The 57,671-nt window shown below is 37.4% G+C and carries 60 protein-coding genes and 2 riboswitches (2 of these 62 running past the window's edge); of the genes, 19 read left to right on the plus strand and 41 right to left on the minus strand.

The window, feature by feature from the left end:
* Positions 1-449, minus strand: the 5' portion of a protein-coding gene (thiM, locus tag IV512_RS11335; RefSeq protein ID WP_209403413.1) for a hydroxyethylthiazole kinase. The gene continues 349 nt to the left of window position 1, outside the view; the window shows 449 of its 798 coding nt (coding positions 1-449); its start codon is at positions 447-449; its stop codon lies beyond the left edge, outside the window.
* A gap of 62 nt (positions 450-511) precedes the next feature.
* Positions 512-604: riboswitch (TPP riboswitch) on the minus strand.
* A gap of 129 nt (positions 605-733) precedes the next feature.
* On the opposite strand from thiM, the gene IV512_RS11340 reads away from it, so the two are divergent.
* The 4 genes from IV512_RS11340 to IV512_RS11355 all read left to right on the plus strand — a co-directional run bounded on the left by IV512_RS11340 (position 734) and on the right by IV512_RS11355 (position 3,935).
* Positions 734-1,585, plus strand: coding sequence for an AraC family transcriptional regulator (locus tag IV512_RS11340; RefSeq protein WP_209403415.1), 852 nt, complete (start codon positions 734-736; stop codon positions 1,583-1,585).
* Positions 1,586-1,746: 161 nt separating this feature from the next.
* Positions 1,747-2,502, plus strand: coding sequence for an NUDIX domain-containing protein (locus IV512_RS11345; RefSeq protein WP_209403417.1), 756 nt, complete (start codon positions 1,747-1,749; stop codon positions 2,500-2,502).
* Complete coding sequence (locus tag IV512_RS11350; RefSeq protein ID WP_209403419.1) at positions 2,499-2,699, plus strand: hypothetical protein; 201 nt, start codon at positions 2,499-2,501, stop codon at positions 2,697-2,699. The genes IV512_RS11345 and IV512_RS11350 overlap by 4 nt, the downstream gene beginning before the upstream one ends.
* A 315-nt stretch (positions 2,700-3,014) precedes the next feature.
* On the plus strand, positions 3,015-3,935 hold the full coding sequence (locus IV512_RS11355; RefSeq protein WP_209403421.1) for a sugar phosphate isomerase/epimerase: 921 nt from the start codon (positions 3,015-3,017) through the stop codon (positions 3,933-3,935).
* Positions 3,936-4,152: 217 nt separating this feature from the next.
* Here IV512_RS11355 and IV512_RS11360 read toward each other — a convergent pair whose 3' ends face one another.
* The 10 genes from IV512_RS11360 to thiS all read right to left on the minus strand — a co-directional run bounded on the left by IV512_RS11360 (position 4,153) and on the right by thiS (position 13,717).
* Positions 4,153-4,647 carry a hypothetical protein gene (locus tag IV512_RS11360; RefSeq protein ID WP_209403423.1) on the minus strand — a complete coding sequence of 165 codons (495 nt, stop codon included), beginning with the start codon at positions 4,645-4,647 and terminating at the stop codon, positions 4,153-4,155.
* A 218-nt stretch (positions 4,648-4,865) separates the two neighbouring features.
* Positions 4,866-5,417: a type 1 periplasmic binding fold superfamily protein gene (locus tag IV512_RS11365; RefSeq protein WP_209403425.1), complete on the minus strand. Its 552-nt coding sequence runs from the start codon at positions 5,415-5,417 to the stop codon at positions 4,866-4,868.
* Between the two features lie 15 nt (positions 5,418-5,432).
* Positions 5,433-7,838 carry a TonB-dependent receptor domain-containing protein gene (locus IV512_RS11370; protein WP_209403427.1) on the minus strand — a complete coding sequence of 802 codons (2,406 nt, stop codon included), beginning with the start codon at positions 7,836-7,838 and terminating at the stop codon, positions 5,433-5,435.
* A 56-nt stretch (positions 7,839-7,894) separates the two neighbouring features.
* Entirely contained in the window at positions 7,895-8,200 is a 306-nt protein-coding gene (locus tag IV512_RS11375) for a hypothetical protein (RefSeq protein WP_209403429.1), read from the minus strand.
* A 191-nt stretch (positions 8,201-8,391) separates the two neighbouring features.
* Positions 8,392-9,501: a 2-iminoacetate synthase ThiH gene (gene thiH, locus IV512_RS11380; RefSeq protein ID WP_209403431.1), complete on the minus strand. Its 1,110-nt coding sequence runs from the start codon at positions 9,499-9,501 to the stop codon at positions 8,392-8,394.
* Positions 9,502-9,511: 10 nt separating this feature from the next.
* The gene (locus tag IV512_RS11385; protein ID WP_209403433.1) at positions 9,512-10,282 is read right to left on the minus strand and encodes a thiazole synthase; all 771 of its coding nucleotides are present in this window, start codon (positions 10,280-10,282) and stop codon (positions 9,512-9,514) included.
* 2 nt (positions 10,283-10,284) lie between these two features.
* Positions 10,285-10,938 (minus strand): thiamine phosphate synthase, encoded by a 654-nt coding sequence (gene thiE / locus IV512_RS11390; protein WP_209403435.1) that lies wholly within the window; start codon positions 10,936-10,938, stop codon positions 10,285-10,287.
* A 2-nt stretch (positions 10,939-10,940) separates the two neighbouring features.
* Positions 10,941-11,570 carry a thiamine phosphate synthase gene (locus IV512_RS11395; RefSeq protein WP_209403437.1) on the minus strand — a complete coding sequence of 210 codons (630 nt, stop codon included), beginning with the start codon at positions 11,568-11,570 and terminating at the stop codon, positions 10,941-10,943.
* A gap of 10 nt (positions 11,571-11,580) precedes the next feature.
* Positions 11,581-13,440, minus strand: coding sequence for a phosphomethylpyrimidine synthase ThiC (thiC, locus tag IV512_RS11400; RefSeq protein WP_209403439.1), 1,860 nt, complete (start codon positions 13,438-13,440; stop codon positions 11,581-11,583).
* A 73-nt stretch (positions 13,441-13,513) separates the two neighbouring features.
* Positions 13,514-13,717 carry a sulfur carrier protein ThiS gene (gene thiS / locus IV512_RS11405; RefSeq protein ID WP_209403441.1) on the minus strand — a complete coding sequence of 68 codons (204 nt, stop codon included), beginning with the start codon at positions 13,715-13,717 and terminating at the stop codon, positions 13,514-13,516.
* A gap of 110 nt (positions 13,718-13,827) precedes the next feature.
* Positions 13,828-13,925: riboswitch (TPP riboswitch) on the minus strand.
* A gap of 467 nt (positions 13,926-14,392) precedes the next feature.
* Here thiS and IV512_RS11410 point away from each other — a divergent pair.
* Positions 14,393-14,845, plus strand: a complete 453-nt coding sequence (locus IV512_RS11410; protein ID WP_209403443.1) for a response regulator — start codon at positions 14,393-14,395, stop codon at positions 14,843-14,845.
* A gap of 399 nt (positions 14,846-15,244) precedes the next feature.
* Here IV512_RS11410 and IV512_RS11415 read toward each other — a convergent pair whose 3' ends face one another.
* Together IV512_RS11415 and IV512_RS11420 are read right to left on the minus strand one after the other, a co-directional pair.
* On the minus strand, positions 15,245-16,072 hold the full coding sequence (locus IV512_RS11415; RefSeq protein ID WP_209403444.1) for a ferritin-like domain-containing protein: 828 nt from the start codon (positions 16,070-16,072) through the stop codon (positions 15,245-15,247).
* Positions 16,073-16,093: 21 nt separating this feature from the next.
* Complete coding sequence (locus tag IV512_RS11420) at positions 16,094-16,852, minus strand: ferritin-like domain-containing protein (RefSeq protein ID WP_209403446.1); 759 nt, start codon at positions 16,850-16,852, stop codon at positions 16,094-16,096.
* A gap of 432 nt (positions 16,853-17,284) precedes the next feature.
* Here IV512_RS11420 and IV512_RS11425 point away from each other — a divergent pair, with 432 nt between their 5' ends.
* The 5 genes from IV512_RS11425 (at position 17,285) to IV512_RS11445 (ending at position 21,798) form a co-directional block, all read left to right on the plus strand.
* Positions 17,285-17,644: a YtxH domain-containing protein gene (locus tag IV512_RS11425; RefSeq protein ID WP_209403448.1), complete on the plus strand. Its 360-nt coding sequence runs from the start codon at positions 17,285-17,287 to the stop codon at positions 17,642-17,644.
* Positions 17,645-17,889: 245 nt separating this feature from the next.
* Positions 17,890-20,424 carry a PAS domain-containing protein gene (locus IV512_RS11430; protein ID WP_209403450.1) on the plus strand — a complete coding sequence of 845 codons (2,535 nt, stop codon included), beginning with the start codon at positions 17,890-17,892 and terminating at the stop codon, positions 20,422-20,424.
* Positions 20,425-20,486: 62 nt separating this feature from the next.
* Entirely contained in the window at positions 20,487-20,909 is a 423-nt protein-coding gene (locus IV512_RS11435) for a response regulator (RefSeq protein WP_209403452.1), read from the plus strand.
* A gap of 262 nt (positions 20,910-21,171) precedes the next feature.
* Positions 21,172-21,627: a PA2169 family four-helix-bundle protein gene (locus tag IV512_RS11440; RefSeq protein WP_209403454.1), complete on the plus strand. Its 456-nt coding sequence runs from the start codon at positions 21,172-21,174 to the stop codon at positions 21,625-21,627.
* Positions 21,628-21,654: 27 nt separating this feature from the next.
* Positions 21,655-21,798 carry a hypothetical protein gene (locus IV512_RS11445; RefSeq protein ID WP_209403456.1) on the plus strand — a complete coding sequence of 48 codons (144 nt, stop codon included), beginning with the start codon at positions 21,655-21,657 and terminating at the stop codon, positions 21,796-21,798.
* A 181-nt stretch (positions 21,799-21,979) separates the two neighbouring features.
* Here IV512_RS11445 and IV512_RS11450 read toward each other — a convergent pair whose 3' ends face one another.
* Positions 21,980-22,837 (minus strand): SDR family oxidoreductase, encoded by an 858-nt coding sequence (locus tag IV512_RS11450; protein ID WP_209403458.1) that lies wholly within the window; start codon positions 22,835-22,837, stop codon positions 21,980-21,982.
* A 202-nt stretch (positions 22,838-23,039) separates the two neighbouring features.
* Here IV512_RS11450 and IV512_RS11455 point away from each other — a divergent pair, with 202 nt between their 5' ends.
* The 3 genes from IV512_RS11455 (at position 23,040) to IV512_RS11465 (ending at position 24,720) form a co-directional block, all read left to right on the plus strand.
* A complete protein-coding gene (locus tag IV512_RS11455) occupies positions 23,040-23,624 on the plus strand; it encodes a hypothetical protein (RefSeq protein WP_209403460.1) in 585 nt (194 codons plus the stop codon).
* Between the two features lie 287 nt (positions 23,625-23,911).
* Positions 23,912-24,190 (plus strand): SemiSWEET family sugar transporter, encoded by a 279-nt coding sequence (locus IV512_RS11460; protein ID WP_209403462.1) that lies wholly within the window; start codon positions 23,912-23,914, stop codon positions 24,188-24,190.
* An 8-nt stretch (positions 24,191-24,198) separates the two neighbouring features.
* Positions 24,199-24,720: a DUF421 domain-containing protein gene (locus IV512_RS11465; protein ID WP_209403464.1), complete on the plus strand. Its 522-nt coding sequence runs from the start codon at positions 24,199-24,201 to the stop codon at positions 24,718-24,720.
* 618 nt (positions 24,721-25,338) lie between these two features.
* Here the strand turns inward: IV512_RS11465 and IV512_RS11470 are convergent.
* The 4 genes from IV512_RS11470 to IV512_RS11485 all read right to left on the minus strand — a co-directional run bounded on the left by IV512_RS11470 (position 25,339) and on the right by IV512_RS11485 (position 28,373).
* A complete protein-coding gene (locus IV512_RS11470; RefSeq protein ID WP_209403466.1) occupies positions 25,339-25,728 on the minus strand; it encodes a nuclear transport factor 2 family protein in 390 nt (129 codons plus the stop codon).
* A 68-nt stretch (positions 25,729-25,796) separates the two neighbouring features.
* The gene (locus tag IV512_RS11475) at positions 25,797-26,687 is read right to left on the minus strand and encodes an MBL fold metallo-hydrolase (RefSeq protein ID WP_209403468.1); all 891 of its coding nucleotides are present in this window, start codon (positions 26,685-26,687) and stop codon (positions 25,797-25,799) included.
* Positions 26,688-26,775: 88 nt separating this feature from the next.
* Positions 26,776-27,354, minus strand: a complete 579-nt coding sequence (locus tag IV512_RS11480; RefSeq protein ID WP_209403919.1) for a Crp/Fnr family transcriptional regulator — start codon at positions 27,352-27,354, stop codon at positions 26,776-26,778.
* Positions 27,355-27,629: 275 nt separating this feature from the next.
* Complete coding sequence (locus tag IV512_RS11485; RefSeq protein ID WP_245224758.1) at positions 27,630-28,373, minus strand: alpha/beta fold hydrolase; 744 nt, start codon at positions 28,371-28,373, stop codon at positions 27,630-27,632.
* 276 nt (positions 28,374-28,649) lie between these two features.
* Here IV512_RS11485 and IV512_RS11490 point away from each other — a divergent pair, with 276 nt between their 5' ends.
* Positions 28,650-29,015, plus strand: coding sequence for a MerR family transcriptional regulator (locus tag IV512_RS11490; RefSeq protein ID WP_209403470.1), 366 nt, complete (start codon positions 28,650-28,652; stop codon positions 29,013-29,015).
* A 216-nt stretch (positions 29,016-29,231) separates the two neighbouring features.
* Here the strand turns inward: IV512_RS11490 and IV512_RS11495 are convergent, their stop codons facing one another.
* The 5 genes from IV512_RS11495 to IV512_RS11515 all read right to left on the minus strand — a co-directional run bounded on the left by IV512_RS11495 (position 29,232) and on the right by IV512_RS11515 (position 36,692).
* The gene (locus IV512_RS11495; protein ID WP_209403472.1) at positions 29,232-30,194 is read right to left on the minus strand and encodes an alpha/beta fold hydrolase; all 963 of its coding nucleotides are present in this window, start codon (positions 30,192-30,194) and stop codon (positions 29,232-29,234) included.
* Between the two features lie 80 nt (positions 30,195-30,274).
* Complete coding sequence (locus IV512_RS11500) at positions 30,275-30,964, minus strand: YafY family protein (RefSeq protein WP_209403473.1); 690 nt, start codon at positions 30,962-30,964, stop codon at positions 30,275-30,277.
* A gap of 238 nt (positions 30,965-31,202) precedes the next feature.
* Positions 31,203-34,559 carry a glycosyl hydrolase 115 family protein gene (locus tag IV512_RS11505; RefSeq protein ID WP_209403475.1) on the minus strand — a complete coding sequence of 1,119 codons (3,357 nt, stop codon included), beginning with the start codon at positions 34,557-34,559 and terminating at the stop codon, positions 31,203-31,205.
* 638 nt (positions 34,560-35,197) lie between these two features.
* The gene (locus IV512_RS11510) at positions 35,198-35,734 is read right to left on the minus strand and encodes a hypothetical protein (RefSeq protein ID WP_209403477.1); all 537 of its coding nucleotides are present in this window, start codon (positions 35,732-35,734) and stop codon (positions 35,198-35,200) included.
* A gap of 226 nt (positions 35,735-35,960) precedes the next feature.
* Positions 35,961-36,692 carry a DUF3891 family protein gene (locus IV512_RS11515; protein WP_209403479.1) on the minus strand — a complete coding sequence of 244 codons (732 nt, stop codon included), beginning with the start codon at positions 36,690-36,692 and terminating at the stop codon, positions 35,961-35,963.
* A gap of 461 nt (positions 36,693-37,153) precedes the next feature.
* On the opposite strand from IV512_RS11515, the gene IV512_RS11520 reads away from it, so the two are divergent.
* Both IV512_RS11520 and IV512_RS11525 read left to right on the plus strand, forming a co-directional pair.
* A complete protein-coding gene (locus IV512_RS11520; RefSeq protein ID WP_209403481.1) occupies positions 37,154-37,306 on the plus strand; it encodes a YqaE/Pmp3 family membrane protein in 153 nt (50 codons plus the stop codon).
* A gap of 538 nt (positions 37,307-37,844) precedes the next feature.
* Positions 37,845-38,291: a hypothetical protein gene (locus IV512_RS11525; protein WP_209403483.1), complete on the plus strand. Its 447-nt coding sequence runs from the start codon at positions 37,845-37,847 to the stop codon at positions 38,289-38,291.
* A gap of 309 nt (positions 38,292-38,600) precedes the next feature.
* On the opposite strand, the gene IV512_RS20035 is transcribed toward IV512_RS11525, so the two are convergent.
* On the minus strand, positions 38,601-38,780 hold the full coding sequence (locus IV512_RS20035; RefSeq protein ID WP_371743296.1) for a helix-turn-helix domain-containing protein: 180 nt from the start codon (positions 38,778-38,780) through the stop codon (positions 38,601-38,603).
* Between the two features lie 276 nt (positions 38,781-39,056).
* Here IV512_RS20035 and IV512_RS11530 point away from each other — a divergent pair, with 276 nt between their 5' ends.
* Together IV512_RS11530 and IV512_RS11535 are read left to right on the plus strand one after the other, a co-directional pair.
* A complete protein-coding gene (locus IV512_RS11530) occupies positions 39,057-41,096 on the plus strand; it encodes a BspA family leucine-rich repeat surface protein (protein ID WP_209403485.1) in 2,040 nt (679 codons plus the stop codon).
* A 421-nt stretch (positions 41,097-41,517) separates the two neighbouring features.
* A complete protein-coding gene (locus IV512_RS11535) occupies positions 41,518-41,949 on the plus strand; it encodes a hypothetical protein (protein ID WP_209403487.1) in 432 nt (143 codons plus the stop codon).
* 441 nt (positions 41,950-42,390) lie between these two features.
* On the opposite strand, the gene IV512_RS11540 is transcribed toward IV512_RS11535, so the two are convergent.
* From IV512_RS11540 to IV512_RS11570, 7 genes are all read right to left on the minus strand, one after another.
* Positions 42,391-42,756: a hypothetical protein gene (locus IV512_RS11540; RefSeq protein WP_209403489.1), complete on the minus strand. Its 366-nt coding sequence runs from the start codon at positions 42,754-42,756 to the stop codon at positions 42,391-42,393.
* A gap of 799 nt (positions 42,757-43,555) precedes the next feature.
* Positions 43,556-44,146: an ASCH domain-containing protein gene (locus tag IV512_RS11545; RefSeq protein ID WP_209403491.1), complete on the minus strand. Its 591-nt coding sequence runs from the start codon at positions 44,144-44,146 to the stop codon at positions 43,556-43,558.
* A 229-nt stretch (positions 44,147-44,375) separates the two neighbouring features.
* A complete protein-coding gene (locus tag IV512_RS11550; RefSeq protein ID WP_209403492.1) occupies positions 44,376-44,672 on the minus strand; it encodes a type II toxin-antitoxin system RelE/ParE family toxin in 297 nt (98 codons plus the stop codon).
* Positions 44,665-44,907, minus strand: a complete 243-nt coding sequence (locus IV512_RS11555; protein ID WP_209403494.1) for a hypothetical protein — start codon at positions 44,905-44,907, stop codon at positions 44,665-44,667. Before IV512_RS11555 ends, IV512_RS11550 begins: the two co-directional genes overlap by 8 nt.
* A gap of 106 nt (positions 44,908-45,013) precedes the next feature.
* Positions 45,014-45,202, minus strand: coding sequence for a hypothetical protein (locus tag IV512_RS11560; RefSeq protein WP_209403496.1), 189 nt, complete (start codon positions 45,200-45,202; stop codon positions 45,014-45,016).
* Between the two features lie 285 nt (positions 45,203-45,487).
* Entirely contained in the window at positions 45,488-46,642 is a 1,155-nt protein-coding gene (locus IV512_RS11565) for a hypothetical protein (RefSeq protein ID WP_209403498.1), read from the minus strand.
* 4 nt (positions 46,643-46,646) lie between these two features.
* Positions 46,647-47,456, minus strand: a complete 810-nt coding sequence (locus tag IV512_RS11570) for an alpha/beta fold hydrolase (RefSeq protein ID WP_209403500.1) — start codon at positions 47,454-47,456, stop codon at positions 46,647-46,649.
* 464 nt (positions 47,457-47,920) lie between these two features.
* On the opposite strand from IV512_RS11570, the gene IV512_RS11575 reads away from it, so the two are divergent.
* Entirely contained in the window at positions 47,921-48,148 is a 228-nt protein-coding gene (locus IV512_RS11575) for a four-helix bundle copper-binding protein (RefSeq protein ID WP_371743289.1), read from the plus strand.
* A gap of 417 nt (positions 48,149-48,565) precedes the next feature.
* Here the strand turns inward: IV512_RS11575 and IV512_RS11580 are convergent, their stop codons facing one another.
* The 10 genes from IV512_RS11580 to IV512_RS11625 all read right to left on the minus strand — a co-directional run.
* A complete protein-coding gene (locus IV512_RS11580; protein WP_209403504.1) occupies positions 48,566-49,114 on the minus strand; it encodes an ester cyclase in 549 nt (182 codons plus the stop codon).
* A gap of 77 nt (positions 49,115-49,191) precedes the next feature.
* On the minus strand, positions 49,192-50,088 hold the full coding sequence (locus IV512_RS11585) for an AraC family transcriptional regulator (protein WP_209403506.1): 897 nt from the start codon (positions 50,086-50,088) through the stop codon (positions 49,192-49,194).
* Between the two features lie 52 nt (positions 50,089-50,140).
* The gene (locus tag IV512_RS11590) at positions 50,141-51,052 is read right to left on the minus strand and encodes an AraC family transcriptional regulator (protein WP_245224761.1); all 912 of its coding nucleotides are present in this window, start codon (positions 51,050-51,052) and stop codon (positions 50,141-50,143) included.
* Between the two features lie 9 nt (positions 51,053-51,061).
* Positions 51,062-52,096 carry an aldo/keto reductase gene (locus tag IV512_RS11595; protein ID WP_209403508.1) on the minus strand — a complete coding sequence of 345 codons (1,035 nt, stop codon included), beginning with the start codon at positions 52,094-52,096 and terminating at the stop codon, positions 51,062-51,064.
* Between the two features lie 164 nt (positions 52,097-52,260).
* Complete coding sequence (locus tag IV512_RS11600) at positions 52,261-53,397, minus strand: epoxide hydrolase family protein (RefSeq protein ID WP_209403510.1); 1,137 nt, start codon at positions 53,395-53,397, stop codon at positions 52,261-52,263.
* A 679-nt stretch (positions 53,398-54,076) separates the two neighbouring features.
* Positions 54,077-54,919, minus strand: a complete 843-nt coding sequence (locus IV512_RS11605) for a DUF5694 domain-containing protein (RefSeq protein ID WP_209403512.1) — start codon at positions 54,917-54,919, stop codon at positions 54,077-54,079.
* Between the two features lie 222 nt (positions 54,920-55,141).
* Positions 55,142-56,251 (minus strand): amidohydrolase family protein, encoded by a 1,110-nt coding sequence (locus tag IV512_RS11610; RefSeq protein ID WP_209403514.1) that lies wholly within the window; start codon positions 56,249-56,251, stop codon positions 55,142-55,144.
* A 3-nt stretch (positions 56,252-56,254) separates the two neighbouring features.
* Positions 56,255-56,521 (minus strand): hypothetical protein, encoded by a 267-nt coding sequence (locus IV512_RS11615; protein WP_209403516.1) that lies wholly within the window; start codon positions 56,519-56,521, stop codon positions 56,255-56,257.
* A 107-nt stretch (positions 56,522-56,628) separates the two neighbouring features.
* Positions 56,629-56,805, minus strand: a complete 177-nt coding sequence (locus IV512_RS11620; RefSeq protein WP_209403518.1) for a hypothetical protein — start codon at positions 56,803-56,805, stop codon at positions 56,629-56,631.
* A 397-nt stretch (positions 56,806-57,202) separates the two neighbouring features.
* Positions 57,203-57,671, minus strand: the 3' portion of a protein-coding gene (locus IV512_RS11625; RefSeq protein ID WP_209403520.1) for a T9SS type A sorting domain-containing protein. 2,648 nt of this gene lie beyond the right edge of the window; the window shows 469 of its 3,117 coding nt (coding positions 2,649-3,117); its start codon lies off the right edge, out of view; its stop codon occupies positions 57,203-57,205.

Genomic DNA, 57,671 nt, shown 5'->3' on the forward strand with positions numbered 1-57,671 from the left:
TGAATGGCTTCGTTACTATCCGCAGTGCTATCTACCCCTTTGGTCACCGAAACATTCTGTTTGGCCAGCGCCATAATCTCCGAGGCATTACCTCTTATTATGGTTGGTCTAGTTTTTAAGAGTTCAGATAATAAATCATTTCTAAAACCAGTAGCTCCTGCACCGACAGGGTCGATCACAAACGGTTTTCTTAATTCATGTGCTTTATTGGCGGCCTGCAGCATTGATTTTGCCCAGTACTCGTCTAAGGTGCCGATGTTAACCACAAGACTTTGACAGATAGCGACCATTTCATCTATTTCAGAGTGGGCATGAGCCATTATAGGTGACGCCCCGACTGCCAATAGCGCATTTGCCGTATTGTTCATCACCACATAATTCGCAATATTATGCACCAAAGGCGATTGCTTTCTAACTTGTAAAATATGTTTCCAAAGATTCTCTTCCATAATAGTGTCTGAATTTAATACGGCTATAGAAGTTCTCAGAATGAGAATAAAAAGAATGCAGCATACCATTGCGAACTTTTCCCTACGTTGGTGTAAGCCAAATCAGGTTCAAAGGGACTCTCTCAATTCTAAATAGAATACCCCTAAAGCCGTATCAAAAATAACATTTTTTTCCCGGAGAGCGAATTAGAAGACCATCATATGACCATCTCTAATACTATACCTAACTACCCCAACCAACCTTGCTTTTCATATTTTAAGTTATTTTAGTACAAATTCTATTCTTGAAAGTTCTACCCTTTAAAATACCAAAGCCAAAAAATGAAGCCCTAGTCTTTCAGGTAGACCGTGAGACTTTCTTTTATAATCAACTGCACCAACATGCCGAAATTCAAATTAGTTACATTTTAGAAGGTTCTGGAACCTTAATCGTAGGAGATTCGATCAACGAATATAATGAAGGTGATATTTTAGTCATAGGCGGTTTTCAACCTCATGTTTTTAAAAGTGATACCAAAGCTTCTAAAAAATCTCTTATGTATACCCTATTTTTTAGCTTAGACTCATTCGGTAAAAACTTTTTTAGTTTGCCCGACCTGAACCCCACCAAAGACTTTTTTGATAACGCGGAGTATGGAATGAAGGTCGTGCCCAATAATAATGATATCACTAACCTATTCGAGGCCTTGCCCAAACAGAACAAGGTCGAACAAATCGCAAGTCTATTATTGCTTATTAATCTTATAATACAAAGCAAAACCGAGCCTTTGTCTTCTTTTATCTATAAAAAATCATATTCTGATGATGAGGGAAAAAGAATGGGTACCGTTATCAAGCACGTTATGGATAACTATCACCAAACCATTTCTTTAGAAGAGGTATCAGACTTGGCGAATATGACCAAAAATGCATTTTGTCGCTATTTCAAAAAAAGAACGAACAAAACGTTTTTCCAATTTCTTATAGAAGTACGAATCGAAAATGCGTGTAAACTTTTGGTCAACCGTCAAGACTTTTCCGTAGCACAAATAGCAGAGGAGTGCGGATTCAATAACATCGCCAATTTCAATCGTAAGTTTAAAGAAATCAAAGGTTGTTCACCTACAAAATATAGAGCGAGGTTTATCAATCAATGATTAGTATAGGGCTAAAACTTTAGTTAGATTACCTTATGATAAAGATTAAACAAAAAATGATTTTCTCCTTTTCACTTTAAGAAAATTCTATTGTCTCCAATAATTACAATAATTCTTTTGATATTATGAAATTTTAGGTTTCATTTGAAAAAAACTACTAATTGGCTAACAATAAAGAACAAAGATTACCATCTCATGAGGAGTATTTACCCCATTTGGCCTATGATCTTGTCATTTTTGGCTTTAACGGAAAGCAGCTAAAAATTCTAATTTTAGAGTACAACAATACAGGTTTTTTTGCACTGCCAGGCGGTTTTGTAAAACGTAATGAAGATGTCGAAGAAGCGGTAAAGCGCTGTTTGAGAGAGCGTACTGGTCTTGATAATATTTATCTTGAACAATTTTTCACTTTCGGAAGTGCTTCAAGGTCAAGGCCGGATATCATGCGTACTATACTAGAAGCCAATGATCTTCAGACCGATGAGAATTATTGGATGTTGAATCGGTTCATTTCGATTGCTCACTACGCCCTCATAAATTTTGATGAAGTTCACCCAACTCCAGACGAACTGTCTGATTCAATAAACTGGTATGCCATCAATGAATTGCCCACTTTAATGATGGATCACCAAGAAATAACCGATAAAGCCCTAGAAGTGCTTCGAGAGAACCTTGATAAGAAATTAATCGGTATGAATTTGCTACCAGAACGATTTACAATGAAAGATTTGCAAGAAGTATACGAAGCAATTTTGGGCAAAAAAGTACGGCGAACGACATTTCAAAGAAAGATGTTGAGCAAAGATTTTTTAACGAGGCATGAGAAACTTTTTACCGGTGCAGCACATAAAGCGCCGTACTTATATAGCTTTAAATCACAAGATGATAAGGGCTCACAGAATAAAAAAGCATCATGAGATATAGATTCATTTCAGCCCTAATCGTATTTTTTTTATATCTCGGTTATGGTAGTGCTCAATCTGATGTAGAAAATCTAAAAGTTAATCATGAGTATACCTCTTTAGATTTAGATATCGAAGAACCTAGGTTTGAAGATGACGTAAAACACTCTAAAAAAAACCTATTCGCTCTTTTGGCATTCCCTTGTCATTAATAAATAATTCGAACCTGTATGAAAAACATAGCGTTTTAAGTTAATGCATATATTTGGCTTATTTCAGGTTTGAATTAGTGGTCATGATGAAAAAAACAAAATTTCAATGAATGATGATAAAATGACTCCATCAAGGGTCAAAGTAGATTGCAACTTTTACCCGGTAGGTCGTGGAAACAATCATATCAGTTTTCACAGGTGAGCCGATATAGAATTCAATGTCAGACCAGAATGGTAGGTTCAATTGATTTTCTTACGAAAAACACTCTCGAAATCAAATAAATAAACTTAATTCAACTCTTAAAGACTATCAAAATGAAAACTGTTATTACCAAATCGATTGTAGCACTACTTATCGGTACATCTCTTTTATCGTGCAAAGAAAGTGCGGATAAAAAACAAAAGGAAACGGTAACCGAATCTCAAGAAGATGTCAATGTCAAGAATTTCGGCGGCCTAGCCCTTTATACGCTTCGTGATGACATGGGCTCAGATGCCAAAGAGACATTAAAAGCCGTAGCCGATGCCGGTTACGAATACATTGAAGCGGCCGGTTATGAAGATGGTGAATTTTATGGCATGTCGCCTTTAGAGTTTAAAGCTTACCTAGATGAACTCGGTCTAACCCCTGTAAGCACACATCAAGGATCGGTCACTCTTGAGAATGCCGAAGAAATGATGGCCGATGTAAAAGAAGCCGGTTTTCAGTACTTTGTTATTCCCGTACCGCCGATGGGCCTTTTCACATTTGACCAGGCGACAAAAACTATGGGTATGACCTCTACCCCAAAAGAGTTGTCTGAAATAGTAAATGAACTGGGTGAAAAAGCTGATGAGGCAGGCTTACAATTACTTTATCACAATCATGACTTTGAATTTATGAAAGATGATAACGGGCTTGTACCTATCGACTATCTATTAGAAAATAGTGACCCAAAATATGTGAACTTTCAAATGGATTTGTATTGGGTAACTAAAGCGGAAGCTGACCCTATCGCCTATTTTGACAAGTACCCCGGTAGATTCAAGATATGGCATGTTAAAGATATGGATGACGAAGGCCGTTTTGCACCTGTCGGTAAAGGAAATATCGATTTCAAAGAAATTCTAGATCAAAAGGAAAAATCAGGAATGGAGTATTATATGGTAGAACAAGACATGACCTTTGACGGTTTAGAGCCCTTGGAAGCGATTAAAATCAGCCATGAAGGTTTGAAAACTATTGGCTTTGAATAACAGGACATTAATCAAATATTAGGCCCTGAAACGATTTTAAATATTTCGAATAACGAAAAAAGTCATTTCGACATTTAAACTGATTTGGAAAGGGAAAATTGATAGTAAAGAGTTTTCAAAATTCAGAAAACTCAATTACCACAATTGAGATAGTGTCTACAAAAAAAGGTGGTTACGTTTCAGACGTAACCACCTTTTTTATTTGTATTAAATTAATTTATTGCTTGTCTCTCCAAGTTTCGTAAGTTGAATATTGTTCATCTGACAAAATATTTTCCAATTGTCTATCACGCTCGTCTTCAAGCGTACCCATCATTTCGCCATTGGCTGAAGTCTTTTGTTTTTTTACAAAATCTCCCATTGCAGATTCAAAATCACGAATTTGACCATCGGTCATATTAATGTTTTGGTACAAATCTGAATAATCTGCAGTTGAATTTGCGACAGTTGATGTACCCATATTTACGTTAGCGTTTCCGCCTGTTGAACCATTGCTCATTTGCATCGCATTGGTGTTTGAAGACATTTCTGAAGAGTCTTCTGTTTCTTCATTCATAGTTGTTTCCGTTTCTTGTGCCTGCTCACTAGCTTGGGTCATCGAGGTTTCCGCTTTGTTTTCCGCGTCGCTTTGTGAACTCATATTTTTTGTAGAATTACAAGCGGTTAGTGAAATTATGGAACAAGCTGATAATAAGATTAGATGCTTTTTCATTTTGTATAAGTTTTAAGTTCAATTATCTATTGTAGACACAAAGCTATGATGATCACACTTGTGTTGCTAACCCTAACCGATCAATAATTAATTGATTCACGAATTGCTTTTATCTAATAAGAATGTATTGTTACTTGGTCTTTTCAATATGTCAAGATAAACCACAAAAAGGGGGCAATAAACTTGCCCCCTTTTTTTATTTACACTAATTAGACCAGTTATTCGACAGTTATTTCAAAAGACTGGGCTATATCTGTTTCTCCACCTGCATCACTTAGAGAACCATCATTAGGTTTTGTTGGCTCATGGCGTAAGGTTATGGCCAAATTAGCACTTCCGGCTTCTCCCGTAGTCAAGGAAAATTCTATACCAATAGGGTTTCCATCTTCATCTTGATCACTATAATCTACGCTGGCTATACTACCCGACGTTACAAAAATAAATTGGTGATCATCACCTTCTTCCTCCACTTCTGTGGTAATATTCTCTACCGGGGTTTCTGTTTCGTTCAGTAGCTCTATTTCACCATTATAAACTGTATTTGCAGCTAGATTGCCCACTGTAAGCACTGGGGCATCCGGTCCTTCTCCGTCCAAATCACGAGATTGTAAGGTTACTGCGTCCCCACCTTGTTCAGGGGTCAAAATAACGGTCATAGTTGTAATAACTTCTTCTTCATGTATTTCTTCCGGGGCATCATCATCGTCAGAACATGAGTTGAAAAGAATTGCAGCTGTTGCTAATAATGATAAAAATTTGATTGTTTTCATAATTGAATATTAATTTTAATAGTTGAACTTTAATTGTAAAATGATATTTCTTCCTAAATCATCGGCAAAATAGCGTTGACGATTCAGGTAGTCTCTATACTGTGTATTTAATAAATTGTTTATTGATAATGAGGTGGTCAATTTGGTGTTGTTCGCGAAAGGAAACTCCATTTTCGAATGAAAACCGAATAAATGGTATGCATCTGGGGCCGAGTTTATGTCTAACAAAACATCTTGCTGTTGTTCCGGAGAAAAGACCGTAATATTGTTCGGTACTTCGTTTTGTTTAAACACATATTGACTTTCTAAAGTTGCCTCAAAACCGTTCCATTCAGAATGGTTAAAAACGATTTTGTTTCTCAAGTTTGCCGCAGGAATATTTATCAGGGCAGTACCTTTATCCGTATCCCTACCTTTGACCAGAGAAAACCGATGTTCAGATTTCCAACGGTCTGACCATTGTGAATAGACCAAACCATCTACCCCAGTTAATCTTGCGTTCGTTTGACGGTATTCCCACAAAGGGAAGGCGCCGCGTATCGTAAATTCAACACCCGAGGGCTCAAGCAGAATAAAGTTTCGAATAGAATTGATAAACGGCTCTACAGACCACCCCCAATTGTCAAAATTCTGTTCATACGAAACGGTAATCTTATGAGAGGTCTCACTATCAATTCGTAAATCTCCTAATTCTATACGTGCAGCAGAATGGTGCAAACCATCGCTAAAAAGCTCTGAAGGATTGGGTGCTCGCTGGGCCATAGTATAATTCATGTTGAACTCAGCATTCAGAGTGGGCGAATACTTACCACCGACCGTCGTGGTTACGTTATGATAATCGAAAACCGGATTAACCAAAAGCTGACTGCCAGAACCGTCTATGACGAGTTCTTGAAATTCTTCGTCATAGCCCCGCTCTTCCCAGCGAGAAGTACTATAAAACTTTTTAGCGTCGATTTGGCTAAAGTCATAGCGAAGGCCTGCATCTAATAGCAAGCGGTCGTTTACACGGTACTCCCCTATTAGAAAACTTCCGATATCATATTTCGTATAATCAGGAATAAGGCGACGCACACCCGTATCAGGATTCGCAAAGTTATCTTGATACCTACCCAACAAACCCAATTGCAAATGGAACTTTTCTTTGGCATCCCATTTAAAATCAGTAGAAATGGTTTGTGTGGTCAACTGCAAGTCGATTGATGCCCGGTCATCATCTTCGCCCCGTCGAATGTCGTATTCGAATCTTCTATTGCTCTGAAAATCATATTGTACGGTCCACTTTCCTATACCTTCAAAACGGTTGTAATACTTGAACTTGCCCAAATGGTGATTTACCTCTTGCCTCGGATTCAAAAGGTCATAAGTAAACGAGCGGACTACCTCTGGCTCACCACCGTTAATGCTTCTTATGAGATCATCTACATTACCGATGTGTGAGGCACGTAGAACAGCTAGTTCTGTATTAAAAAAGGAGTAACGCACATCCCATCCTGAAGTAAATTCGTGCTTACCAAATTGTAACGAGGCCGCCATTTCCTCTACACCCGTATTTGACAATACATAATCCGGTGTTTCATGGTCGCCTAAGCGCTTATATGAGCCCTGGCCCTTTACGAACCAACCGTTCTCATAAGATTTAGTGAGCTCAGAAACCAGATTACCACCTCTTCCGTTAGAAACCCCGGTCACCATAGTTTTACCATATAGGCTATCTATTTGTGGTATTCTACCAAGGTCTATAACGACGGTGCCTCCTATGGCATCACCACCATACTGAAGGGCTGCAGCCCCTTTCACCACCGAAACCGATCCCGCGGCATTTACATCGATATTGGGCGCATGCTCGTCTCCCCACTCCATATCCTGCATTCGAACCCCATCGTTCAAAATTAAAACTCGGCTACCATTCAAGCCGTGAATCGAAGGTTTAACAATATTAGCTCCCGTATTTAATGAAGATACTCCGCCGAGTTCCTTTAAGGCATCCCCAATATTACCCGTACTATAAGTCTCCAAGGTTTCTAAGTCTAAGGTCTCTTCAAGTGCTGAATTCGTTTGGTCACCTATACTATTACCCACGACCTTAACTTCGTCAAGTTCTTCCAAGTGATGTTCTAGTTTAATATCGAACACCCTACTCTCTTCTATTTTCATAGGAATAATCACGGTAGGGCATTCCGGATGAAATACCTCTAACTCGATTTTACCCGGGCAGACACCCTTAATCGAATAAGAACCATCTATATCAGACACTGTCGATAAATCACTATCGATTACGAGAATAGTAGCACCGGGCAGAGCCGTTTTACTGTGATAATCGATAACGGTGCCTGTTATAGTATAAGAACAATCTTGAGCTGCTATGCTAGACGTAATCGTTAAGCACAAAACAGCCGCAACCAGCGTTTTAAAATTCATTAAAATGAGAGTTTTACCCTTTAACAAAAGGGTATAGATATAATGTGAAGCAAATTCTATAAAATGGCTCGAGGAGGAGGCCTCGAGAAAAGACCCGATTTCGTATCCTTAACCAAAAACAATTCAGATATATCGGCAAAGAGCTGATTTTCATGAACTGTAATCTGATTGGGAGAAAAATCTAAACCTGACACCTCAAGATGAGCGGTGTTTTGATTATCCACCGCAAGAGCACACCACTTGCAATTTTCTACTGATGTTTTTGCGGTATCTTGATGGGTATATACATGAAATGCCGATACTTTCACCAGCATTAATGAAGTGAACAAAAAGAATGTAAATATCTTTTGGTATTTACCCATAGCGGCACAAACTTAGTTAATTTAAGAGAACGCATGGTGTTAACGAAAGCATAATTAGTATAGTACTATACCAATATCACTTAAATTACGAAAAACGCAAGAAAACATAGAGAATCTTAGAATGGCTTTCATACGCACTACTTGACTTCCGATAAATCCTTTCCAATAATTGCCATTTATGGCAATTAATTTCAAGTAGTAAAAATTTCCCAATCTTTAAAAACGGGCTCATAGCCCTGTTTCTTTATCATTTCCCGAATTTCCGCTGTAGAGCGTTCATCCGAAATTTCAAATTGCTCCAAAGATTCCGGTTCTGCCGTGTAACCTCCGGGATTGGTTTTAGACTCCGCACTAATAGACGTAATTCCCAATTTTATAATGTTGTTACGGAAGGTTTCACTTTCGCGCGTAGACATGGAGAGCTCCACATCTTCATCTAGTAATCGATAGGCACAAATTAACTGAACCAAATCCGCATCTGTCATTTCTACCTTTGGCTGTACATCGCCTTGGTGTGGTCTCAACCTTGGAAACGAAATACTATACTTCGTTTTCCAATAGGTCTTTTGAAGGTATTTTAAGTGCAGTGCCGTATAAAAACTATCTACACGCCAGTCTTCCAAGCCAAATAAGGCTCCTAGTCCTATTTTGTGGATGCCCGCTTTTCCTAAACGGTCCGGCGTCTCCAATCGATAATTAAAATTCGATTTTTTCCCTTTGGGGTGATGCACCTTGTAAGTAGCCTCATGATACGTTTCTTGGTATACCAAAACGGCATACAGTCCCGCAGCTATCAACTCCTCATACTCCTCTTGGTCCATAGGTTGAACCTCCATACTAATATTGGAGAAATGTGCCTTTATCAACTCAATGGCATGTTTGATATACGCCACGCCTACTTTTCTATTGGCTTCGCCCGTTACTAGTAAAATATGGTCATAGCCCAATTCTTTTATATGCGCTACCTCTTTTAATATTTCGGCATCGCTAAGGGTTTTACGGGGAATTTTATTGGTCATACTAAACCCGCAATAGGTGCAAATGTTCTGGCACTCATTGGACAGATACATGGGCAGATACATCTGTATGGTGTTCCCAAAACGCTTTTTCGTCAGCTGATGGCTGCGTTGTGCCATTTCTTCTAGAAAAGGCTTGGCCGCTGGAGAAATCAATGTTTTAAAATCGTCCAAAGAAATACGTTCCTTTGTAAGAACTGCAGCTACCTCCGTTTCGGTTATGGCATAAATTTCATGCTCTAGGGTATCCCAATCGTATTGCTCAAATGTATTTCTAAAAGGCATAAGGTCTATTTTAGTTTAAAAAGGACGTTAACGGACTGCTCGCTTCCGCCACTTCTTTTACGGGTGCCAATTTGGCTCGGTAGGCCATTCTTCCCGCCTCAACGGCCATTTTAAAGGCAATGGCCATGTCAACGGGGCTAGGAGATACTGCAATGGCCGTATTGACCAAAACGGCATCAGCCCCAAGTTCCATGGCATAAGTCGCATGTGACGGGGCACCAATACCCGCATCTACAATTACCGGTACATTGCTCTGTTCAATAATAATTTTTAGGAAATCATCCGTTTTTAATCCTTTGTTGCTTCCTATGGGCGCACCCAACGGCATTACACATTGTACGCCAACCTCTTCCAATCGCTTGCACAAAACGGGATCGGCATGGATATAGGGCATTACTACAAATCCCAATTTCACCAATTCTTCGGCCGCCTTTAGAGTTTCTATGGGGTCCGGTAAAAGGTACCTTGGGTCTGGGTGAATTTCTAATTTCATCCAGTTGGTTTCCAAAGCCTCTCGTGCCAATTGCGCTGCAAAAACCGCTTCTTTGGCCGTTCTTACTCCTGATGTATTTGGCAATAGGTTGATATGGTCCGCATTAAGGCTTTTTAGCATATCATCCGATTTGTTCTCAACCTCTACCCTTTTGAGCGCAACGGTAACGAGTTCACTTTCCGAAGCTAGGACAGCTTCCCTCATTTTTTCGGAACTGGAGAATTTACCCGTACCGGTAAACAAACGTGAAGAAAAAGTTTTATCCGCTATTTGAAGTGCATCTGTCATATTTAAAAAATTGTTTCCCTGTTCCAAAGTTGTTCGTTCGTAGAAGGTGCTTTCAAAAGATGATGAAAAGCGTTTATTTTATTAAAATCCTTAGTTATTTCACCAGAAGCCGCTATACCGTACACTCCGGTTTTTAAAATCTCCGGTATGTCTTCTATAGTAATACCGCCAATAGCAATAATGGGCATGTCCGATTTAAGCTCCTCTACAATGGCTTGATACCCCAAAAGCGATATAATCGGGCTCAAGTTTTCCTTAGTTGTCGTGAACCGAAAAGGTCCCAAACCAATATAGTTAACTCCCTTTTTCACCAAAGCCAAGCAATCATCTAAGGTATTTGCCGTTCCTCCAATGATATAACAATCTCCCAAAAGCTTGCGGGCAACCGCGGAGTCGGCATCGGTTTTACCAAGATGCACACCATCTGCCTTTACTTCTTTGGCAATTTGATAATGGTCGTTGATAATCAATCGCGTTTGAAAATGTGCTGTAATCTCCCTGGCTTTCTCTGCGGTCTTTAACACCACACTTTTCTTTTCGTTCTTTAAACGCAATTGCACTAGTTCCGCACCAGATGTACAGGCCTTCTGAATATGCTCCAGATGGTCTTCCGGTGTTTTTCCTTGTGAGATATAATGCAACTTTGGTATGTTCATAATCATGTGTTTCTATAAAATTCTTGCATTGCCTTGAAATCCTCAATGGGCGTTTTGCTGTTCCAGATTCCTCCCAAAACTCCAATTCCTTGAAAACCTAATTTTTGAATTTCATCCAAATTGTTTTTGGTTACGCCACCCATACCGATTACTTTTTTATCGATATGATTTACATCAAACCCCCTGCCTTTATATCCTTTCTTTGAAATGGATGAAAATACAGGGCTCAATAAATGGTAATCAAAATTAAAATTACAGTCTTGCAACTCATTAGGTTCGTGAAAGGAGGAACTTATCGTTTTGATTTTGGCTCTTTCGACTCCCAAGGATGCTAAATAATTATTCATTAGGGTTCTGACCTCCTTCAACTCGTTACCTGTCAGCACATCCCTTCTTTTCTGCTCTTGAAAGTGAATTCCCTTTAAATTAAAATCCGCTATCAATTCATGATACAGGTGTACTACCACGCGGTCATGGAATTTTGAATCTATTTTTTCAAGATATGCTGAATGCCCCTTGTAGTCCTTATCAGGTTTACGTAGATGATAATACGCCAAACCTTCTTGAAACAACTTGTTCAATAGTTCAAGCTCATTGGGCACATCGATTTCCGGGGCAATCAGAACAATCATGGACTATAATTTACAAGTACACTTCAGAGCCTTTGTCCTTAAATTCTTTGGACTTTTCTTCCATCCCTTTTTGAATGACCTCATTGTCTACAATATCATTTGTCGCGGCAAAATCACGTACTTCCTGAGATATCTTCATAGAACAGAATTTGGGGCCGCACATAGAACAGAAATGTGCAATCTTGGCACCATCAGCAGGTAAGGTCTCATCGTGATATTCACGAGCCAATTCCGGGTCTAACCCCAAGTTAAACTGATCTTCCCAACGGAATTCAAATCGAGCTTTGCTCAATGCATTATCCCTATGTTGCGCACCAGGATGCCCTTTTGCCAAATCTGCCGCATGAGCCGCCAATTTATAGGTTACTACACCTGTTCGTACATCATCTTTATTAGGTAGGCCTAAATGTTCTTTAGGTGTAACATAACACAACATAGCACAACCAAACCAACCGATCATAGCCGCGCCAATACCGGAAGTGATATGATCGTAACCGGGAGCTATATCCGTAGTTAAAGGCCCTAAAGTATAAAACGGAGCTTCATCACAAACTTCAATTTGCTTCTCCATATTCTCTTTGATCATATGCATGGGCACATGGCCTGGACCTTCAATAAAACATTGAACTTCGTGTTTTCTAGCAATTTGCGTTAGCTCGCCCAAAGTTTCCAATTCGGCAAACTGAGCTTCATCATTGGCATCCGCTACTGAACCCGGTCGTAGACCATCGCCCAAAGAAAAAGCAACGTCATACTGCTTCAGAATCTCACAGATATCCTCAAAATGTGTATATAAGAAACTTTCTTTATGATGCGCCAGACACCATTTAGCCATGATAGACCCGCCGCGGGAAACAATACCCGTAACGCGTTTGGCCGTCATGGGAACATAGCGTAAAAGAACGCCTGCATGAATGGTAAAATAATCTACTCCCTGCTCGGCCTGTTCAATTAAGGTATCCCTGAAAATTTCCCAAGTAAGGTCTTCTGCTACACCATTCACCTTTTCCAAAGCTTGATAAATTGGTACCGTTCCCACGGGAACCGGAGAATTACGAATGATCCATTCACGCGTTTCATGAATGTTTTGACCGGTTGAAAGGTCCATTATATTATCCGCTCCCCATCTGCAAGCCCAAACCGCCTTTTCCACTTCCTCCTCTATGGAAGATGTAGTAGCCGAGTTACCGATATTCGCATTAATCTTTACCAAGAAATTACGACCCAAAATCATTGGTTCCGCTTCTGGGTGATTTATGTTGGACGGAATTACCGCACGCCCACGGGCAACTTCTTCACGTACGAATTCAGGAGTGATCTTCTCCGGAATAGCCGCACCAAAATGTTCGCCTTTGTGCTGCTTTACAATCTCGGTCATTTCATCAATTCGCTGATTTTCACGAATGGCGATGTATTCCATTTCAGGAGTAATTATCCCCTGCTTTGCGTAATGTAATTGCGTAACGTTCTTTCCTTTTTTAGCTCGTAACGGCTTTTTTAGGAGCGAAAAACGCATGTGATTCAAACTACTGTCGTTTAAACGTTCATTGCAATACTCCGAAGAATAACTGTCTAGCTGCTCTACATCTCCTCTACCTAAAATCCACGGCTCCTTTATTCTTTCGATTCCACTATGTACATCAATCTTTTTTTCGGGATCTGTATAAGGTCCTGAAGTATCATACACTGTAACCGGTTCATTGGGTGTTAACTTTCCTGTTAAAGAATCCTTAGTGTCGCTCAATATAATTTCTCGCATTGCAACTTTAATCTCTGGGTGAATTTTTCCGCTTACATAGATTTTTTTTGAATTGGGAAAAGGTTGTCTTGTAATGTGGTCTTGTTTTGGGGCAGTGTCTTTACTTTTCATTCTTAGGTTAAAAATTGATTCGACTAAATTTTAATGTTTGGCAACAATGAGTTAGGTAGTAATACTTCTTTTATCACCCCCCTTGAAAAGCTTGGATAACGAGAATAGTATCTTCGTTTTGAAGAAAAGATGTTTTCCATTTACTACGAGGTATAACCTGTTGGTTTATGGCCACGGCCACACCGTTCATCGAAGAATCGATTTGTTGAAGAAATTGTTGCACGGTAGTCTCAACACCAACTTGCAACCGCTTTTGGTTCATGTTTATCGTTATCATACAGCATAGATTTTACCGTAACGATAGAGGCCAGAAAGTCTTTGAAAAGAAAGTGCTCCGATAGATATAACCGGGCACCTTATTGAAAAGTGCTGTAAACATTTATTTCAAAATGTTTTTCAACTTTTCCCTTCGACGGTACTAACCGTATCAGGTTCAAAGGGTCTGTCTCAGTTCACATATCTATGGAACACCCCTAAAGCTTACTATACAAATGTATGAAATGAAAAGTCAGAAATGATAATTAACGCTAAAAATTCTCTCCAGCTTTAGAAAAAAATGTTTACCCTGTTCTAACCTCTATATTTTCAAAAAACAAGAGAACCCCCTCTAAGCAACTTAAAATCAGCGACTAGTTTTTTTGAGCTAATAGTAATTTTAAAAGCGTCATCCATTACGATTAATAATAAGGAAATTAGTATCATCATAAGTAGGTAAATTGTTCGTGGGGAACAATTTCAATATATAAAAAGGGAAGCGTGGGGCTTCCCTTTTTCTTTGACTTTAAATATGGTTTAAAAGCATTAACAGACAACGGTAACGTTGATTTCTAAAATTTTCATTTAAAATTAGGCGTACTAACTTGCAAGTTTTACCATTTCACTTTTTCTTTCAAGTCAGTTTTACATTCATTAGGCTCATCCCGTATTAACGGCAATATTTAGATTTGTTTTCATGAACAACAATAAAATTGAGCGCACTAAAATCTTCTTGGCCGAAGATGATATTGATGATAGAGATTTTTTTCTCGATGCGCTAAAAGAAATAGAAACACCTACAAAAGTGAGAACTTTTGATAACGGAATCGATTTAATGGATGCGCTTTTCTCGACCAAAAATCTACCCGAAATTATTTTTCTTGATTTGCGTATGCCTCTAATGAACGGATTTGAATGTCTGGCCGATATTCGAAGTTTCAGTCAATTTTCACACATTAACGTGATTGTCTATTCTTCTGCCTATCATAATCGTGAGGTGAATCAATTAAAAGACGATGGGGCCAACCATTACCTTCAAAAGCCATCAACATATAAAAAGCTTGTGGAGGTTCTGAACCTTATCATTCAAAATATAACTTCTGAAGAGAAAAAGACCACGATAGATAAATTTGAGATATTGCTGAACTAATTTTAAGCTATAACTACCTTTCTTGACCCTTAGGCCAGCCACCCAATCTATGGCCAAACCACTTCACCATTTAAACAACTGTTTTAACTCTTATCTCTTAAATGGATACTTGTAATGGGTACTGTTGTAGAATAGTATTTTCTCTTCTGCCATACATTACAAAAAAAAACTGATCCGAACATTCATTGAATTTGAAAATGAGCAAAGCCAAAAATGATTTTTTAGTTGACTATTTCTGATGAAGGTGAAGGAATTTCAAAAGAAACTGAAGATAAGTTCTTCGAACCCTTCTTTACCACAAAATCTCTTTAATGGAATTTTCGAATAAAGAATGAGCCCCATTTCAAATTTGAAATGGGGCTCATGAAATTTATCTTAAAAAAACAAACTTTTATTTAGCTATTCCACAATAAAAAGGCTAGCAATTGCAACAGCATCATCTCCAGACAATGGCTCATCATAGGCTTCGGTAGAAGCTTCCATACTGAAGGGTTCATCACTGCCGAGCGTTGTAACGTCAAGACCACCTTGTATCACGTTCTCCTCACCATTATATACAGCTTGGGTCGCTTCGGGCATACCATCTCCGCGTTCATTGCCAGTAATCCATCCCTTAAGTGTTCTAAGCCTTCTGATTTCTGAAGCATGCATGGCCTCGACGGCATGAATTTGCAAAGCTGGAGTTAAGAAATCGGAGCCTAATAGATTGCCTGCCTGCCCTTTATAGGCTCTCACGCCCGTATCTTCAAATGCTTGCGCTAAAGCTAATAATTGGGCATACGCAGTTTCTTGACCCACACCATTTTCATTAAAGGGGTCAAAAGTACCACCGACAGTAAAATCAAATGTTGGTTTTTCTACCGGTGTCGCGCCAGCACCTTCAAGACCGGCTCTAAGAAAATCTACGTGTGCCTGCTCATGTTTAGAAATTTGCATGTAAACAGTTTCTGGTCTACCGCTCGGCAATACACCAGACTGTAGGGCAAGGTCATAGAATTCGTCTTCTAAATATTCTAAAGTCAAAGCCAATTGCAATGCACTTACAGGGTCGTTTCCTGACTCTTGTGCATAAGTTTTGTTGGGCATGGTAGCCAAACCGAAGGGAATTGCAGAAAGAGCCGCCTTTTTACTAAAGGAACCTAAGGCTCCGAACATGTCACGCCTGGTCGATTTTGAATCAAGTAGTGATTCGTTGGTGAATCTGTCCAAGAATTTTATAATATCCATAGTGTTATATCTTTTTAATGATTAAGGTAAATTGTTTGCTGTGAAGGGCGTAGTTATAAATCCGGTAGCTCCTACTGCCGCAAGTATGGCAGAAGGATCGAGTGCCGCACTCAGACCTGTATCGGTGGTTACATAATCATCGCCTGCAAAATCAGCAGATCCAGGATTCAAAAGTGTGCGAATTGCAGAAGCGTGCCTAGCTTCGACAGAAACTATTTTTCCAGCCAATAGAAGATATCCGGGATCTGTAATCAAACGACCTGCACCATTGTAGGCTGCAACACCGGTATCTTCCAATACACTTGCAGTGGTGAGTACCTGCTCCCTATTTCCGAAATCCAGGCCACCATAGTCAAACTCGAGTGTAGGAAGCACCAAATTGGCATTGCCGTCTACCGCTGCAGTAATGGCCGCCTTAAAAAAATCTCTATGGTTTACTTCATGATAGTAAAGATCTGTCAAAACCTGCATTTCCTCATCTGAGATATTACCATAAAACGAATTAACTACTTTGGTGTAAAAATCGGCCTCTAATTGCTCAAGAGCATAGGCATAATTTAAAACTCCAAGGTCTCCTTCCCCTAAATCGAATACCATTGGGTCCGGATTAGGTTCCGGGTCCGGGTCGGGAGTTGGTGATGGTGTCATGGCACCATTGTCATCATTACTACATGCAACCAAAAGACCGGCCCCAACAACGCCCATACCCCCTAGTCTAAGGAATTGGCGGCGATTTGTAGATTTTTTTACAGGTTCTACCCTAACAATATTTTTTTTCATAAGGCTTTCGTTTTAAAGATTAGTACTACAATACGTACGGAGAATATGAATGAGGGTTTTACCTCAAACGTTAATTAAAACTTAAGACAGGTGCATGTCTGGATTTTAATTTTAAAAAATGTTTCATATACTGTATTGAACCAAACGAAATCAGTACTACATTCGATTCATTGATAAGCAAACACATTGATCAATAGAAAAGTTTTGTGATTGTATTTCTGACAACCAATTATGGGTATAACAATGCTGTCTCTTGCGGAGTTTAATTGAATAAAGCGATGAATGAATTCCTGATTTCTCTCCCAATAGTGCCATAATTTCAATTTCAACTGAACTTAAATTCAAATACATAATAACGGTTATGGTTAAAAATCGGTGCGATTGCACCTAGTCGCTCAACAGATGGTTCCTAATTTTATCTTAAAAAATAAAATGGGAAACAAGAATAATGGCCAGTTGTTCACAGCTTTGTTGGCCGGAGCTGCTGTCGGTGCTGCCGCAGCTGTTCTTTTCGCACCTAAAAGTGGAAAAGAAATGAGGTCAACACTAAAAAGAAGTGCTACAAAGGCCTCTAACAATTTGACCAGTGTGACTACGGCACTCTCAAAAAATGCGAGACAGAACATGGAGGAGAGCAACGATAGCCTTGGATATCTAATTGGTTCTGCGATTGCACAAACCGTAATGACCATTGGGGAAATCGTAGAGTTAGCGAAAATAAAGTTAGTAGAACTTACTGAAAACGGCAATGACACTGGCGCACTACAACTTCCGCAAAGCAAAAAGAGTTAGCGAAAAATCTCTAAATAACTCCGTTTTGTAAAAGGGTATTTAAGGGTGCAACATTTGAAAGAATGAACCGATCAAGAATGATAGCCAATAGCTAACCTTAACTCCCTAATATAATATTAAAACACAACCTTAAACTTAACTCACTATTACGATTTTTCTCAAAAACCCTTTTCTTATTCAAAGTTAGAACGAAACCTTTTTACGATTGCAAAGATGGATTTAATGATGATATTAAATATGGATAAATGATTACGAACCTTCAAAGAGAAATGCCCAAGTTTTTGCAAAATGGCGGTGAAATGGGCAAGATTATTAATGATAAAGATTGGTCTTCACATCCGTTAGGTCAACCTGAGAATTGGTCCCTTTCTTTGAAGTTCGCTATTAGCAGTATGCTGAAAACCGCCTTTCCTAACTTTATTTTTTGGGGAGAGGATTTTAGATGCTTTTATAATGACGCCTATAGGCCCAGCCTAGGCAAAGATGGCAAACACCCCTTTATTATAGGACAAGCCGGAAAAGAAGCATGGCCTGAAATATGGGATACAATCGAACCATTGTTAAGTCAGGTCTGGAATACCGGAAAAGCGACTTGGAGCGAAAATCAATTGATACCATTCTACAGAAACGGTAAAATCGAAAATATTTATTGGACTTTCAGTTATAGTGCTTTAATGGACGATGATGAAAAGATTGGGGGCATTCTGACCACTTGTACCGAAACTACCGACGCCGTATTGAATCTACAACGTCTCGAAGAGAAAGAAGAGCAATTGAGATTCGCCATTAATGCCGCGGAATTGGGCACGTGGGACTACAATCCTAAAACCAATAAATTCAAGGCGAATGATAGATTAAAAGGTTGGTTCGGTATTGATGCAAAAGACAATATAGAATTGTCTATGGCTACCGACGCGATAGCACCAAAAGATAAAAACAGGGTTGCGTTTGCGATCGAAGAGGCCCTCAAAGGTGTCAACGGTGGCAAATATGATATTACGTACGAAATAATTAATGCGAAATCAAAAAAAAATTATATCGTTCACGTATTGGGAAGAGCTTGGTTCAATAGTGACAATGAGGCATATCGCTTTAATGGTACGATGCAGGACGTAACTGCACAAGTGAAGGTCGCTGAAGATTTGAAAAATGTGAATGCACTCGTAAAAAAAGAGGAGGAACATTTTCGCAATATCGTTCAAGAACTTCCTGTGGGAATAGCCATTTTGAGAGGGAGCGACAATCAGTTTTCAATCGTCAATTCTACCTATTTAGAAATAATTGACAAGTCTCGTGCCGAGATAATCGACCGACCTGTGTATGAAGTACTTCCTGAGATTGAAGAAACTGTAGTACCCGTTTTTGAAAAAGTTAGAAAAACCGGGAAACCTGTAAGCGAAATAGAGTTCAAAGTTCCTCTAAAGCGTAAAAATCTTGTTCAAGATGCTTATTTCAACCTGACAGTACAACCCATAACGAACGATAATTCACCTGTTCAAGATATTATGGTGGTTGCCAACGAAATAACCGATCATATTATAGCGCGTAATATTCTTGCCGAGAACGAAAACCAATTTAGAAATCTAATCATGCAGTCTCCTATTGCCATGGCCATTTTTAGGGGTAAAGATTTTAAAATTGAAATGGCGAATGATCGGATGCTCAACCACTTTTGGCACAGAAATCTAAATGAGGTTATCGGCTATAAGTTAATTGAAGTCTTTCCTGAACTTGCAGACCAAAAATATATGGCTGAGTTAGAAGCGGTCGTTCAAACCGGTACACCTGTTCGAGACAAAGAATCTAAAGTTATTGTGGTTACCAATAAAGGAAAACACGAGTTTTATGTTGACTATGAATACCTTCCACTTACAGAAGTTGATGGCACAATTTCTGGGGTAATTATTACTGTTACCGACGTTACCGATAGATACTTCGCCAAACAGAAGTTAACAAATTTTGCGAAAGACCTAGAATCTCAAGTGAAAGACCGTACCGAGATGTTACGTAGCACCAACGAGAAATTAAAGAACTCGGTCAAGAAGCTAGAAGAGGCGAATACCGAACTCGAATCCTTTGCTTATATATCAAGTCATGATTTGCAAGAACCCCTGCGTAAGATACAAATGTTCATTTCGCGATTTGAGGATCAAGAAGGTGAAACATTGACCGACATGGGCCGAACTTATTTCAATAAAATTTCTGATTCTGCAGGTCGAATGCGTATATTGATTGATGACCTGTTGGCCTTTTCAAGAACTGAAGACGATAAATCAAAATTAGAACCCACCGATCTCAATACCATTTTGCATCAAGCTTTAGAAAACCTATCGAATCAGATAGAACTAACGGGTGCCAAACTTATAACGACCGAGCTGCCGACAGTTAATGCCATTCCCTTTCAAATGCGGCAAGTATTCAGTAACCTTATCGGAAATGCGTTGAAGTTTTCTGCTGATGAACCGCAACCCATAATTGAAGTAACTACAGAGATGAGGGTCGGAAAGACTTTAGGGAAGATGGATTTGAACGACAACACCTATTACCATAAGATTTCCATTAAGGATAATGGAATAGGATTTACTCCAGGTATGGAGGAAAAAATATTTGAAGTATTTCAACGCTTACATGGAAAGAAAGAATATGAAGGTACGGGAATAGGGTTGGCGATAGTAAAGAAAATTATGCAAAACCACGAGGGTGCCGTTAAGGCTTCAAGTATAGAGGGTGAAGGTGCCACATTTACAATTTATTTACCACAGATGGAAAATAAAAGTTAGTATAATAATTATCTCAAGATTTAATGCGTGATCAAACTGACCTGTAACAAAAATTAAATTTTATGAACATATTTCTTGCTGATGACGACGAAGATGACCGCATCTTCTTTTCCGATGCCCTGAAGGAAATTCCACTTGAATCTCAAGTAAAAACCTTTAGTAATGGTGTAGAATTGATGGCAGAACTTCTTGCCGAAATTCCGCTACCAGAGGTTATCTTCTTAGATTTGAATATGCCGATGATGGACGGTTTTGAATGTCTGGAAGATATCAGGGCTGTTGATAAATTCAAAACGATACCTGTAATTATATATTCAATATCGCTTCATAAAAAAGATGTTGCTAGACTAGAAGAAATGGGGGCTACTCGATATCTAAAAAAACCTTCTTCTTACAATCAATTAAAGACCATGCTCTATAAATGTCTGTCGCCCATTCGAGATCAAAATTTTAACGAAGAGCAAAATTTTCTAATTGATGAATAATCTATTAATTTTTTCACCCTTCTTAGAGCTTTCCTAAATACACCTATTAAGTGTTCGCTCGATATCAAATCTCACTCTTCATTCCTATGGAATAGCAAAAGTCAATAGCTTCTTAGTTTTACTCCATCACTGACTTTTCGATACTATTACCTCAATTTCACACCCTAAACCCTGTACGGTTAACTTTAGTCTTTAATGCATTAAAAACTGGAAAACGACTATTATAATTTAGTAGAAGAAATAAATTCAAAGAACAATTTATATGAAAACTACTGATAAAAATAGCTTGTCTAAGCGTCTAGAAAATGTACTAGAGAGAAATGTTGATGCTCAAAAAGGTTATGAAAAAGCATCGGAAAATACAGAGAGTAAATCCTTAAGGTCTTTTTTTCTCAAAAAATCAAACGATAGAAAAAAATTTAATCAAGAATTGAAATCTGATTTACATGCAGCCTTTGGAGAACTCGAAAATGACGGAAGTCTAAAAGGCTCCTTACATAGAACATGGATGGACGTTAAGAACTTACTATCCGCTAACAATGATGAAGCCATGTTAGAAGAATGCATCAGAGGTGACAAAGCGGCTATCGAAGAGTATTCTGAAATTTTAGAAGATGACGACCTTCCGGTAAAACTATCGGCAACGATACGCAACCAGATGCTACAGTTACGAACAGATTTGAATCAAGTGAGCAAATTAGAAGATCTAGAAAACTAAAATATATTAAAATTTAAAAATGTTATTATGAGCTTAATCAGAAAAATAGGGCCTCTTTATCCCGAAGAAACAAAATCTAGAAAGATTGCTAAAAGTGGTATTGCATCAATTAGGGCGAGAGTTGGGCGTATCTGGTCATTACCCCTTAAAAAAGTCGGTAAGACCTCTTGACGCGTAACTTTCTTAATTTGGAAACAACAAAAGAAAAGGCCCGTAATCGGGCCTTTGCGCTATTATTAGAATATCTTTAAGACGTTCAGATTAATATAACATCACAATACCAAATCAATATCTTTCTTTGAAATTTTAGTCCCGCAAACTCTTTCATTATTCGTAGGTGAAAAATAAGTGATTACCCTCCTACAATCTCCCCTCCATTAATGTGCATAACTTGACCCGTCATATAACTACTATCCTTAGATGCTAAATAAACATAAGCGGGGCCTAATTCTGCTGGTTGACCTGGTCTACCAAGGGGGACATCTTTGCCAAATTCCTCAAGCTGCTTACCTTCGAAAGTGGCTGGAATTAGTGGTGTCCAAATGGGACCAGGTGCAACAGCATTCACCCTTATACCCTTAGGAGCCAAAGATTTAGCTAAGCTTCTGGTAAAAGAAACAATTGCCCCTTTGGTACTTGCATAATCAATTAGATGCTGAGACCCACGGTAAGCGGTAACCGAGGTAGTATTTATGATTGTATCTCCTGATTTTAGATAGCGTATGGCAGCTTGTGAAATATAAAAGAAAGGGTAGATATTTGTTTCAAATGTAGTGTGAAGATTTTCAAATCTAATATCGGTAAAATCTTCTTCGGGAAACTGCATTGCCGCATTGTTTACAATTATATTTAAACCGCCTAGTTCATCTATCGTTCGCTTCACTGACTTAGTACAAAAATCGGCACTTTTTATATCTCCTTTTATTAAAAGACATTTTACCCCCTCCTTTTCGATTTCCTTTTGAGTGTCTTGAGCGTCTTGATCTTCATTCAAATAGATAATGGCCACATCTGCGCCTTCTCTGGCGAAATGAACGGCAGTACTTTTACCAATACCACTATCTCCCCCGGTTACGAGTGCAATTTTACCCTTAAGTTTGTCGCTACCTCTATAGTCGCCTCTGATAATCACAGGTTCTGGATTCATTTTATTCTCTATTCCTGGTTGATTCGACTGGCTCTCGTTTTTTTCGATATTTATATTTTCCATATAATTCAATTTTTAAATTTTAAGATTAAAAGCTATACTCTAAAATAGAGTCACATAATGATCAACATTAATTCATTAATCAAAATTGTTAATTCTCTTAATCAGTCTCAGTAAATACGGAGACTTTTGTATCAAATATTTTGTCTTTAGAAGTAACAATTACGATAACTTAATTTGAACTTTAGTTGTAAAACAACAGGAAATGGAGACTCAAGAAATTAGATGGTTCGATAATCGAAAATTATCTACTATTGAAGACAAGTTCACCAATGCCTTTGAGGGGCATATAAAATCCGATAAAAGGGTAGACAGGTATTTGTCAACCTCCTGTTCCGATATTAACATTAAAGTAAGAGAAGGAAAACTAGAAATCAAAAAGAGAACTCCAATCCCAAGATCACGAGTCAGAATTGGTAATTGCAATGGTTACTTAGAAAATTGGATAAAATGGGAGGTAAATTACCATGCGGATATGCATTCTCTCCATCATTGGTGTAAAGTGGAAAAAGAAAGAAATCTGGTTTTTTTGGATGAAAGGGGGAATATTGTGGAACCTTCAAATTCTAATAAGCCAAGTGGGTTACAAATTGAGTACACCAAATTAATGATTGATAGTACTGAATTTTTCTCATTTGCACTTGAATGGACAGTTGAAAAATGTGCGGCCCACTGTAAATTACTTGAGAAGATTTTAGACGGTACTGATTTGACACTAAAAAAATCAATGGGTTACCCTGAATTTCTTGCTTCTACAATAGAGAAACCCTTAGCGGTTTTCGAATCATAAATGTACAATACTTACTCTAACTTTTGAATAACCAGAGCATCACAAGTTAATAATAGTTATAATATTAATGATGCGAATCATAACTATTTGACAAACAACAACTTAAATCTTATTGAATATTTGTATTTGCATTACGATATGAAGCGATAAGAATTATATAAAACCTCAAAGCCCTGTAAATTTACTTTCTATAAAACCCTCGAGATTAAAAAAGAGTATTTCTATGGATTATGAACTATAGTCCTCTATTTTAGTTTCTACTCTTAATCCTTTACTAGTATGCTATTATGGTGTTAACAGAAATCATAGGAATCTTAGCTGGTATATTTACTACTATAGCAGCTGTGCCGCAGATAGTAAAAGCGTGGAGAAACAAGGCTTGCAAAGACGTCTCCCCGTTCATGTTCGTAATTCTAATTTTAGGAGTTTCATTGTGGACCGTCTATGGCATTATGAATCAAGACTGGCCAATTATTATTACAAATGGTATTAGTACGATTCTCAACTGTACCATGCTAGTGCTTATAATCAAATATGGTAAACAAAATACAACCTCTAATCGATAAATATAGTCATGAGTGAATTACTTGAATTGAATATTCCAACAACCTATCGAATACTAGTGAGTTCGTTCGGTATCTATTTAATCGTAATCTTATTTACGAGAATTGCCGGTAAAAGAAGTTTTTCAAAAATGTCAAGTTTTGATTTTGCTATGACTGTAGCCGTGGGGTCTATAATTGCTACTACTATTTTATCTTCTTCGGTCAACCTCATTGACGGTATTGTTGGTTTAGCCTGCATCTATTCATTACAAATTCTAATCGCAATTGGTAGAAGGCTAGATTTTATAAAGAAGATTGTTGACAATTCACCTCTACTATTAATGGACGGTGAAAAAATTTTAGAGGATAATATGAGAAAAGCCAGGGTTTCTCAAGGTGACCTACGCTCTAAACTAAGGGAAGCCAATGTTACCTCTTTAAGTCAAGTTCATGCTGTGATATTCGAGACTACAGGAGATATCAGCGTTTTACACAAATCCCAAGATGTAGATTTAGATGTTTGGTTATTAAAAGATGTTCGTAGGTCTTAGCCAGTATCTTCCTGTCCCTCTTCACTATCGCTTAGAGGGAGGTCTTTTATACCCAGCGCACAACACAAGCGTTCCGCCGCGCACAGACGGCCGAGCGAGGGTAATATCTCTAGAGTCTTAAAAGCATGAATTTTGTTTCGGACCTATTGTGCTAAGGCGTCCGCTTCAGAGCCTTAATTAACTTTAGTCGCTAGTATTTGCCGATATGGGCTAAGCGCTGTAAGGGAAGAAATGTTGCGTAAGTGATGGTAACTTACATTTGGGTAAAGGAGCTTATGGAAAAACGTAGAACTTGACCTATAAAATGGAGAACCTACCGATAACCCGTTTTCCGAAAGTTTCAACTGTTTGTTTAGAGATGAATGCCAGAACGCCAATAGGCTTTTTCTTAGATAGATGTATAACAAATGTTCGATATTTAAAAGTAGGACTATAACAGCGTTAGGCCGCAAAACTAGTTGGGGGGAACATGTCCCCCCCAACTAGTTCTTAGAAATGTATGAAAATAACCCACATGCTCTAGTCATAAGCGTACCTAAATGTAGCATAAGAGTACATAAGTACCAAAATTTTGATTAAGCCCCTGAAAATACTTTATAATAAATTGGGCTGACAGGTTTAATGTATTGCTTCGTCCACAGATTTACTGTCTACAAACTGCTCAAAACTGATAATCTTGCCATCGTTTAGTTTCCAGATATGAGCGACCCGTGCTTCAAAATACTTATTCGTTTTTTTATAGGTGCCCGAATACGTGCCATAAGCAACTACTTTGTCTTCATTTGCAATATATTCTTCGGGTGTAAATTTATAATCTATCCACTCGCTACCTAAGCGCTGAAAAACATTTTCGGTAACACTTTCCAAGCCAATATAAGTTCCACCATAAGGAAAACCTTCGGCTTCTGTCCAACTAATATTTTCAGCTACATGTTTGGCTAAGTTTTTACCGTTTTCTTCTGAAGTTTTACCTTCATAAGTACTTTTTATGATTTGTAAATTTGTCATTGCTTCTTGTTTAAATGAACAACTTGACACTACTAAAAGCAATGTCAAGTTGATAATTATAATAAATCTTACCATTTCATTTCTCCTGTGTTCACTTTTGCTCCTAGTACTAAAGCTGTTTCAAAAGTTAAATTTGGATATTTTGATTTAATCGTTGCCATCAACGCTTCAGAAGTGGTATTACTTTTTAAAGCTTCTTCATAAAATTGAATGTAATTCTTGGTATGGTTTACAGCATCAATAGTAAAATCTGAATTTGTATTTGCGTGTGCGGGAATTACTATTTCAGGTTTCAATTCACTGATAGTATTTAAGATGGAAATCCAATTGCTACGTGCCTCCGTTGTTTGTGCATCGGCCATCCATACATTAAATGTTGTGCCAAAGACATTAATACCTCCTAAGGCAGTTTTAATTGAAGGAATCCATACAAAGGTTCTTTTTGGGAAATCTTCTAATCCAATGATTTCTAATTTTTCGCCTTCTAACTCGATAGTATTTCCTTTTAGAACTTGCGGTAAAATAACATTGGACGTAATTTTATCTCCTAATCTTTCACCCCAAACTTCCAATTTCTTCTGAGCTGTTGCTTTTATATGTTCTACTGTTGCAGTCGATGCATAGGCCGTAACCTCCGGAAAATATTTTTTGAATACTTCTAATCCGAAATAAAAATCAGGGTCACCGTGAGACACATAAATAGTAGTTAAGGTTTTACCTGAGTTTTTAATTTCTTGGGCTACTTGTTCCGCCTCTGCCAGTGTAAATTGTGCATCTATTAATACGGCATCGTTTTCACCTGAGATAATTACAGATGCCACACCGAAACTATTTTCTGATGCGTTGTAAATTTGAAGTTTAAATTTGCTTGTTTCTATTGTTTTAAAACTTTGTTCTTGTGCGTTCATTTTGAATAAAATTAAAATTGTAAATAATGCTGTTATAATAATCGATTTCATGTTTTGTCTTGTTTTAATCATGGCACAAAAATGCGACGGTTACCTATCACAAAACATTGAACAAGTTCAATAAATGAATTTACAGCTATTATTTACTGGCAATTTTTCGTCTTATTTTGCTCAAAAACTCGTGGCTTATGCCTAGGTAAGCGGCAATCTGCACGTTGGTTAATCGTTGAAAGAGTGTAGGATATTTTTCAATAAAGTCTATATAACGTTGGTCGGCTGTTTTACTCAAATTATCTATCATTCTTCGCTGCAAGGCGATATGAGTTTTTTGAGTCATAATTCTGAAGAGTTTTTCTATTTTAGGAATGTTGTTATAAGCAAAATCTTTATCCTTTTTTGAAATTAATAATACTTCACTATCCTCTAATGCTTGTATATAAAGACAGGATGGTTTTTCGGTGGTAAAACTATCAATATCGGTAATCCACCAACTTTCTTGAGCAAAGTAGAGCACTTGTTCAAAACCATTATTATCTACATGATATACTCTGAAAAGTCCTTTGGTAACAAAACCTTCAAATTTACAAATCTCACCTTCTCGTATAAGGAAATTTTTTTTTCGAACTTCCTTTTGGTTGAATAAGTTGCAAAAGCTTTCTAGCTCTTCATCAGAAAGTGTTATATGATTTAAAATATTTTGTCTGAGCAACTCTGTCATGTTCGATGGTTTACTGCCTAAAGTCTCTCCCCGCGCTATGTAAGCTACGTTCATGGCAGTGAACGTATTGTTAGGAAGGGGGACTATTTTTTTGGAAATATAGTGAAAACCCTAAACGATTTAACGGTTATTTGTGAAGTATTGTATTGGCGAACCGTTTCTTCGGTCATGACCGAGCCTTGCAAAGGCCGTTGGTCTTGGTTTTCACAATATGGGGAATAAAATATGGCGAACCTGAATACATATAGCGCCTAGACAAGTCGAGAAATGAAGCCCTATTTTCTGTTTGTGGTTTTTCTATCTGTTTGACCCAAAAAATCTATGATGAATTTTGCGGTTTCATTAGGTTTTTCGGCAAGAATAAAATGGCCGCATTCATCTATTTTTTCCAGCTGCAAGTCAGTTGTAGAATTTGGTAATGACATTTGTAACATTCCATATCCGCTTCCTCCAATTCCAAGTACTGGCATGTGTAGTTTTTGGTACGTCCTATTATCTTCGATATCTTGTGGAAAAGCTTGATACCAAGCATTTGAAGCACGGATTGCATCTTTGCCGTTATAGGCAAATTCATAAACTTCTTTATCAAAATTACTTATGCTGCTATAATTAACAAGTAAATTTTTGAATAACCATTCTATAATAATTTTCATTCTTCCTTCAAGTAGCTGTTCTGGAAGTTCTTTTACTTGATTAAATGCTAACCACCAAGGATAAAGGTAATCTGCACCTAACATAGGCAACATAGGTAATTGGTGCATTCCTTCATCTGGATGCGGCGTGTCCAACATAATTAATTTAGCAGTTTTTTCGGGAAAATTTGAGGCAAAGCTAAAAGCAACGTGAGCACCGATATCGTGTCCGCCAATGTAGACCTTTTTATAGCCCAACTTTTCTATAAGCTCGAATATGTCTTTGCCCATATTTTTTTTCTCATATCCGTCCGCTGGTTTTCCCGAACTTCCCATACCTCTCATTTCTACAACGCAAACACAATATTTTTTAGCTAGAATGGGCATTACTTTATGATAAGCCCACCAAGTTTCGGGGTAACCTGGAAGTAATATCAGAGGGTCGCCTTGACCCCAATAACGTAATGTAGTTTGGTACCATTCACTTCGGCATATTTGTTCGTGAAATTCGGTAGCGATTTTATAAGCTCTTCGTCTGTGTATTTCATATTTAGGTTTTTCTATTCGTATGCCATCATACAATTGCGAAAATAAATTCTATTTTTACAACCCACAAGTATATAGTATACTACATACTTTGCATTTTAATTAAATTTTAAGATAATGAAATTGATAGGTCAACTTTCTAAAGAAACAGGAATACCAATCGGAACAATTCGTTTTTATGAAAAAAGCGGACTAATCTCCGGTCAAACTAATGAAGAGATTACTACAAATAATTACGTTTATTATGGTGAAGAAACTGTTGACAAGCTTAGATTTATACAAATGTCCAAAGCGGTAGGTTTTACTCTAGCCGAAATTAAAGAGGTTGTTGATGCATGGTATAAAAAACAACTTACTAAATCAGCTAAAATTGAGGTTCTAAATAAGAAATTGGTGCAGATAAATGATAAAATGAACGAATTAAAAGCAGTTAAAAAACAAATTGCAATTTGCAAATTAAATATTGAGAATGAAGTCGATTGAAATCTTTTTGATGAATGATTTTGCGGATTTGCCAATAGCGCCTCGATTGGAGCGAACATTGGAATTTAGTACCATTTAAAATGTTAAATAACATTATACCATTGATAGCGCAAGTGTAGTGTTAGGTAAAATATTGGGCTTTCGTAAAACGAGTATACGCTAGAATTCATAAACGGTTCAAGCTTACACCTGAACCGCTATTTGGCTGTACTTTTTTTAGTGATTTTTTTGTTTTAACCATCTTAGAATAGCTCGGGTTGTTTGCTTTGGTCTTTCTTGTTGAATACAATGACCACAATCGAGACTGACCACATCTGCATTGGGGACAAAATCGGTCAGATGCTCAAACTTAGGGATCATATCTCGCTCACCGTATATCATGAGTGCGGGGTGTTTGATTATTGGGTTTACGTTAGCCAGTAAACGCCAATTTCGGTCAAGATTTCTGTACCAATTGATACCTCCTGTAAACCCAGATGTATCGAAAGCAGAAACATAAATAGCTAGTTCATTTTTTGTCATCATGGGTTCACCCATTGGTTTTAACGCTCTTGCAATATCCATCATCAACATACCAGGCTCAGGAGATGCGAGAGGTATGTTTTTTCGAAACAAATTTCGAAGGAATTGAGCTTTGTTTTCATCCAATACAGCATCCGCTACTCCAGGTTGTCGATTAAAGTGAACGAAATAGTTATCCGCTCCGAATATCTCCTCCATCCATTCAATCCAAGGTTTTTCGCCACGTACTTGATAAGGTAGGGCCAAGTTTATAATTTTATAAACTCGTTCTGGATGCAATAACGCAAGGTTCCAAACAACATTTGCCCCCCAATCATGACCGACGAAAATGGCATTCTCATATTCATAGAAATTGAGCAGTGCTACCAAATCACCCGTTAGATGTTCAATATCATAGGCTGTTACTTCGGTGGGGCGAGATGAATTGCCATAACCGCGCTGATTAGGTACGATGACATGATAGCCAGCTTTAACAAGTTCAGGAATCTGAAAACGCCAAGAAAATGCATGCTCAGGAAAGCCGTGGCAAAGTACAATGGGTTTACTTGAATTTTGTTGACCTGCTTCAAAGATTTCCAATTCTATACCATTAACCGGAATTATTCTTGGCTTGGGAAAATCGGTCGGGTCAAACCCTGTGTGAATTACGTTTTTCATTCTTATTTTTAGTTTAAAAAATTAGTATGATACAAACGTAAATGGGGCCGGTGACAACCCTTTGTCAAGGGTGGAAACAATTAATGATATTTGTCGAAATATTCCTGTAAAGTCATATTATGGGGTTCAAATCGTTCTGTTAAAACTTCCATTTTTTGAATTCTGTCCGGTCTAAAAAAACGAAATGCATGACGCAAACGACACCATGCCACCAAATACCAATTTTCAGAATTCAATATTGCAAATGGTTCTATCAATCTATATGTTACCGAATTTTCCTTATTGATATATGTTATTTTCACAAGATTATAGTTGGTAAGGGCATTCTGTAAATCTGATAGATTGCTACTATTTCTTTCTTGATTTTTAACTTGGTTATATTGGGTTCTATCTGCAAGTAGATTTGCTTTGTCCTTGGTGGTGTATCGTAAAATCGATTTTATTTTATCGATGGCTTCCGAATAATCATTTACAAATGAGGCGTCTTTATTTTTCAGAACTAACTGTTCTGCAAGAATTAGGGCATTGGCCTGTTTTTCGGTGAACATCACGGGTGGCACTTTATATCCATCCATTAATGTATAGCCTTTTCCTTCTTCAGTTATAATAGGAACACCTGCATTCAATAATGCTTTTATATCTCGGTAAATAGTTCTTTTGCTGACCTGAAATTTTTGGGATAACTCTGAAGCCGTAATAATTCTCTTTGTTTGGAATTTAACTAAAATTGCTGTTAGTCGGGATAATCTATTTACTTCGGAATATTCCATTTCCAATGAAGTTACTGTTTTTTTAAACCCTTACGACGACGCGCTATGTACGTCAGTTGCACTAGTAGTGGTCGAAATGTAGTGCCGAATTGGCAATATTAGAAAAAATATAGTGAAAACTCTTTAGGTTTTCGACGATATGAAAATGACTGCTACGGTCTTTCCGATCGGAGCGAACACATAATTACCACCAATTTTCATGCATAAATTGCAGAGTACTTCTATCACAATAAATATTTTACTTCTCCATAATTTTTGATGAATGAGGCCCAGTATATGATTGTTTTAGTCCACCGAAGTCAATTAGAATTCGGTCAACGTTTACCGATGGATCAGTGCCCCATACCTTCAAGCGATAAGCTCCCGGTTTTAGGTCTAGCCCTCCGGTTCCTATCATACGGGTTTCCAATACATTATTGTCCCACGGTTCACCCTTCATGTCAAAATTAATCCACTGGGGCTCTTCTTCATCGATACTGACTGCGCACCGTAAGGGCTGTGAAAATTTAATCGGGAACCCAGGAACCGCTTCCACAATAATTTCAGCTTGGCCGCCATGGGTAACCACAATTTCATATTCAAGAGCTGGAGATTGTTTTTGAACTTGCGACAAATCTTCAATATACCACCCGTTTAGGGGCTGTAATAACATTGCTGAACCACTACGCCCCAATCCAGTTAAAATGTTCCATGAGGCCACCTTTCCTTCTTGATTCTGGTTGAACTGACTTGCTGGCATCGTAATTACCCCGTCCTGCTCCACAAAAACACCAGGCTCAAGATCTAGCTGATGATTCACGGCTGACACCGCTACCTGGTAGAACTGTTCGCCATTTGTAATGTTAACATGCCCCTTTAGTTCTTTTTTAGAGGGCGCTTTATCATAATTGATGGTTACCCAGATACGATCTTGATCTTCATTCAATTCGCCTGCTTCTTCACTCAACTGAATCCAAGGGGCACTAGTTTTGGCCGACCACTTTTCAGTTTCTCTTCCTCTGCTGTAAATGTCAATAAAATGCTTTTGACCTGCTGCGCGATTAAATATAGGAAGGCGATTTTCCGTAGCGTAACGAACGACTTCGCTTTGGCCTTCTTGTATGAAATCGACCCCGTACAATTTCGTTCCGTCTACACAAGGGTGAAGGGTCAACTTGTTTAAGCCTGGTTTTAATACAAAGTCTTGAACCTGAAGTTGCTGCAATCCTCCAGCTACGATACTTGACTTGAACGGAGGTCTGTCATTTAACGTTACCCACCATAAATCACTACCCTCTTCGGGATGGCCTACAGATAAATTCAGCTTATGCACGCCTCCCGGTTGGTCTTCTAAATTAAATTCGAACATCGCTTTTGTAGGGCTACCTATTTCAAAAGGGATTTCATCCCAGTGCGGCTCTTGAATCTGTCGGTTCGTTCCATTATCTGGCCAGCTTATAAACTCTCCGTCCGAATCCTTTCCTCTTACCATCTCGCCAGATATTTTTGCCTCGGAGGCACTCAATGATATTTTAGAGTCCCGGGTAGTTATGTTCGGCTGGCTTCCCCTAGTGGGTTTTGCTGGTTGGGCCTGCCCCTCGATAGCCACACCCAAACCTTTAAGGCCATCTGTTTCGATTCGCTTGGAGATCGGCTCCCAAAACACAAGTGACCCTTTTTTATAGCTTGGACTATAATCTACCATATGTTCCCATTTGCCATTCGCTATCTCATGGTTATAATGATGGGTAAGCTGCTTGATCTTATCAAACGCTGCAAAAGCCGAATCACTCATGGCGTTTGCCACTGTTCTACCTTGTTTGGCATATTCCCTGCTCTTATAAGCATACAACAATTTTTCGTTCATAGCCGTAGCCGCGGCGATAGGATAATAGACCAACTGGAAATAAGTATCCTTGGCTTTTTGAGGTATTTCTTGCATTATTTGCTGAGCTTTAGCTTGCAATTTTTGGTAGCGAATCAAACGTTTATCCACCTCATCATTGTAATTCCAAAGGCTATATAAAGGATCTTGAACAGGTGGCCAGCCGTTCCATTGTGGGGCATTAAAGCCCATAAATTCAGGCTTACGCTCGTTGGCCAACCGGTAGTATTCCCATATCATATTTGCAATTTCAGGACTATGTTTTCCGGAAATATCCCGTGTAGCAACCTTTTCAAAAAAGTTTTTGATATTTTCCGGTTTCCAAGAGTTGATATCCCAGGCCATATTCATAAAAAATTCCATACTCCACTCACGACGTTTGATATCTCCCACGTTGGCAATCCAGATATTATTCATATGCTGCAGCGATGCTCGTGTCATTTCTCGCCATACTAACGCTGGAGTCATAGGTGAGAGCCAGATGTACGGATGAGGAGCCCCCAGGTACGACAAATGATAATAAACCCCTGCCCCACCGGAACGTAGTTGCTCATCTTTACTGGAAAAGTGCTTGATATAGCCGTGGTTATCGTCAGGCCAAATAATCGTGATGTCTTCAGGAAGTTTTAATCCGCTTTCATAAATCTTAAGTACCTCTTTGTAGGCAACAAACGATTGTGGAACTTGGGTCACATCATCATTAATGTATTTTCTAAGTAACTCGCGTTGATCCGAAACAATTGTTTCAAGTGCCTTTACTTTCTCATCCGTGGAGCCAAAACCTTGCATACCGCTATCGTGAACTCCCCGCATACCCATGCTGTAAATTGCATTTACGCCCTTACTTTCCTTCACACGCTGCTCCCAATAGTTATATACTGAAGTAGCATTGTTACTGTAATTGAAATCACCCATGGTGCGGCTATTCCATTCACCGACATTATTCCGGAGCATAGACTCAGAATGTGATGAGCCCGCCACAATTCCCCATTTATCGGCTGTCTCGGCGTTGCCTGGCACCGTGAAGAATGGACGCGTATTCGGATGCATTCCAGGCCATATAGCATTGCCTTTAAGGCGTAGCAACAGTTCAAATATTTTTGCATAGGTCTTGGGCCCTAGATTACCTACGGAAGGTTCGAATGTTTTAGAAGCCCAGGGTTCAAGGCCCCAGCCCTCATCATTGATAAAGATACCGCGGAATTTTACGGTTGGTGAATTTGAAAAAGTATCTACATCATCCACAATTAAGTTATTCTTGTGCTCAATTGGCACATCGGCCCACCAGTACCAAGGCGATACGCCAATCTGTTTTGAAAGGTCAAAAACTCCGTATGCCGCACCCCGAGGGTCGCTGCCAACAATGACCATCGCTTGATCAATTTTTTTAGTGAGAGCTTTTTTAAATATCCGTCCGTACATCTCCCAACCACCGTTAAGTTGTGATGTGTCGAGATAACGACCAATTAGTTGTGAGGTTACATCGCCAATAATGATAACGTTTCCTTCCACTTCCTCCAGTGAGGTAAATATTTCGGGTCGCTTGTGGGTTACCGCTTCTATGTCGCGCGCAAGCAGATGAGCGGCAATAGAATCCAATGCTGAATTTTCTATATCATACACTATGGAAGCAACACGATTCTGGTCAGCAATAGTGAACTGGGCTATGGCATGCTGTATGCCAATGAACGCTAATAATAAGGTGAGCAAAAGTTTTTTCGTTGTGTGCATAGTATAATTTGTTTCTCACTAAATCTATTTTTCTCGATAACTTATGATATACCAAGATTGTGATAGCTTTTACAATAATTCAAATATGCTAATTTATTTGGAATGGACTAGGTAGTCTCACCCAAAAACAGGTTTCTTAACCTAAGATCTTGGCAATATGGTTTAGCTCTCTCTCGAAATTCTGATTATAAAAACGAAGTTTAAAAGGGCGCGACCGAAGAGGTCATCGGCAAAAGTCTATCAGTCGAGGGAGCTCAATTGGGACTCCCATTAATTTAATAGCAGGCGTACTTCCTATTGCTGAAAATACAACCGTGACGCCGGCCATCGATATCGGTCAGAACTACCTGTACAATGGTCGTGGAAAATTTGAATTTGGAGATTAAGCTGCCAAAGACGATACACCTCCAAATTCATATATAAAACCCTGACCCAGAGATGTCAGTGAAAAAGATTGGAGCTCCAGTTAATTCAGCCGGGTAAACGTTGCATTACATCTACAGGCTCTAGAGGTTTTGTATGGTAAATGTGCCCAAAGTATATCGGTTCTACAATCTGCACTAGTGCGTACTTAAGTTAGAAGGTTCAATGAAGTAATTCTTTCTTATAAACCACTTATACTTTCGCAATGATAGAAATTATTCCTTTTCATCTTCGTCCTCACTTCTGGCCAGCGGATGATCCTTTTTGCCAAGACCCACTATTTTTATGATATTGATAATTGTATTATACAGCATTAACACAACCACTACCAAGGCGGAGCTCAAAACAGTGCTGACACCGAGTGTTATATAATATATGATATCATACCAATTTTCGGGTATATTGTTGCTTTCAGTAACCGGCAAGTTAAAAATTAAAAAAAACAGGAGCGACGCGATAAATATTGAGGTATCAAGTTTTGCAATCTGCATAATATGTTTATAATGGTCATCTTTAAGGTTAGAGGTTTTGCCTGAACTAACACCCATTAAGGTCAGCATCAAGGCCAGTATGGTCGCTGATGCCAGAACTATGGTATTGCAGAGGGTATTCAGACCTGCAAGACTGGATTTGATAAGCACTTTTGCCTCATAACCACTAAGATTGCCTAACATAAACGTGCCCAAACCTATTATCAATAAAGATATGACCCCTCCAAGTATGGCCCTTTTCGTATAATTTGAAAGACTCATCAATATTCTTTTAAAATGTAACTATTTAATTTTTTAAATTGCTTTTCAACTATTCTTAAACTGAATTTCTATTCGCCAAGTAGCAGACGGTCTTTGTTATTATTTTGCTGCTTTCAAAAAAAAAGGAAAAGGTATTTACCGATGTAGTAAACCTGATTAATTTAATGCCTTTATGAACCCCGTCGAAACTCTATATTACAATTAATCAAGCCAACAAGACTTCAGCCTATTTTGACAAAATAATTTTCTGTAATCGTACGGGAGCCTTAGCTAGACCTTGTTCAAGTTCTTTATTAGAGCTAAAATTTGCCTTCTCAAGAATTTTATACTCGTAATCGACCTCAAAAGCATTTTCCAAAAAAAGCCATGGTTCTATACAGTATTTACCCTCATCTACAAATGATACAAAATAGGTTTCATCATCTATTGATTTATTAATTTCCAACTTCCTACCTGTCATGGGAACTTCATCGCCGCAGATAATCAATGATAGCCTATCACAGAAACGAAGCACACTATAGAGCTGATTTTCCATTTCTTGGTTTAGGCCATATAATCTACGTTGTTCTTTACGCTTTCGATACATTTTCTTCAAAAATAGCTGCATCTCTTTATCGGAACTATCTTGATACAAAAATTCGATATGTCGTGATACCAACATAGATATCCATTGTGATTTCTGAAGTGTTTCTTTGTAAAGTGATTTCGCATGCACTACATCATCCTTAGCACCTCCTCCCTCCATCATAAAATCTCGTGGTGTTCCTGCATCTGTCAAATAGTTGGTCTTATCAAAATCGACCAAGTGATCATCATGGTTTATAATGGCGGTTAAGGTTTCCAACCGATGAAATTCAGGCATCTTGTCTTTTAGATGGTACCCTATCTTACCAGCAAGCAAAGCATGAGTATAATGTGAGATTATTTTCCAACCTTTTTCATGATGTCTTACAAGCATTGTAAAATTTTTATGGAGAAGATGAGCACGTTGTTCAACAAGTGTAATTTCGCATTATTACACATGGTGCAATAACATAATCAAAACAATCTTTACCTCATCACATTATAATTGTCTGAAGAGAATGTTTGACTTTCAAAATGCATTTGACAACTACTTTAACCTGAACCACAGCACCAACTTTTAGCACACATTTGACTCAAATTACCAGGTTAAAAACTAAAAATTTCAGAAATCTATTTGCATTACATGCCTGCTGATTACCGATTAAAGCTAAGCTACCAAAGCAGCTCAATTAAGAATCATAAACTCTATGTAAAAGTTGAATAAGACATGGCTATATAACCTGATTCATACAAGGGCATTCGCTTCCAGAGGAATAGGATATACGTCAATTCTATAACGGATAGAAACCGTATGTACTTCTATAAAATCTCACCTTTACCACCTAAAATAAAATTATGTCTTTAACAACTATTGTTCTTAATATTCTGCTTCCACCTTTAGCCGTATTCCTTAAACATGGTATAGGCCTAACATTATTAGTGAGCATATTGCTTACTATGCTGGCCTGGATACCTGGTATTATTCATGCCTTTATAGTAAACGACTAAAAAATCGAGTAACAGCAATCGTTCGGGGTAACTATTTTCAAATAAAATAATGGCACTAATAGAAGTTTTCAAATACAAACAAAAAAACCAGTAAAAATGTATTTTACTGGTTTTCATTCATTAGCGTATCAAAAACAAATCTTAATACCCTGTTCGTCGGGATGACAGGAATCCCATTTTGTATTCAAGTAGTTGATTAACAGGTTTTTAAATATTATTATTTGATGTAAAATCCCGTTATTGACACCGTAATCTCAGTTGTAACTTATTGATCGTAAATTCTATAGATTTTTACTGATTCAAATTTACAAAGAAAATCAACAGCAAAGTAACTCTCTAGTACATGTTGAAAATCTAAAAAGTACAATAAACGGACATTGACTTCAGTTCATACAATAGTCCTATAAAAGGTTGGTTTTTTAAAACTCACGAAACTAATAAGATTGTGTGCTAACCTAATCATTTCAATAATTTAACCTATAGTCAATATAGTACTTTTCTTCCTATAACTAACTTAGCTTTAAAAATTAATTCCTTTATGAAGCCGCTAAATACTGTTTTTATATCGACTCTTTTTTTACTTTTCTCATGCAATGATGACGATTCAAATCCTGATTCAGGAACGAAAAATCAATTTGTTGGAAACTGGGAATTACTTAGATACGAAACTATTGACACTAGCGATTCCCCCGAATCTCCAATAGGAGAAACCTCAATTCAATGGACGTTTTCGTCCGATTTAAGTTTCCAAGGCTCGACTCAGAACAATGAATTCGATGGGGAGTATTCATTGGATGGAAATAAAGTAAAGTTTACCAAATTTAGTTTTACTCAAGTCAGCCAAACTGAATGGGGTGAATTGTTCTTTATGACAATTGGAGAATCTACTCAAGGAAGTATCTCGTCAATGGAATATTCAATTGCCGTGGATACCTTATTCTTAAAGTACAATGAAGTCATAAGAATGGTCTGGGTATCAAAATAAGGTGTTTTGTGATTAAGGCCTCCCTACTTATTTTGTCATATTCCGATATCTTGATCATTTTAGGGTTTTCGACTATTTGCTCTACAGTATGGTCCACTAAATCAACGAAACCGATTGCAATTTCAACAGCTCATATATCCAAAAGATAGTTCAAAATACCATTGAACGATTTTTCGGCCTTCAGGGTCCAAACATCCTTCATGCCCTTAATTTGCCCCGAACATTTGCCATAACTTCTTGATGATTTCTAGTTTTTCCGGCCTTGCTATCTTCTCTACTTGATCTAAGTGCCTCTTTGATTTCAAAAGCCTATGCTTCCTCGGGAAAAAGGATAGTACTCAGCACTACCATTTCATCAATTGTAAAATTTTTCTTTTTTATCTTGTTGTAGAATGTCGCCCTTGAAATCCCTAACCGCTCTATGAGGTATTCCTTCTTAAATTTGCTGCCCTCTATATCCTCATCTATATGGCCAAAAGATTCTGATATTTATATACGATATATGGACTTGTTAAAAGGGGAAAACCGCATACATATCCTCTTTTGAACATTTAACTGGGATGTTCATCTAATTTAAAAACTTTAAAGTATAGTATCTCGTTTAAGTTCTCTAAATGAGTATTATTTGTTTAAAGGATGAGTATAATCTGCCATTCTGATTGTGTTTCATCATTGAATCTATGCAACAAAACTATTAAAATTGTTTCTTATCGGCACTTGTTTCTAATATTGCGATGAATTCGACATGCAATAAAATCGATATCAATGCAAAAAGATAAAGTTGTTTTTGAAGTTTCAATCTTACTTGTTATCCTTTTAATATTTACGTTTAATTCTTGTTCTAAAGTTGATGAAGCATCGGAAACGAATAACGCACCCGTAATTAGCACACAAACGTTCAATGTTGTAGAAAAAATTGATCCGGGAACAGAGATAGGAAATGTCACGGCTAGTGATCCTGATGAAGACACTCTTGTTTTTAGTCTTATTGAAAATGATAATGGTCTTTTCGAAATATCTCATGATGGTGTTTTGTTTTTGGTAAATGGTAAATCCCTGGATTTTGAAAAAGACTCTGAACATAAAATCGTTGTTTCAGTATCTGACGGTAAGTTGGATAGTAATGCTTTAATAACAATAGATGTAGAGGAAGACGATACCGAGGATGCCGAGGATGCTGAAAATACTGCCCCAAGAATAGAAGGACAGACATTTAATGTTTCGGAAGCTACTGCTGAAAGTATAGAGATCGGTAAGATTTTAGCGAATGATGCAGAGGGGGATACGCTTGTCTTTGAGCTTATTGAAAATGATAATGGACTATTCGAAGTATCCGACCAAGGTATTTTGTATTTAGCACAAGGTAAATCCTTGGATTTTGAAACAAGGCCAGAACATAAAATTGTGGTTTCTGTGTCAGACAGCTCATTAGATAGCACTGCAGAAATCAATATTGTGGTTATAGATGAGACCGAAGAAACCAATAAGAAAGGGTTCGTTATAAAATGGCACCTTTTGCAGAGTGGAATCAATGATTATGACGTTGAAATAGGTATCAACCAAAATTATAATTATAACTATACGGTTGACTGGGGTGATGGATCTATCACTACAAATCATACTAGGGATGCCGACCATAGCTATGATACATTTGGTATTAAAACAATTACAATCACCGGTATCTTTCCTTCATTTAATTTAAAAGATGTCAAAAATATAACGGTGGAACAATGGGGGGACAATCAATGGAAATCGATGAACGGTGCTTTTGAAAATTGCTATAAGGTAGATTTAAATGCCGTTGATGTACCTGATCTATCCATGGTTACCGATATGAGCAAGATGTTTTATAGCGCAAACGACATCGTAGGTGATTTAAATGCCTGGGATGTAAGTTCTGTAAGTAATATGAACCATTTTTTATACGATTCCAGAAATTTTAAAGCGGACATCAGTGGTTGGAATGTTGGCAATGTTAATGATATGAGCTCGTTTCTGGAGGTAGGTCTTTTTTTCGAAAGTGATATCACAGCTTGGGACGTGAAAAATGTAGAAAACATGAGCAATATGTTTTCTAATTCTGATTTTAATCAAAATATAGGTTCTTGGGATGTTGGCAACGTAACCGATATGAGCGGGATGTTCTCAAGTGCTTTTCCCTTTAATATAGATATTGGTCAATGGAATGTAAGTAAGGTCATTGATATGTCTTCGATGTTTTCCGGGGCGCATAGTTTTAACCAAGATTTAAATGCTTGGGATGTTGGCAATGTGACCAACATGCAATCGATGTTCGAGAATGCGGGATCCTTTAACGGAAATATCAGTAATTGGCAAGTCGGGAAGGTCATCGATATGTCCTTTATGTTTGACAGTGCATCCGTTTTCAACGGTGACCTAAGTGGATGGAATGTAAGCAGGGTTGAAAACATGCTGCTTATGTTCTCATTTGCCAGCGCTTTTAACAGTAATATCGGAAACTGGAATGTGAGTGCTGTTTCCAATATGGCGAGTATGTTTAATTCGGCATCTTCCTTTGACCAAAATCTAGGAAAATGGAGGCTTTCTTCAATACCGGACTCTCCCACTAATTTTGGTGATGCCGATGGTCTGCTTGCTGGTTCTGGCCTATCGACTGAAAATTATGATGCGACTCTAAAGGGTTGGGCTGAAAGTAGTTCGACCCCAAAATATGTGTCCATTTATTTTAGTGGAACTTATTGCGACGAAACTTCCAGAAGTACACTACGCGGTGATAAATCATGGGTCTTTTTCTACGATTCTAAAAGTGGAAATTGCGATTAATTATTAGAATTTCAAATTTTCCAATAACCAATCTCGGAAGAGCAAATTTTAGTTGATATTCCGGAGGCCTTGACCCCTTTGAAGAATTAGGTCCAAAGGATAGGTTTATGTTAATTAAAGATTACAGTATTTTAAAAACGTTTTATGAAACTGAAACTGGAAACGCCGGACACAGTATACCACCCTCGCCGAAAAAATTGAGCACCCTTCTATATAATATAAAAATCACCATTATGGAGCGGCCCACTTTCATTTAGAATAATATTTTTTATCTCAGAGTTGAGAGATTAATAATATAAAAAGGACTTAAAATAATCCTTTTTTTGAACTTTCCATCTATAGGCACCTATTAAAGTGCAGCTATTTACGAATATTCTAAGGCAACCCTCTTGTAATTTGTCCATCTAATATAAAAACAATAATGAGAAGGTTACTATTATTACTAGTCATGGCAACTGTTTGGAGTTCTTGTTCAAGTTCCAGCGAAACGGACCATTTTGGAATGGAAATGTATTATGAGCTCACTTCCTTGAATTCTGGGATGTCCGGGGAAATATTGGATAAGGAAGAATTGGATTTTCGAGAGTCTATCGAATTTTTCCCCGATAGTACCTTTATCAAGCAAAGAGTATATCAAGATAGCACCTCCACTGCTTCCGGTAAATATGACTCGGTAAATTCGGATGGAAATGATTATCTTAAGTTGAACTATTCCGATGACACTCACCTTATCCAAACCTGTGGAAATTCCTTGGTGGAACATTTGAGTATTCTAAGCGAATCGGAAATTTACAATGGCGGATACTTACTCTGTGACGGACCAGGCTATTATTATACGCGAACTAAGAAATAGCTCAATTTTGAACTTTTCAATTGCCACACTTCGACAGTGTTAATCATTTTTTTGAACTTTTTTATTCCTCCGAGTTCTTAACTTAAGAAATGGCAGATTACAACTACACTTGGGGCAAAACTTACCCTTGGTCATTTTGATATCTGTGATTTCTCCGACTTTTTGTAATCCATAATATGTTGAATCATATGAGCCAAAATCTACATCGCAAAAATCGTATAACACTAATTTTAAGCCATGATATAACACTTACTCATGATACTTATGTTCTTTTAAATGGTTTAATTCAATGTCGTCTGATCCACACCTGTCACAGGGAGTGACCTCTTTAAATTCTAGCCGTGAATAACAAATTGAGCAGTACGTATCTTTGAATCTAGAAATCATTTATTTGAATTAATTAATCAGACTGCCTCACGGCTCTATTATTTCTCATATGTTCTATTTCTTTACTTTTTTCCACATTTTGGAGCAGAAAGCAAAATAACTTAAACCATTTGTATACTCGAATAGTTCTGATAAATCATGTGAAGTGTCTTCAATTGTTATTAGCTCGTTTACAATTCCATTTTCCTTTAAATATGAATTAATTATCCAACTTCCTCTTCTATCTGCTTCAAGAACAAATCGATCTTCATTGCCAATGTACATCTGGATTCCGATACTACTATTTATAATACTTTCACGATTTTTGGTAACCGATTCTTTTAGACCATTAATTGTATAATCACTCACATATGAAAGGGATACAATCGAAGTAAACTTATTGGGATTTAAGTGCAACCGCAGCCCCCCTAGAATGACCAATTATTGAGATTTTAGAGCTATCCATTGTGCTATTGAATTTTTCATTGCAATATTTCCTTAATTTATCATCTGCTTCGCTTGTGATCATATTTACATTTTCATCGCTGTACCATTGCATATCAGGGTGTTTTCTCCATCTCTTAAAGCAATCACAACCATTTCTGGTATGGCTTCAATTTTGACCCAATGGTTTAGACTGTCCGCAGGCAGTGCATTAACAAATGAATATTCACTTCCATTTTGACCATGAAGTAATATAATTAATGGATATTCTGATGAACTATTTTTGGACCAAGTTGGTGGAAGATACACATTGAATTCTACATTTCCCCTACTGTCACTTTTGAAAGAAGCATTTGTGTAAACTCCCGTTTTTAGAATTAATGTGTCGGAGGACTTATGGCTAATAGTCTCAAAATCAGTAAGTTTGCACTGGCTGACCTGAAAACAGAAAGTAAAGAAACAAGAAGTATTAATTTATACTCTTTCATCGTTTATTTGAACTTTCTACTAAGTTACGATTTCTGAATTATCATTTGTAGAAAATGGGGAAGGCTACACACAGAACAATGTAGGTGAGGCCCGTATTCAGGTCATCACATCGGTTAGCAAGTGATTGAACGTATTATAGATTATAATCCTACAGATGCTGGCGACGACTTTAAATACGATCACCTATAGGATGCTGAGCAAGTTATACTAAAAAGAAAAAAGTGGTTTAAGATAAAAATTACACATTAACTATCTTTGAGACAATGGACTATGGCTTTATATAGGATACATTGTTGCCATTAGTACTTTATTCATTTTTCGGCCATATTTTTTTAAACTCCACAGCGACTATCAGCATATCTTCGGTCGGTTTGTCTCCACTTTCTTTTAAAAAACTTTCAAAAAAGTCCCAATGTGCTTTTTTCCATTTCTCAAGAGGTTCGATGTCCGTTCCCATATCCATTTCTGCATATTCTTGGGAAATTTTGTTGAATGGGATTGTGTCCACGCTTACATTTTCTATTATCGCTTTTGCTTTTCCATTAAAGTCAGTTACGATTTGTTTTGTTCCGACACTTGGTAAATCCACATTGTATTGCTCGTACAAACTATAAAGTCCAGAAGAAGCTCTCTTTTTTCCAGTCAAAGTCAATTCCGCCAACCGATTTGCGTCTTTCTCATTATTGTGAAAAAAGTCTGATTCAGGTATTTCCCTGTTTTTAAATTCAGGGTTTGATTCCGTAAAGTCGTTCCACATTTCAGAAACTGATTTGTCAATTTCGTCCTCGGTTTCAGTCGTCATTTCAGACTGATTTTCAGTTCCGATTTCTCTTTTGTTTTTGGTTTCGTTTTTACAACCAATTAAAATCAAAAACAGGAAGATTGAAATGTGTCTCATCGTTTGTTCTGCATTAATGGCAACGCAGGACTATGTGTAGTCGTGCGTTTGGATTTTTGTTTGTCGTACCGGTAAGGTACGTAAAAAAGAAAAATACAAGGGAGCACACCGGATTGCATATAGCTGTTGGTATGCACAGTTGTCCTCGATGGCGCCTAAAGGTGATAGGATTGATAATTCCTTACCTCAAAACAAATGGCACCCTTGTGGCAATCGTTTTTTTGAACTTTTATTTGCTCGGTTTCTTTTGCCGATTATCCTTCATGGCAATAACTGTTACCTGATTTTTATCGAAAATATAAAAGACAGTGGTGTTCTTGTGAATAACGGCCCTTCTTAAAAGTTTTTGGGTAGTTGATTCAGGGTATAGCGTGGGGAAGTTGGATACCGTAAGTTCGAATTGTCTAAGTAATCTTTCGAAATTGATTACTTCCTTCTTACTGAATTTTTTAATCAGATAAGCCTTGATGGTCAAAGCATTGGAGAGTGAACGTTTGGTCCAAATGACTTTATAGGTTTTATCCATTGGCTAGACCATTCCAGAATTCGTTAGAATCTAAAGTCTCCCCTTGTTGATAATCCCTAATACCACTTAAAATATTGACCCTATCGCTTTCCGTTAGCTCATCCCACCAGTCGGTAGATTTGCCTTCACTCGACAATTTGACCGAATTAAGCAAGCCCACTAAAGAATCATCGGTTAAAGTTTTAATCCAACCAACTAATTCCTTCTTAGTATTATTCAATTCTGCTGTGCCCATCTTTCCAGCTTTAAAGTAAAGTTACAAAAAGCATTCCAATCTTAGTTCTGGTAAACTTGAAATCGTTTATTTGGACTTTCTGTTTTGGGATTACCTGACCCCAAATTTATATTTTTTGATTTGTAAGCGTGCCTAAGGGTTTGGGCTCTGGAAAATCGCACGGGACTTCAATTTCCTGTTCGGGCAATAATCCACCACCAATTTTATCTATCCTTGTACATTCTTCCTCTTTTGTGCAACCAACTAATGCTAGGATAACAAAGCTTATTAACCCTTGAGCAACTTTATATTTCATGTTCTTTTTAATCGCTTAATTAGACTTTGATTCTGAGTTTACGGCATCCCTTTAGCAATCCTCTTTTAAAACTTTATGGCGAAAACAAGGCCTTGAGGCTATTTTAAATTATAAGGATCCAATGAATTGTAACAATTAAATGGAAGGATTATATTTCCTTTTACATAGTTCAATGCTATTATTAATTGAACCTATTAATGTTGGTTCAGGCCCTTTATTAAGCCTTAATAATGTCTTTCTGCCCAATATGGAGGTGAGGAAAGAAACATATAATGAACCGGACTATTAAAGGGATTCGTAGGGAAGTACGATCTCTATACCTATTTCTTTATTATCCATAATTTCCAAATTAAACAAACCTCCATGCAGAACTATTATTTTCTCACAGAAAGCGGCATCCATCCCGATATCTAATAGCCTACGGCCTTCCCCCCCGCCATCGGACTTTATTACGGCATGCCCATTCTTTACCGGATAACCCGTGAAGAAACTTAACCGTAATTGCTTTCTATGTGAAGTACTGAGCACTTTTTCATTCATTACGAGCATTCGAGATTGTATGTTCAAGGTATTTGCATTATTTGGCCCCATAAGTCGGCCTATTAACGTGAACAGTTCTGTAAATAATAAAGTTATTTGGGTCTCGTCGCCGTAAACCGAATTAACTTGCAAGTCAAATTTGAAATCATATTTAGATATGACACTCTTAGCCCTAGTTGATTCGATAGTAGTTCTTAAATCGAAATGAGCCTTTCTTAATGGATAATATTCAAGCTCGCTATATAATTGCAGGCGCTTGGTCAATAAGTGGCCCTCATGGGCAATACCAACGATTCTGCTCAGATTATCGATTATTTCTTGACGGTATTCATTATTGGATCTTGAAATGATTTTACTGGCAAAAAGCTGAATCTTTCGCAGAGGTTCTTGCAAATCATGTGAAATCATTTTGTTCAGAACGCGTAAGTCTTTGTTAGTATCTTTTTCTTCACGAAGTTGAATCTCAAGTTGCTTTTGGAAATCTCCAAGTTCTTTATGCGCCAACATTAACTCTTGATTTTTCAGTAAGGCGATCTCAGCTGCATTTTTCGCTTCAATTAACCCACTCTCGAAATCACTTCTTTTATTTAGGAAAAGTCCTGTGATAAGGATGTCACTAGAAGACATTGACATATTAAAAAGAAAAGGATGCTTATTTCCTTTTTTTCCAACAAGGCTCAATACGATTTCATGGATTATTTTCTTGCCTACTAGAATAGGATAAAAGTGAGTTTTATAAAGGATTCTACTACCAGAACTTAATAGTGAATTGATGCTGCTGTCTTCCAGCTCTGCGAACTCATAACCTAGTTTATCAAGTATATATGGGTTAACTTCAACTATCGTTTCCTTGAGATTCAAGCGAATCACTCCGCATGGCAACAGGTCAAAGTCCGACATATTTTTAAAGGAATTCTTCAGTAAAAAGTTCATTCTTCAGAACATCTACAGTCTCTCGCGGGTGACTCAAATGAGGACAATGTCCCGATGCCTCCATATAGGTTATTTTACTGTTGGGTAGGTTATCCTTAACAAATTGACCAACTCTTTCGTTTGCTATATCGTCCTCCGCACATTGCACTATAAGACAAGGAATGTTCACTTTTTTCAAATCATGTCTATTGTCAGAGAAAAAAGTTACTCTGGCAAAGTTCTTCGTGATACCTTTGTCCATAGAGCAAAAGCTTTCGGCCAACTCCTGTGATAGGTGCGACCTTTCCCGATTTTTCATCACGACCGGTGCCAGATAATTTGCCCATTCGATATAATTCGAATCGAGCATTTCCAATAGATCTTCCAATTCGCTTTTGTCAAACCCTCCAGAATAATCATCAATATTCAAATAGCAGCTGGATGGGCAGATCATTATCATAGACCGAAAAATTTGAGGCCTTTCAATATAGGCTAATACTCCAATCATGGAACTTACAGAATGACCGATAAATATACTCTGTTCAATATCTAGCTCCTCACAAATTTCGATTATATCTTGGGCATACCCCGATAAAGAACCATATCGATTTTCATCATACGAGGCAACATCCGATTTTCCACAACCTACATAATCAAACACCAAAACCCTAAAATGTTTTTCCAGAAAAGGTATAATATAACGCCACATTGCCTGATCACATCCAAAACCATGGGCAAGTATAATAGTACGGTCGCCATTCCCGAACAATTTTACATTATTCCTGCTCTTTATAGAAGACATGTAATTAGGTTGGTTATAGTTTAGTCGCAAGGTAGAAAAATTAAGTCATTATTTTTTAAAGCCGAAATAATTCTTTTGTTGCACTTTCCCATAAGTTACGATTCCTGAATTATCACTTGTAGAAAACGTATAATGCTACATTTTAGGAAAGATATTAGCTCTAATACTCCCTAAAAAATAAGTCAGCCACTCTAACATCAACTCGATTGCTCTTTGTCCGAACTTTAGCAAGTACTCATATTTAGTACCCTAATTATAATTTTCCTACGAACAGTTTCGTGATTGGATTAAAATTGAATTTTTCCAAGAAAATAAGATCAAGACAATTACCCTACTTTTAAAGCTCTTAACCCATAAAGAAAGTTAGTATGAGAAACGAAAAATTGATTCTTGCACTAGGAAGTTGTATCAACCACTGCAATTATTGTGCGGACGCCTGTCTGGATGAGGATGACATCTCGATTATGAAAAATTGCATCAGGTCAAGTAAGGTGTGTGCTGAAGTATGCAGCTCACTTGCCCAAATTTTGGCTACTTCTTACACCAATGTTCAAGGTCTCATCGATTATTGCAAACAGGTTTGCATAGCCTGTGCTGATGAATGTTCAAATCATGAACATCAACATTGTCAACAATGCGCCAAAGCTTGCAGAGAATGTGCAGTCGCTTGTGACGAGTTTTCCTCGTCTTGATACAGGTATGTAATTGTTTCAACTTATTGCTGTTTCAGGCCACTAATTTAATATCGTTTAAAGGTCTGGTTGCTTTCCAGATATGGCATTAGGCAATGACAAATCCTCCATTGAAAGTCAACAGTCAGAACGAATCTTGTTTTTGAGTTTTCCCATGATTACTATTTCTGAATCATCAATTGTAGAAAACTAGGAAGGCTACAAAAAGGGTAAGGCTACTTTTTGTTTTCCAACAAAACCATTTTCCATTCTTTTTATAAATTTAGCAACTATATTTAATTGGTGCGTAACTCTATTTGATATAGGACAAATTTTATTTATTTCCCACGTTCCGTTTAATGGTTGGCTTCATTCCAAAGAGCAATAACACTAGACCAAGAATATAAAATTTAGTGAACATTCTAAAAACTTACATTTTCATCGACCCTCCGCTCCGAGTTGGCGAAGGAAGCTTCTATAATCAGTCTGAACCCATTCTTCCACCAGTCTGCCTTTATCGTCAAATTGAAAGATATTTATAAGGTTCCAAGTTATTTCCTTTCCATTGGGTGGCAAGGAACCAACAGGAGAATGTGTAAATTCTTTAACAAACTTGCCCTTAATCCAAGTTTGACAAGCTACAAAATTACCATCAACCACAATTTTTCCTCGTTCTATAGAGCGATTATCAAAAGCGGCACGTATAGATTTAAAGTAGTTTGTAAGACCTTCATAATCTGTTTCAAAACCATCGGGACCGTGAAATTTAAAATTTTCTGCATCAAAATAAGTGTCACATTCTGTTTGATTTTCACCAGAAACCTCTAATTCACCAGCCCTTATTAAATTTGATACAAGTGTTTCACGCTTTGAGTCTGATTGTTGCAGTTCCTTACTTTTCTTTGAGGATTCATTTTCATTGTTCTTCATATCATTACAACTGACTAAAAGGAAAATAGCTAAAGCAGCTAAACATTGTTTTCTCATAACCTACATACATTTGTACAAAATTAAAGAGGATGTAGATGGTGAAAATACGTGAGTCAATCTAATGATTACAAAATTCAAATATTTCTGAATTGTGTTGGAGTTTTTCCTAAATGCTTTTTGAAAAAATTATTGAAATGAGTGGCTTCCTTAAAAGCCAAACAATAGGCAATTTCTGCACAATTCCAATCTGTATTTCGTAATAAGTGTTTTGCTTCTTGCAAGATTCTTAAAGCAATAATCTCTGACGTAGACTTCCTGTACTTTTTCTTTAAAACTTTATTTAAATGGTTGACGTGAACAGAAAGATTTGTTGCGAATGCAGATGCAGCACGTAACTGAATGGTTTCATTGGGATTTTCCAAAGGGAATTGCATTTCTAACAATTCTTGGAATAAAGTTGCTATCCGTTCGTTAGCAGTAGATGATGTATCGTCTGTTATTTCTGAGGGATACATTTTTGCAGCACTATGCATAATTTGAAAAATTAAATTACGCAATAAGTCGTTTTTGTGTTTGTAATCTGACTTTAGCTCAATTTCAATTTCCTTGAAAATAAGCTCTATTTTTTCGTATTGCTCATCAGAAAGTTCATAAAGAGGAGTTCCACCTGGTTTAAAAAAAGAATACTCCTTTAAATTACCAAAGTTTTGAAAAAACTCTGGTTTAAATACACAGAAGTATCCTGTTTGATTTTTGTCTAACTGTTCCCAATGAAATGGAATCATAGGGTTTGTAAATAATAGGGATTTCCTTTTTGTTTCGTAAACTTTGTCAGCGTAATAAAGCCTATTCTTGGCTTTAGCTAAAGTTATTTTATAATAGTCCCTTCTTCTATAAGGTAGCTTTGTGCTATCACACCCAAAAAAATCCTCAAAACGAAATGTATTAAAAAGCAAAGACTCATTATTATTAGATGCTAATTGTAAAAATGCCTGCTCTTTAAAAATTTTTCGTGAACCTGAATCTTCCATTATACAAGTTTTTAATAAGTGGTTATTTCCTTAGGTTGGATTTCGCATAATATTAATTAAATGAATTACGGTATTCTAAAGGTGATAAATCGGTTTTATTTTTAAATAGTCTATTGAACGATTGCGAATGTTCAAAACCAAGCTGAAAAGCAATCTCGCCAATTGATTTTGAAGTTGTGGTTAAGTATTCTTTAGCTTTTTCTATGAGTTTAGAATGAATATGTTGCTGCGTATTTTGTCCCGTAATGGTTCTTAACATATCACTCAAATAATTTGCGGAAACGTTCATTTCGTCCGCAATACTTTTAACTGTTGGTAATTTCGATTGCTTACGTTCATCAAAATATTCCGATAGCTTACTTTCAAAATTGGCGAGCAAATCATTACTCGCCATTTTTCTTGTGATAAATTGCCTGTTATAAAAACGATTGCAATAATTAAGTAACAATTCAAGATTTGAAACAATCACGTCTTGACTATACAAGTCAATCGCTGAATTGTATTCGTTTTGAATATTTTGAACCAAATTTTCTATAATTTGTTCTTCCTTATCTGAAAGGTGCAATGCCTCGTTTACGCCATAGGAAAAGAAACCATATTTTTTAATGGTTTTGGATAAACCATAATTTGCAATCAATTCTGGATGAAATAATAACGACCAACCATCATTATTTCTTTCCCCTTTTTCGTCAACTGCCAACACTTGATTTGGTGAAAGAAAAGACATTGTGCCTTCGTCAAAATCGTAATGACTTTTTCCATATTTAAGTTGACCTTGAAAACTTCTTTTGATAGTAACATTATAAAAGTTAAGTACCATTTTTTGGTTACCTAAATCTGTTTGTTCTCTTTCTTGTGAATGGTCAATTAAAGTAATCAAAGGATTTGTAGGTTTTGGCAGTCCTAAAATCCGATGCAATTCGGTGATTGAATTTATGACTTTTGGTTTATTATCCTTTTTCATAATTTTCGGTTACGATAAAAAATCTTGTCCGTTGCTTCTGTCTGCGGTCATTACTTCTACCACATTTTTTGGATACTCAATCGGTAATTGACTAACTTTGTTTAGTTTGTCTAATTCGTCTGCGGTAAATTCAATGTCAACAGCTTTTAAATTGTCTTGAAGTTGTGTCATTTTTGTAGCACCAATAATTATACTCGTAACAACTGATTGATGTAACAACCACGCTAAAGCTAATTGAGCAACTGAAAATCCTTTTTGCGCTGCCATTGGATGAAGTACGTCTAAAACATCAAATGCTCTTTCTTTGTGGAAAGGCTCAAATGGAAAATCGTTCAAACGACCTTTTTCATTGTTTCCGTCTCTTTTGTATTTTCCAGTCAAAAGTCCACCACTTAAAGGACTCCAAACTAGTAATCCTACTTTTTGGTCTTGTAATAACGGAATCATTTCTCGTTCTAAATCTCTATTATCAAGCGAATAATTAGCTTGAAGAGAAGCAAATTTCTCTAAATTATTATAGTTTGAATGTCCTAACGCCTTCATAAAATGCCAAGCCATAAAATTACTTGCACCAATGTAACGAACTTTACCGCTACGCACTAAATCGTCTAAAGCTCTCAACGTTTCCTCAATTGGTGTTAACGGGTCAGATGTGTGCAATTGATAAAGGTCAATATAGTCGGTGTTGAGTCTTTTTAAACTTTCGTCAACTTGCTGAATGATGTGCTTTCTTGACAAACCTCTGTCATTTTCACCTTGTCCCATACTACCTCTTACTTTCGTTGCCAAAACGAGGTCGTCTCGTTTAATAGATAGGTTTTTTATTGCTTTTCCAATCATTATTTCTGAAAGTCCTTCTGAATATATGTTGGCAGTATCTATAAAATTGACGCCTGCATCAATTACGGTTTTTATTTGTTCGTCAACTTCTTGCTGACCCAAATCACCCATATGGTTGAAAAATCCTTTTCCACCATAATTCATTGTTCCCAAACAGAGTGTTGAGACTTTTAAGCCTGTTTTACCTAAAATTTTGTAGTTCATTTTTATTGTTTTTGTTCTGTGCAAAGTTCGCCGACTAACAAAAACAAAATGTAACTATATTCAGTTGTGTTGTAACCGAAATGAAGATTTTTTACCTAAATTTTAATGGCTTGCACTGATTTTTACCCATTACAGCTAACGAGTTACGTGGTTTAGCACGTAATTTAGCACTCGGCAGTTAAATCTTTGAAAAAGTCTTTTATGTCTTTTGCCATTAAGTCTGGCTGTTCCATTCCAGCAAAATGTCCACCAGCCGGCATTTCGGTCCAATGAGTCACATTGAAACCTTTTTCGATATATGAACGTGGTGGCGTAGGCAATTCTTTTGGGAATTTTGCGAATCCAACAGGAATTTTTATAAAATCGTTTTCGCCAAATTGTAAGGGATGTTTACTGTTTTCATAATACATTCGGGTTGATGAATGAATAGTTTGAGTAATCCAATAGAGTGTTACGTTTGCAAGTAGCTCATCTTTTGTAAACACGGAATAGATTTCTCCATTGTTATCGCTCCACGAATTAAATTTTTCAATGATCCAAGCGCATAATCCAGTGGGTGAATCATTTAATCCAAAAGCCAATGTTATAGGCTTGGTACTTTGTATGTGAGAATATGCAGCTTCTTTAGAAGCCCAATCCAATGCGTATTTTTGGAAGGCTTCTACTTCATCTGTCAATTGCTCCCCGTCTTTTAAAAACGGTGTATAAGAGCCAGAAATGTAATTCAGGTGCAAACCAATTAGGTTTAGAGGATATTTTAAAGCTAACCAAGAGCTAACTCCAGAACCAATATCTCCACCTTGTGCCCCATATCTTTCATATCCTAATTCCATCATTAACTTGTGCCATAAATGAGCCACGAATTCTGAATTGCAACCTTCAACCTGACTTTTCCCGGAATATCCAAATCCAATAATGGAAGGAATCACTAAATCAAATGAAATTTCATCATCATCAGTCAACATAGGTATAAGCTTAAGCATTTCGATAAAGGAACCCGGCCAACCGTGAGTTATGATTAATGGAACGTTTTTTTTCCCTTTTCCTTTAACGTGTATAAAGTGGATGTCATAACCATCAATGGTTGCAATGAAATTTGGGAAAGAATTTATTTCAGCCTCTACATTTCTCCAGTTGAATTCGTACAGCCAATAGTTGGATAATTCTTTCATAAAAGAAAGGTTGGTTCCGTAAATCCAATTTGAGTTGGATATTTCATCTGGCCAACGTGTATTTTTAATTCTATTCTTTAAGTCGTCAAGAATTTCTTCGGAAATATTTGCTGAAAATGGTTTTATCATTTTAATTATTTGTTCAATTTTTTTGTTCTAACTTAAATGGCAGTTAATGCCGCGCTATGTGAAGTCCGGCGGATTTTATGGAAATATAGCAAAATCACCATAAATATGCCATGGTAATCTGGCTTGCGCTTAATACCATGGCATGTTTCGTAACGAGTCTGCGCGAGCGGACGTGCTGTCAGTAATTTTTGCGGTATGGGGAATAAAATCTGTCGCCCAGATTGCATATAGTGTCTTGATATGTCGATTAGTTGAGCCGTGGCGGCGGTTCCGGCAAATGGTCCACTTATCCTACGGCCCTTGCAATCTGACATAGCTCTGCGATGATGCACGATCCCAAAGGGCGGGAACTGCGGAGACGCCATACGCGATAGGGGTAATTGAACAACTTTGAATCAAGACAACAATAACAAAGCTCACAAAATAGTAGTGAGACCCGTACCACAAAACAACGTGGGTGATCCGAGAAGTTGAAATCACATCTTTATAGCAAGTGGCCGGGTCTATTATAATTTATGATCATACAGATGCCGGTGAACCCTAATATATAGGTGTATCACAAATAGGATGCGGAGCAAGTTATATCAAAAGAAAAAAGGTGTTTAAAGCAAAAACAAAATATTATTTAACTTTAGAGAACTGTACTAGGGCTTTTCATAGGAGCCATTGTTAGCGGTAGTTATTTTAAATATTTGTTTATTTTTACAAGTTCTAATTCGGGTGTGTCTTTTATGAGCTGATTCAATATTTTTAAATGTCCTTGTCCGTAAATCACTAAAATCCTTTCTGTATTTGAATCAGCAAGTTGTCTTATATTTTCGAAAATTTTAATGTTTGACTTATACCATTCTCCTACAGTTTCTGCTCCAATTTTATTTTTCTCATTTTCTATTTGACTTAATAGAATATAGCCAAAATGATTTTTATCTATTGCTCCGTCGGTATTAAGGTAGTAGACTGCATCTTGAATTGTACCTTTCAAAGCAATTTTGTCATATTCCTCGGCCAGCTCCTTAGCATTTTCAATAATTGAGTCTATCAGTTTGGATTGTCCATTCTGTCCAGCAAAGGCAACAGTCGAATCAAATGCATATTGGACAGGGGAATATGCTAAATATAGACGTTTGTGGTTTAATTCTTTTGCCAAACGAAAAGCGATTTGGTCGGTCTCTTCCTCGGTTAGTTCATATGAGCCGTTTAAATAATCCGCATACTTTTTGTTGAGTTCTTCCTCCGAGCGATAAGGTCGTTCCACGGCTATTTTTGTGGGATTGAAATTTTTAAGTGATTCAATTAATATTTTAATTTCAGACTGTCTTTTCTCGCTTTTAACTTCGGTGAACTTTTGACTTACTGCATTGTTTTTTGAAGTGAAGTGTAACATTCCCAATATTGCTATTTTAGGCAAGTCCTTTTTTTCTGTGATTGGTTTTTCTTTTTTATTTGAAAGATCATTGCAGGAGAAAAACACAACGAGAAGCGAAATAATAGTCAATTTTGAAATTAAGTTGTAATGTTTCATTTTGTCATTAATTACCACTAACGCAAGGCTATGTGAAGTTGTGCGATTGGATTTTTTTTTGTCGTACTGAAAGGTACGTGAAAATGAAAAATACAAGGAAGCGCACCAGATTGCATATAGATTTTGATATGTACAGTTTTCCTAGATGGCACCTGAAGATGATAAAGATGATTGACCCTCACCGCATAAATATATGGCTTTGAATAATCGTTTTTATGAACTTTACTTTTCAAACATACTTAATTCAATATCGGGAATAATCTTAAGGGCGTTTTTATAATAGACTTTTTTTAGCACTTCATCAGATAATCCTAATCCATACATCCTCCAAAAGGCATGATACTTTTTATGATATGGAAAATACTCATCCGTTGTTTCCAGCGTCCTGAAATATGTAACATATTCTGAAGGCACCCAAGAATCCTTTCCGAACAAAATCCTATCCTGAAAGGTTTCAAAAAAATTCTTGGCCGTTATGGGCTGTCTGCCCAATTCGGCGATGACGGCACCAAACTCGACATACATCTTTGGGAATTTCTTCAAAATTGTCGAAAGCTGTTCCAAATCATTTCCGTGCCAACCAAAGTGAGCATTGATAAAAGTGGTTTTAGGATGTTTTGCAAAAACCTCATGCTGTTCTTTGATCAATTGTTCCCAAGATGGAATTGTACTGTTGGCATAGCTACGACTTGGATATTTATATAATTCCAACCACCTTTCATTTCTTTCATCCATTGGGTCCCAAAAGGATTTAGGGGCACCGGAATGAATAAGAACGGGTATTCCCAATTCTCCACATGCCGCCCAGACAGGGTCCAATCTAACGTCATTAATCGGGATTCTATTCCCATGAATATCTACATGGGTCATGCCCAATTCTCTGAAAACCTTTAAGCCACTAGCTCCGTTGGCAACATCCTCCTTAAGTTGGTCCACAGTATATTCCGTCCACTGCACAAACCCGAATCCCTGAAAGTCGATGTTTGCAAATAATGCCATCCTGTTGGACATTCCGTTTTTACGCACATTCTCCACCTTGTCTTTTAACTTATCCCCCCAACCTCCATTAAGATCGACCATAAACTTCATATTTAAGGTGTCCATAGCCATCTTGAGCTTATTGAAATCTTCTGTCGTATATAACAACTGGTGGCTATGGACATCTATGAAGGGATACTTCGCTTTGGTTATTATATGTTCTGGAACTACCAATGTAGAAGTTGGATTATATTCCGCAATTGTGATTTGAGCATTTAACATCAATGAATTGAGGCCAATTGACGCAGTCAAAACTAATCTTGCATACCTTAATTTCTCCAGCAGTCCTGTCATCGTTTATCTAGACTTTAGCGATTTTGCTTTTTTCAGACGTTCCTTGAAATCATTTAGCTTCGGATGAATATCTTCACTTCCGGTGACGTTTTGAAAAACTGACACCGCTTTCTCAAGAACCCTGATTTCTTCATTAATGGATTTTCCTTTCCTATAAAGAATTGCTAGTCTTCTATACGGAAAGCTACCTTCAAAACCTTCGGAAATGTTGGCTTCATATAGAGCCTTGGCTTCTAATACTCTTCCTTCTTTCTCAAGGCGCTTGCCCATGAGGTTCCTTTGAACTTGCGAATCGAAACTACTCATTGTTTTTTAACACATCACTTTTCCCAATGCTTCAGGTATTTCTGATTTTCATTGATATCGAACAGCCTTGACTAATTGTTGACTCTGGCAGAAATTTGGCTACTTGTAATTGCCTGTCCGTCGCTTCTCTCGTAGAGGGAGGGAGTATTGATCATATCGGCTATTTCGTTCGGACGGAGCGGCCTATTTGATTTTTTGAGCACTTCTTCTATAGCCTCGTGAAGTTTCTTTTTTTGTTCATTTTCCATGATTGTTCGGACTCTGGTATCTTCCTATCTTTGTATAATCTCTTTAAGGTGCAAGACTTTACTCAATAAACCCAGTGGCAAAGCTTTACATCTTCACCAAATTACGAAAAAAACCAAATGCAGTAGGTAAATGGACGAATTATCGATCATGTAGGTTTCGCCCAGTCAAAGCTAATTGAAGATCGCACCTTTTTTTACCTTGGTGATATTCGCATTCGGATAAAGGCTATCCACTATCCTTTTTTTGAACTTTCAATATAAGACATCAAGATAAGCGAAAATCAAACAGTGCCGAAAAAGGTTAGGTTTATGAAACTGTCAAATCTGAGATAATCGAACAATTAATAAAAATCGGGAGTTTAAACTCCCGATATTATTATCCATTTGAAATTGAAACTTATTCCTTTATGATCTGATGAACTTCGTCTACATTTTTACTTATTATTCTAAGAAAGTATGTTCCCTGTTTTAACTCGGAAACATCTATTCTTGGCATATCATCAGATATTTTGAAACTATCTGTTCTAACCAACGTTCCGCTAAAGTCATAAATCTCCGTAACAATTGAGGAATCAGCGGTAGCTGATTTGGATTGGCTCTGGGAAATACTTAAAGTCTCGGAAGAGGTACTCTCTAACGGAACCTGCTCTATAAATATTTCGGAACTCGTCGGATTTGGATACACCGTCATTGAGGATGAACCGCAATCTTGATATAGTGTCCGAGTAACTTCGGCCTGTCCGCAACTGGTATTTGCCACTACTTTCAAAAGCCCTCCTGAACACCCCCATTGTAGCATGATACCTGACCCACCTCCAGTTGTCGCGAACAAAGTTCCATTTTTATACCAAGAATAACTGCCCGTA

The organism is Pseudozobellia sp. WGM2, from assembly GCF_017810075.1.
Classification (GTDB): Bacteria; Bacteroidota; Bacteroidia; order Flavobacteriales; family Flavobacteriaceae; genus JADNYK01.

Excerpts from the sequence above, each read along its gene's own strand:
- IV512_RS11350 (WP_209403419.1), top strand. The coding sequence starts at position 2,499 with ATGAGATATAGATTCATTTCAGCCCTAATCGTATTTTTTTTATATCTC.
- IV512_RS11355 (WP_209403421.1), top strand. The coding sequence starts at position 3,015 with ATGAAAACTGTTATTACCAAATCGATTGTAGCACTACTTATCGGTACA.
- IV512_RS11360 (WP_209403423.1), bottom strand. The coding sequence starts at position 4,647 with ATGAAAAAGCATCTAATCTTATTATCAGCTTGTTCCATAATTTCACTA.
- IV512_RS11365 (WP_209403425.1), bottom strand. The coding sequence starts at position 5,417 with ATGAAAACAATCAAATTTTTATCATTATTAGCAACAGCTGCAATTCTT.
- IV512_RS11370 (WP_209403427.1), bottom strand. The coding sequence starts at position 7,838 with ATGAATTTTAAAACGCTGGTTGCGGCTGTTTTGTGCTTAACGATTACG.
- IV512_RS11375 (WP_209403429.1), bottom strand. The coding sequence starts at position 8,200 with ATGGGTAAATACCAAAAGATATTTACATTCTTTTTGTTCACTTCATTA.
- thiH (WP_209403431.1), bottom strand. The coding sequence starts at position 9,501 with ATGCCTTTTAGAAATACATTTGAGCAATACGATTGGGATACCCTAGAG.
- IV512_RS11385 (WP_209403433.1), bottom strand. The coding sequence starts at position 10,282 with ATGACAGATGCACTTCAAATAGCGGATAAAACTTTTTCTTCACGTTTG.
- thiE (WP_209403435.1), bottom strand. The coding sequence starts at position 10,938 with ATGAACATACCAAAGTTGCATTATATCTCACAAGGAAAAACACCGGAA.
- IV512_RS11395 (WP_209403437.1), bottom strand. The coding sequence starts at position 11,570 with ATGATTGTTCTGATTGCCCCGGAAATCGATGTGCCCAATGAGCTTGAA.
- thiC (WP_209403439.1), bottom strand. The coding sequence starts at position 13,440 with ATGAAAAGTAAAGACACTGCCCCAAAACAAGACCACATTACAAGACAA.
- thiS (WP_209403441.1), bottom strand. The coding sequence starts at position 13,717 with ATGATAACGATAAACATGAACCAAAAGCGGTTGCAAGTTGGTGTTGAG.
- IV512_RS11410 (WP_209403443.1), top strand. The coding sequence starts at position 14,393 with ATGAACAACAATAAAATTGAGCGCACTAAAATCTTCTTGGCCGAAGAT.
- IV512_RS11415 (WP_209403444.1), bottom strand. The coding sequence starts at position 16,072 with ATGGATATTATAAAATTCTTGGACAGATTCACCAACGAATCACTACTT.
- IV512_RS11420 (WP_209403446.1), bottom strand. The coding sequence starts at position 16,852 with ATGAAAAAAAATATTGTTAGGGTAGAACCTGTAAAAAAATCTACAAAT.
- IV512_RS11425 (WP_209403448.1), top strand. The coding sequence starts at position 17,285 with ATGGGAAACAAGAATAATGGCCAGTTGTTCACAGCTTTGTTGGCCGGA.
- IV512_RS11430 (WP_209403450.1), top strand. The coding sequence starts at position 17,890 with ATGATTACGAACCTTCAAAGAGAAATGCCCAAGTTTTTGCAAAATGGC.
- IV512_RS11435 (WP_209403452.1), top strand. The coding sequence starts at position 20,487 with ATGAACATATTTCTTGCTGATGACGACGAAGATGACCGCATCTTCTTT.
- IV512_RS11440 (WP_209403454.1), top strand. The coding sequence starts at position 21,172 with ATGAAAACTACTGATAAAAATAGCTTGTCTAAGCGTCTAGAAAATGTA.
- IV512_RS11445 (WP_209403456.1), top strand. The coding sequence starts at position 21,655 with ATGAGCTTAATCAGAAAAATAGGGCCTCTTTATCCCGAAGAAACAAAA.
- IV512_RS11450 (WP_209403458.1), bottom strand. The coding sequence starts at position 22,837 with ATGGAAAATATAAATATCGAAAAAAACGAGAGCCAGTCGAATCAACCA.
- IV512_RS11455 (WP_209403460.1), top strand. The coding sequence starts at position 23,040 with ATGGAGACTCAAGAAATTAGATGGTTCGATAATCGAAAATTATCTACT.
- IV512_RS11460 (WP_209403462.1), top strand. The coding sequence starts at position 23,912 with ATGGTGTTAACAGAAATCATAGGAATCTTAGCTGGTATATTTACTACT.
- IV512_RS11465 (WP_209403464.1), top strand. The coding sequence starts at position 24,199 with ATGAGTGAATTACTTGAATTGAATATTCCAACAACCTATCGAATACTA.
- IV512_RS11470 (WP_209403466.1), bottom strand. The coding sequence starts at position 25,728 with ATGACAAATTTACAAATCATAAAAAGTACTTATGAAGGTAAAACTTCA.
- IV512_RS11475 (WP_209403468.1), bottom strand. The coding sequence starts at position 26,687 with ATGAAATCGATTATTATAACAGCATTATTTACAATTTTAATTTTATTC.
- IV512_RS11480 (WP_209403919.1), bottom strand. The coding sequence starts at position 27,354 with ATGACAGAGTTGCTCAGACAAAATATTTTAAATCATATAACACTTTCT.
- IV512_RS11485 (WP_245224758.1), bottom strand. The coding sequence starts at position 28,373 with ATGCCCATTCTAGCTAAAAAATATTGTGTTTGCGTTGTAGAAATGAGA.
- IV512_RS11490 (WP_209403470.1), top strand. The coding sequence starts at position 28,650 with ATGAAATTGATAGGTCAACTTTCTAAAGAAACAGGAATACCAATCGGA.
- IV512_RS11495 (WP_209403472.1), bottom strand. The coding sequence starts at position 30,194 with ATGAAAAACGTAATTCACACAGGGTTTGACCCGACCGATTTTCCCAAG.
- IV512_RS11500 (WP_209403473.1), bottom strand. The coding sequence starts at position 30,964 with ATGGAATATTCCGAAGTAAATAGATTATCCCGACTAACAGCAATTTTA.
- IV512_RS11505 (WP_209403475.1), bottom strand. The coding sequence starts at position 34,559 with ATGCACACAACGAAAAAACTTTTGCTCACCTTATTATTAGCGTTCATT.
- IV512_RS11510 (WP_209403477.1), bottom strand. The coding sequence starts at position 35,734 with ATGAGTCTTTCAAATTATACGAAAAGGGCCATACTTGGAGGGGTCATA.
- IV512_RS11515 (WP_209403479.1), bottom strand. The coding sequence starts at position 36,692 with ATGCTTGTAAGACATCATGAAAAAGGTTGGAAAATAATCTCACATTAT.
- IV512_RS11520 (WP_209403481.1), top strand. The coding sequence starts at position 37,154 with ATGTCTTTAACAACTATTGTTCTTAATATTCTGCTTCCACCTTTAGCC.
- IV512_RS11525 (WP_209403483.1), top strand. The coding sequence starts at position 37,845 with ATGAAGCCGCTAAATACTGTTTTTATATCGACTCTTTTTTTACTTTTC.
- IV512_RS11530 (WP_209403485.1), top strand. The coding sequence starts at position 39,057 with ATGCAAAAAGATAAAGTTGTTTTTGAAGTTTCAATCTTACTTGTTATC.
- IV512_RS11535 (WP_209403487.1), top strand. The coding sequence starts at position 41,518 with ATGAGAAGGTTACTATTATTACTAGTCATGGCAACTGTTTGGAGTTCT.
- IV512_RS11545 (WP_209403491.1), bottom strand. The coding sequence starts at position 44,146 with ATGAGACACATTTCAATCTTCCTGTTTTTGATTTTAATTGGTTGTAAA.
- IV512_RS11550 (WP_209403492.1), bottom strand. The coding sequence starts at position 44,672 with ATGGATAAAACCTATAAAGTCATTTGGACCAAACGTTCACTCTCCAAT.
- IV512_RS11555 (WP_209403494.1), bottom strand. The coding sequence starts at position 44,907 with ATGGGCACAGCAGAATTGAATAATACTAAGAAGGAATTAGTTGGTTGG.
- IV512_RS11560 (WP_209403496.1), bottom strand. The coding sequence starts at position 45,202 with ATGAAATATAAAGTTGCTCAAGGGTTAATAAGCTTTGTTATCCTAGCA.
- IV512_RS11565 (WP_209403498.1), bottom strand. The coding sequence starts at position 46,642 with ATGTCGGACTTTGACCTGTTGCCATGCGGAGTGATTCGCTTGAATCTC.
- IV512_RS11570 (WP_209403500.1), bottom strand. The coding sequence starts at position 47,456 with ATGTCTTCTATAAAGAGCAGGAATAATGTAAAATTGTTCGGGAATGGC.
- IV512_RS11575 (WP_371743289.1), top strand. The coding sequence starts at position 47,921 with ATGAAAAATTGCATCAGGTCAAGTAAGGTGTGTGCTGAAGTATGCAGC.
- IV512_RS11580 (WP_209403504.1), bottom strand. The coding sequence starts at position 49,114 with ATGAGAAAACAATGTTTAGCTGCTTTAGCTATTTTCCTTTTAGTCAGT.
- IV512_RS11585 (WP_209403506.1), bottom strand. The coding sequence starts at position 50,088 with ATGGAAGATTCAGGTTCACGAAAAATTTTTAAAGAGCAGGCATTTTTA.
- IV512_RS11590 (WP_245224761.1), bottom strand. The coding sequence starts at position 51,052 with ATGAAAAAGGATAATAAACCAAAAGTCATAAATTCAATCACCGAATTG.
- IV512_RS11595 (WP_209403508.1), bottom strand. The coding sequence starts at position 52,096 with ATGAACTACAAAATTTTAGGTAAAACAGGCTTAAAAGTCTCAACACTC.
- IV512_RS11600 (WP_209403510.1), bottom strand. The coding sequence starts at position 53,397 with ATGATAAAACCATTTTCAGCAAATATTTCCGAAGAAATTCTTGACGAC.
- IV512_RS11605 (WP_209403512.1), bottom strand. The coding sequence starts at position 54,919 with ATGAAACATTACAACTTAATTTCAAAATTGACTATTATTTCGCTTCTC.
- IV512_RS11610 (WP_209403514.1), bottom strand. The coding sequence starts at position 56,251 with ATGACAGGACTGCTGGAGAAATTAAGGTATGCAAGATTAGTTTTGACT.
- IV512_RS11615 (WP_209403516.1), bottom strand. The coding sequence starts at position 56,521 with ATGGGCAAGCGCCTTGAGAAAGAAGGAAGAGTATTAGAAGCCAAGGCT.
- IV512_RS11620 (WP_209403518.1), bottom strand. The coding sequence starts at position 56,805 with ATGGAAAATGAACAAAAAAAGAAACTTCACGAGGCTATAGAAGAAGTG.